At 68.5% G+C, this 56,517-nt stretch carries 52 protein-coding genes, 1 pseudogene and 1 riboswitch (2 of these 54 running past the window's edge); of the genes and pseudogenes, 23 read left to right on the top strand and 30 right to left on the bottom strand.

Features of this window, described 5'->3' with window-relative positions; all coding sequences use genetic code 11:
• The 5 genes from ACIHAR_RS23325 to ACIHAR_RS23305 form a co-directional block, all read left to right on the top strand.
• Positions 1-756: the final stretch of an SDR family oxidoreductase gene (locus ACIHAR_RS23325; protein ID WP_400021545.1), read on the top strand. The gene continues 1,026 nt to the left of window position 1, outside the view; the window shows 756 of its 1,782 coding nt (coding positions 1,027-1,782); its start codon lies off the left edge, out of view; it ends in the stop codon at positions 754-756.
• Positions 757-990: 234 nt separating this feature from the next.
• The gene (locus ACIHAR_RS23320) at positions 991-1,539 is read left to right on the top strand and encodes an RNA 2'-phosphotransferase (protein ID WP_365467451.1); all 549 of its coding nucleotides are present in this window, start codon (positions 991-993) and stop codon (positions 1,537-1,539) included.
• 25 nt (positions 1,540-1,564) lie between these two features.
• Positions 1,565-2,008: a hypothetical protein gene (locus ACIHAR_RS23315; protein WP_400021504.1), complete on the top strand. Its 444-nt coding sequence runs from the start codon at positions 1,565-1,567 to the stop codon at positions 2,006-2,008.
• Between the two features lie 42 nt (positions 2,009-2,050).
• Positions 2,051-2,953, top strand: a complete 903-nt coding sequence (locus tag ACIHAR_RS23310; RefSeq protein WP_400021502.1) for an LLM class flavin-dependent oxidoreductase — start codon at positions 2,051-2,053, stop codon at positions 2,951-2,953.
• A gap of 78 nt (positions 2,954-3,031) precedes the next feature.
• Entirely contained in the window at positions 3,032-3,913 is an 882-nt protein-coding gene (locus ACIHAR_RS23305; RefSeq protein ID WP_365467457.1) for a Cof-type HAD-IIB family hydrolase, read from the top strand.
• A 1-nt stretch (position 3,914) separates the two neighbouring features.
• Here the strand turns inward: ACIHAR_RS23305 and ACIHAR_RS23300 are convergent, their stop codons facing one another.
• The 5 genes from ACIHAR_RS23300 to hisC all read right to left on the bottom strand — a co-directional run bounded on the left by ACIHAR_RS23300 (position 3,915) and on the right by hisC (position 12,543).
• Positions 3,915-4,976 carry a M23 family metallopeptidase gene (locus tag ACIHAR_RS23300; RefSeq protein WP_400021500.1) on the bottom strand — a complete coding sequence of 354 codons (1,062 nt, stop codon included), beginning with the start codon at positions 4,974-4,976 and terminating at the stop codon, positions 3,915-3,917.
• Between the two features lie 101 nt (positions 4,977-5,077).
• Entirely contained in the window at positions 5,078-8,638 is a 3,561-nt protein-coding gene (gene cydD / locus ACIHAR_RS23295) for a thiol reductant ABC exporter subunit CydD (RefSeq protein ID WP_400021497.1), read from the bottom strand.
• A 59-nt stretch (positions 8,639-8,697) separates the two neighbouring features.
• Entirely contained in the window at positions 8,698-9,702 is a 1,005-nt protein-coding gene (gene cydB, locus ACIHAR_RS23290) for a cytochrome d ubiquinol oxidase subunit II (RefSeq protein WP_365467462.1), read from the bottom strand.
• A gap of 20 nt (positions 9,703-9,722) precedes the next feature.
• A complete protein-coding gene (locus ACIHAR_RS23285) occupies positions 9,723-11,228 on the bottom strand; it encodes a cytochrome ubiquinol oxidase subunit I (RefSeq protein ID WP_400021494.1) in 1,506 nt (501 codons plus the stop codon).
• A gap of 235 nt (positions 11,229-11,463) precedes the next feature.
• On the bottom strand, positions 11,464-12,543 hold the full coding sequence (gene hisC / locus ACIHAR_RS23280) for a histidinol-phosphate transaminase (protein ID WP_400021492.1): 1,080 nt from the start codon (positions 12,541-12,543) through the stop codon (positions 11,464-11,466).
• Positions 12,544-12,980: 437 nt separating this feature from the next.
• Here hisC and ACIHAR_RS23275 point away from each other — a divergent pair, with 437 nt between their 5' ends.
• The 3 genes from ACIHAR_RS23275 to ACIHAR_RS23265 all read left to right on the top strand — a co-directional run bounded on the left by ACIHAR_RS23275 (position 12,981) and on the right by ACIHAR_RS23265 (position 16,727).
• Positions 12,981-14,093 carry a LacI family DNA-binding transcriptional regulator gene (locus ACIHAR_RS23275; RefSeq protein WP_365471422.1) on the top strand — a complete coding sequence of 371 codons (1,113 nt, stop codon included), beginning with the start codon at positions 12,981-12,983 and terminating at the stop codon, positions 14,091-14,093.
• 479 nt (positions 14,094-14,572) lie between these two features.
• Positions 14,573-15,652 (top strand): metallophosphoesterase, encoded by a 1,080-nt coding sequence (locus ACIHAR_RS23270; protein WP_400021490.1) that lies wholly within the window; start codon positions 14,573-14,575, stop codon positions 15,650-15,652.
• Between the two features lie 193 nt (positions 15,653-15,845).
• The gene (locus tag ACIHAR_RS23265) at positions 15,846-16,727 is read left to right on the top strand and encodes a hypothetical protein (RefSeq protein ID WP_365471427.1); all 882 of its coding nucleotides are present in this window, start codon (positions 15,846-15,848) and stop codon (positions 16,725-16,727) included.
• 83 nt (positions 16,728-16,810) lie between these two features.
• Here ACIHAR_RS23265 and thiC read toward each other — a convergent pair whose 3' ends face one another.
• Positions 16,811-18,607: a phosphomethylpyrimidine synthase ThiC gene (thiC, locus tag ACIHAR_RS23260; RefSeq protein WP_400021487.1), complete on the bottom strand. Its 1,797-nt coding sequence runs from the start codon at positions 18,605-18,607 to the stop codon at positions 16,811-16,813.
• Positions 18,600-18,789: riboswitch (TPP riboswitch) on the bottom strand. It overlaps the preceding gene by 8 nt.
• Before the next feature lie 387 nt (positions 18,790-19,176).
• Between thiC and ACIHAR_RS23255 the strand changes: the two genes are divergently transcribed.
• Positions 19,177-20,823: a YibE/F family protein gene (locus tag ACIHAR_RS23255; protein ID WP_400021485.1), complete on the top strand. Its 1,647-nt coding sequence runs from the start codon at positions 19,177-19,179 to the stop codon at positions 20,821-20,823.
• 265 nt (positions 20,824-21,088) lie between these two features.
• On the opposite strand, the gene ACIHAR_RS23250 is transcribed toward ACIHAR_RS23255, so the two are convergent.
• The 4 genes from ACIHAR_RS23250 to ACIHAR_RS23235 form a co-directional block, all read right to left on the bottom strand.
• Entirely contained in the window at positions 21,089-21,535 is a 447-nt protein-coding gene (locus tag ACIHAR_RS23250; protein ID WP_365471433.1) for an SsgA family sporulation/cell division regulator, read from the bottom strand.
• 98 nt (positions 21,536-21,633) lie between these two features.
• A complete protein-coding gene (locus ACIHAR_RS23245) occupies positions 21,634-22,497 on the bottom strand; it encodes an IclR family transcriptional regulator (RefSeq protein WP_400021483.1) in 864 nt (287 codons plus the stop codon).
• A gap of 193 nt (positions 22,498-22,690) precedes the next feature.
• Positions 22,691-22,903 (bottom strand): DUF5326 family protein, encoded by a 213-nt coding sequence (locus tag ACIHAR_RS23240; RefSeq protein ID WP_333931721.1) that lies wholly within the window; start codon positions 22,901-22,903, stop codon positions 22,691-22,693.
• A 184-nt stretch (positions 22,904-23,087) separates the two neighbouring features.
• Entirely contained in the window at positions 23,088-23,405 is a 318-nt protein-coding gene (locus ACIHAR_RS23235; protein ID WP_365471438.1) for a cupin domain-containing protein, read from the bottom strand.
• Between the two features lie 48 nt (positions 23,406-23,453).
• Here ACIHAR_RS23235 and ACIHAR_RS23230 point away from each other — a divergent pair, with 48 nt between their 5' ends.
• From ACIHAR_RS23230 to ACIHAR_RS23210, 5 genes are all read left to right on the top strand, one after another.
• On the top strand, positions 23,454-23,831 hold the full coding sequence (locus ACIHAR_RS23230) for a phage holin family protein (protein WP_365471441.1): 378 nt from the start codon (positions 23,454-23,456) through the stop codon (positions 23,829-23,831).
• 7 nt (positions 23,832-23,838) lie between these two features.
• Positions 23,839-24,330 (top strand): low molecular weight protein-tyrosine-phosphatase, encoded by a 492-nt coding sequence (locus tag ACIHAR_RS23225; protein ID WP_400021480.1) that lies wholly within the window; start codon positions 23,839-23,841, stop codon positions 24,328-24,330.
• Entirely contained in the window at positions 24,327-25,478 is a 1,152-nt protein-coding gene (locus tag ACIHAR_RS23220) for a cystathionine gamma-lyase (protein WP_400021478.1), read from the top strand. Before ACIHAR_RS23225 ends, ACIHAR_RS23220 begins: the two co-directional genes overlap by 4 nt.
• Before the next feature lie 227 nt (positions 25,479-25,705).
• Positions 25,706-26,611 (top strand): LysR family transcriptional regulator, encoded by a 906-nt coding sequence (locus tag ACIHAR_RS23215; protein WP_400021476.1) that lies wholly within the window; start codon positions 25,706-25,708, stop codon positions 26,609-26,611.
• An 88-nt stretch (positions 26,612-26,699) separates the two neighbouring features.
• A complete protein-coding gene (locus tag ACIHAR_RS23210; protein WP_365471453.1) occupies positions 26,700-27,182 on the top strand; it encodes an NUDIX hydrolase in 483 nt (160 codons plus the stop codon).
• Positions 27,183-27,198: 16 nt separating this feature from the next.
• Here the strand turns inward: ACIHAR_RS23210 and ACIHAR_RS23205 are convergent, their stop codons facing one another.
• Together ACIHAR_RS23205 and ACIHAR_RS23200 are read right to left on the bottom strand one after the other, a co-directional pair.
• Entirely contained in the window at positions 27,199-28,677 is a 1,479-nt protein-coding gene (locus ACIHAR_RS23205) for a globin domain-containing protein (RefSeq protein ID WP_400021473.1), read from the bottom strand.
• A gap of 437 nt (positions 28,678-29,114) precedes the next feature.
• Positions 29,115-29,552 (bottom strand): annotated as a pseudogene (locus ACIHAR_RS23200) (hydrolase); the annotation flags it as partial.
• A gap of 191 nt (positions 29,553-29,743) precedes the next feature.
• Here ACIHAR_RS23200 and ACIHAR_RS23195 point away from each other — a divergent pair.
• Positions 29,744-30,610 carry a GNAT family N-acetyltransferase gene (locus ACIHAR_RS23195; RefSeq protein WP_365471458.1) on the top strand — a complete coding sequence of 289 codons (867 nt, stop codon included), beginning with the start codon at positions 29,744-29,746 and terminating at the stop codon, positions 30,608-30,610.
• A gap of 81 nt (positions 30,611-30,691) precedes the next feature.
• On the opposite strand, the gene ACIHAR_RS23190 is transcribed toward ACIHAR_RS23195, so the two are convergent.
• Both ACIHAR_RS23190 and ACIHAR_RS23185 read right to left on the bottom strand, forming a co-directional pair.
• Positions 30,692-31,114 (bottom strand): heme-binding protein, encoded by a 423-nt coding sequence (locus ACIHAR_RS23190; protein ID WP_400021471.1) that lies wholly within the window; start codon positions 31,112-31,114, stop codon positions 30,692-30,694.
• A gap of 168 nt (positions 31,115-31,282) precedes the next feature.
• The gene (locus ACIHAR_RS23185; protein WP_400021469.1) at positions 31,283-32,491 is read right to left on the bottom strand and encodes an MFS transporter; all 1,209 of its coding nucleotides are present in this window, start codon (positions 32,489-32,491) and stop codon (positions 31,283-31,285) included.
• Between the two features lie 145 nt (positions 32,492-32,636).
• Between ACIHAR_RS23185 and ACIHAR_RS23180 the strand changes: the two genes are divergently transcribed.
• On the top strand, positions 32,637-33,101 hold the full coding sequence (locus tag ACIHAR_RS23180) for a MarR family winged helix-turn-helix transcriptional regulator (RefSeq protein ID WP_400021467.1): 465 nt from the start codon (positions 32,637-32,639) through the stop codon (positions 33,099-33,101).
• Between the two features lie 9 nt (positions 33,102-33,110).
• Positions 33,111-33,563, top strand: coding sequence for a GNAT family N-acetyltransferase (locus tag ACIHAR_RS23175; RefSeq protein WP_400021464.1), 453 nt, complete (start codon positions 33,111-33,113; stop codon positions 33,561-33,563).
• 82 nt (positions 33,564-33,645) lie between these two features.
• On the opposite strand, the gene ACIHAR_RS23170 is transcribed toward ACIHAR_RS23175, so the two are convergent.
• Entirely contained in the window at positions 33,646-35,031 is a 1,386-nt protein-coding gene (locus ACIHAR_RS23170) for a serine hydrolase domain-containing protein (RefSeq protein ID WP_400021462.1), read from the bottom strand.
• 184 nt (positions 35,032-35,215) lie between these two features.
• Here ACIHAR_RS23170 and ACIHAR_RS23165 point away from each other — a divergent pair, with 184 nt between their 5' ends.
• Together ACIHAR_RS23165 and ACIHAR_RS23160 are read left to right on the top strand one after the other, a co-directional pair.
• Positions 35,216-36,019 (top strand): DUF6193 family natural product biosynthesis protein, encoded by an 804-nt coding sequence (locus ACIHAR_RS23165; RefSeq protein WP_400021460.1) that lies wholly within the window; start codon positions 35,216-35,218, stop codon positions 36,017-36,019.
• 44 nt (positions 36,020-36,063) lie between these two features.
• On the top strand, positions 36,064-36,318 hold the full coding sequence (locus tag ACIHAR_RS23160) for a hypothetical protein (protein WP_400021458.1): 255 nt from the start codon (positions 36,064-36,066) through the stop codon (positions 36,316-36,318).
• Positions 36,319-36,812: 494 nt separating this feature from the next.
• On the opposite strand, the gene ACIHAR_RS23155 is transcribed toward ACIHAR_RS23160, so the two are convergent.
• From ACIHAR_RS23155 to dnaB, 8 genes are all read right to left on the bottom strand, one after another.
• The gene (locus tag ACIHAR_RS23155; RefSeq protein WP_400021456.1) at positions 36,813-37,223 is read right to left on the bottom strand and encodes a hypothetical protein; all 411 of its coding nucleotides are present in this window, start codon (positions 37,221-37,223) and stop codon (positions 36,813-36,815) included.
• 41 nt (positions 37,224-37,264) lie between these two features.
• Entirely contained in the window at positions 37,265-37,567 is a 303-nt protein-coding gene (locus tag ACIHAR_RS23150) for a hypothetical protein (RefSeq protein WP_400021543.1), read from the bottom strand.
• A 37-nt stretch (positions 37,568-37,604) separates the two neighbouring features.
• Positions 37,605-40,271, bottom strand: a complete 2,667-nt coding sequence (locus tag ACIHAR_RS23145) for a TniQ family protein (protein WP_400021454.1) — start codon at positions 40,269-40,271, stop codon at positions 37,605-37,607.
• Positions 40,268-40,729 carry a hypothetical protein gene (locus tag ACIHAR_RS23140; RefSeq protein ID WP_400021452.1) on the bottom strand — a complete coding sequence of 154 codons (462 nt, stop codon included), beginning with the start codon at positions 40,727-40,729 and terminating at the stop codon, positions 40,268-40,270. Before ACIHAR_RS23140 ends, ACIHAR_RS23145 begins: the two co-directional genes overlap by 4 nt.
• 18 nt (positions 40,730-40,747) lie before the next feature.
• On the bottom strand, positions 40,748-41,386 hold the full coding sequence (locus ACIHAR_RS23135; protein WP_400021450.1) for an ATP-binding protein: 639 nt from the start codon (positions 41,384-41,386) through the stop codon (positions 40,748-40,750).
• The gene (locus ACIHAR_RS23130; protein ID WP_400021447.1) at positions 41,383-43,512 is read right to left on the bottom strand and encodes a helix-turn-helix domain-containing protein; all 2,130 of its coding nucleotides are present in this window, start codon (positions 43,510-43,512) and stop codon (positions 41,383-41,385) included. Before ACIHAR_RS23130 ends, ACIHAR_RS23135 begins: the two co-directional genes overlap by 4 nt.
• The gene (locus tag ACIHAR_RS23125; RefSeq protein WP_400021445.1) at positions 43,509-44,264 is read right to left on the bottom strand and encodes a TnsA-like heteromeric transposase endonuclease subunit; all 756 of its coding nucleotides are present in this window, start codon (positions 44,262-44,264) and stop codon (positions 43,509-43,511) included. The genes ACIHAR_RS23130 and ACIHAR_RS23125 overlap by 4 nt, the downstream gene beginning before the upstream one ends.
• Positions 44,265-44,447: 183 nt before the next feature.
• Positions 44,448-45,926 (bottom strand): replicative DNA helicase, encoded by a 1,479-nt coding sequence (gene dnaB, locus ACIHAR_RS23120; protein WP_365471476.1) that lies wholly within the window; start codon positions 45,924-45,926, stop codon positions 44,448-44,450.
• A 459-nt stretch (positions 45,927-46,385) separates the two neighbouring features.
• Here dnaB and ACIHAR_RS23115 point away from each other — a divergent pair, with 459 nt between their 5' ends.
• A complete protein-coding gene (locus tag ACIHAR_RS23115) occupies positions 46,386-47,723 on the top strand; it encodes an MATE family efflux transporter (RefSeq protein WP_400021442.1) in 1,338 nt (445 codons plus the stop codon).
• A gap of 171 nt (positions 47,724-47,894) precedes the next feature.
• On the opposite strand, the gene rplI is transcribed toward ACIHAR_RS23115, so the two are convergent.
• From rplI to rpsF, 4 genes are all read right to left on the bottom strand, one after another.
• Complete coding sequence (rplI, locus tag ACIHAR_RS23110; protein ID WP_384652765.1) at positions 47,895-48,341, bottom strand: 50S ribosomal protein L9; 447 nt, start codon at positions 48,339-48,341, stop codon at positions 47,895-47,897.
• An 18-nt stretch (positions 48,342-48,359) separates the two neighbouring features.
• Positions 48,360-48,596 carry a 30S ribosomal protein S18 gene (gene rpsR / locus ACIHAR_RS23105; protein ID WP_003949403.1) on the bottom strand — a complete coding sequence of 79 codons (237 nt, stop codon included), beginning with the start codon at positions 48,594-48,596 and terminating at the stop codon, positions 48,360-48,362.
• An 81-nt stretch (positions 48,597-48,677) separates the two neighbouring features.
• Entirely contained in the window at positions 48,678-49,253 is a 576-nt protein-coding gene (locus ACIHAR_RS23100; protein ID WP_400021440.1) for a single-stranded DNA-binding protein, read from the bottom strand.
• 81 nt (positions 49,254-49,334) lie between these two features.
• Positions 49,335-49,625 (bottom strand): 30S ribosomal protein S6, encoded by a 291-nt coding sequence (rpsF, locus tag ACIHAR_RS23095; RefSeq protein ID WP_004950685.1) that lies wholly within the window; start codon positions 49,623-49,625, stop codon positions 49,335-49,337.
• 288 nt (positions 49,626-49,913) lie between these two features.
• On the opposite strand from rpsF, the gene ACIHAR_RS23090 reads away from it, so the two are divergent.
• Positions 49,914-50,225, top strand: coding sequence for a hypothetical protein (locus ACIHAR_RS23090; protein ID WP_365469875.1), 312 nt, complete (start codon positions 49,914-49,916; stop codon positions 50,223-50,225).
• Between the two features lie 15 nt (positions 50,226-50,240).
• Here ACIHAR_RS23090 and ACIHAR_RS23085 read toward each other — a convergent pair whose 3' ends face one another.
• Positions 50,241-50,363 (bottom strand): hypothetical protein, encoded by a 123-nt coding sequence (locus tag ACIHAR_RS23085; RefSeq protein ID WP_365469872.1) that lies wholly within the window; start codon positions 50,361-50,363, stop codon positions 50,241-50,243.
• A 74-nt stretch (positions 50,364-50,437) separates the two neighbouring features.
• On the opposite strand from ACIHAR_RS23085, the gene femX reads away from it, so the two are divergent.
• Together femX and ACIHAR_RS23075 are read left to right on the top strand one after the other, a co-directional pair.
• A complete protein-coding gene (gene femX, locus ACIHAR_RS23080) occupies positions 50,438-51,559 on the top strand; it encodes a peptidoglycan bridge formation glycyltransferase FemX (RefSeq protein WP_365469869.1) in 1,122 nt (373 codons plus the stop codon).
• Between the two features lie 92 nt (positions 51,560-51,651).
• On the top strand, positions 51,652-52,683 hold the full coding sequence (locus ACIHAR_RS23075; protein WP_365469866.1) for an alanine racemase: 1,032 nt from the start codon (positions 51,652-51,654) through the stop codon (positions 52,681-52,683).
• 92 nt (positions 52,684-52,775) lie between these two features.
• Here the strand turns inward: ACIHAR_RS23075 and ACIHAR_RS23070 are convergent, their stop codons facing one another.
• Both ACIHAR_RS23070 and ACIHAR_RS23065 read right to left on the bottom strand, forming a co-directional pair.
• Positions 52,776-54,275, bottom strand: a complete 1,500-nt coding sequence (locus ACIHAR_RS23070; RefSeq protein WP_400021436.1) for a glycosyltransferase family 87 protein — start codon at positions 54,273-54,275, stop codon at positions 52,776-52,778.
• A gap of 130 nt (positions 54,276-54,405) precedes the next feature.
• Positions 54,406-56,517: the 3' portion of a transglycosylase domain-containing protein gene (locus tag ACIHAR_RS23065; protein WP_365469860.1), read on the bottom strand. The gene runs 540 nt beyond the window's last position; only the last 2,112 of its 2,652 coding nucleotides appear in the window; its start codon lies beyond the right edge, outside the window; the stop codon is at positions 54,406-54,408.

The following is a 56,517-nucleotide window of genomic DNA, read 5'->3' as shown; positions in this document are numbered from 1 at the left end:
TTCTCCTTCGCGGAAGCCGGCGCGCGCGTGATCGCGGTCGACCGGGACGCGGAGAGCGCGGCGCGCACCGCCGAGATGTGCCGTCTGGCCGGCGCGCCCGAGGCCTGGGCGGAGACCGCGGACGTCTCCGACGAGCAGGCGATGGAGAAACTGGCGGCCCAAGTCCTGGCAGAGCACGGCGTGGTGGACGTGCTGGTGAACAACGCCGGTATCGGCCTGTCGGGCTCCTTCTTCGACACGACGACCGCCGACTGGCGCGCTGTGCTGGACGTCAACCTGTGGGGCGTCATCCACGGGTGCCGGCTCTTCGGCCGGCAGATGACCGAGCGCGGCCAAGGCGGCCACATCGTCAACATCGCCTCGGCAGCCGCCTTTCAGCCGACCAGGGCACTCCCGGCGTACGGCGCCTCCAAGGCGGCTGTTCTGATGCTCAGCGAGTGCCTCCGGGCCGAACTGGCCGGACAGGACATCGGTGTTACGGCGATCTGCCCCGGTCTGGTGAACACCGGCATCACGTCCACCGCGAGGTTCGTCGGGGTCGACGCGGACGAGGAGAAGCGCCGCCGACAGCGCGCCACACGTATGTACGGGATGCGCAACTACCCGCCGCAAAAGGTCGCCGACGCGGTTCTCCGGGCAGTGGTCCGCAATGAGGCGGTGGTCGCGGTGACACCGGAGGCTCGTGCCGCGTACATCCTGTCTCGTTATGTCCCAGGTGTCTTGAGGCGGTTGGCGCGGATGAAACCGCTCCTGTAGGGCGGTTGGCAGCGGTTGCTTGTCCGTCCACTCAACCGGCGGTCCCGCCCGGCAGCTTGAACCACATTTCTGCAAGGTGCGTGTATCCCACCGCTGTTGCTCAACTGCACCAACGCCGCGCGCCGTTGTCCACAGACACGCCAACTAGTCTGTGGATAACTACAGTTGCTTGTGGAACAAACATCGGCGGCAAAAGAAATGCGTGAGCCGTGTCTCTCCCGTCATGCTGGGCAGATGGACGAAAGACGCACCGTTAAGGTGTCGAAGTACCTCTCGAAGCATCTGCGCCACCAGCCCGAGCGCATCGGCCTGACCCTCGACGAGGGTGGCTGGGTCGAGATCGACACACTGATGGCGGCCGCCGCGGCCCACGGCTTCCCCATCACCCCGGAAGAGCTGGACCACGTGGTGGCCACCAACGACAAGAAGCGCTTCGCGATCGAGGGCACCCGTATCCGCGCGAGTCAGGGCCACAGCATCGAGGTGGACCTCGGTCTACCCCCGGCGACCCCGCCGCCGTACCTCTACCACGGGACCGTGGGACGCTCCCTGGACGCGATCCGAGCCGAAGGGCTGCGGCCCATGGACCGGCACGACGTGCACCTCTCGGCCGACCGTGAGACGGCGACCAGGGTCGGTGCCCGCCGAGGCCGGCCGGTGGTCCTCTCCGTGGACGCGGAAGCCATGCACCGCGACGGGCACGTCTTCCACGTCAGCGCGAACGGGGTGTGGCTGACGAAGGCCGTACCGCCGGGATACCTGCGTTTTCCCGACCCGCACTGAGCCGTTGTTCGGCATGATCGCCGTCATGGATCACCTCCCCACCACCGAGGCCGCCGTCATCGCGCTCCGCGCCATCGCCGCCGAATACGGACTCGCCATCGAGGTCACCCATGACATCGGCGCCGACCAGACCTCCCGCCGCACCACCGCGGGCGTCGGCGTCACCACCGACCCGGACGGGTCCCTGCCTCACGAGGCATACGTCGAGCTGGGCGGCCGGCCACACGTCAGCGTGCGGCTCTACCCCGACGACGACGCGCTGATCACGGTCGACGGCGTGGAGTGTCCCGACGTGGCCCGCGACGACGTCCCCGCCTTCCTCCGCTCGCTCTACGACGGCCACGCCTGGGTCAAGTCCCGCCGCTTCCCGCCGAGCGAGTGCTTGATGGTGCCGCTGCCGGGCGACCGCGTGCACAAGGAGTTCATTCTGGTCGGCCTCAGCCCGTGGCTGGCCGGACGCGCGCGGTGACGGTTTCACGTGAAACACGGTCGACCACATACGCTCGATGACATGAGTCTGCGACTGAGCACCGTGATCCTCCCGTACCGTCGCTGGAACGAGGGCGGCCGTGCGGCATGGACGCGCGCCGAGCAGCTCGGCTTCCACACCGCGTACACCTACGACCACCTGTCCTGGCGCAGCTTTCGCGACGGCCCCTGGTTCGGTGCCATCCCGACCCTGACCGCCGCCGCTTCCGTCACCGACCGTCTGCGTCTCGGCACGCTGGTGACCTCGCCGAACTTCCGGCACCCCGTGACCCTCGCCAAGGAACTGATCTCCCTCGACGACATCTCCGGCGGTCGCCTCACCCTGGGTATCGGCGCGGGCGGCACCGGCTTCGACGCCACCGCCCTCGGTCAGGAGCCATGGACCCCGCGCGAGCGCGCCGACCGCTTCGCGGAGTTCGTGCCCCTGCTCGACCGGCTGCTCACCGAGAGCTCGGTCTCCTACGAGGGCGACTTCTACGCGGCACACGAGGCGCGCAACATCCCCGGCTGTGTCCAGCGGCCCCGGCTGCCCTTCGCCGTCGCCGCGACCGGCCCGCGCGGGCTGAGGCTCGCGGCCCGGCACGGACAGGCCTGGGTGACCACCGGCGACCCCAAGCTGTACGAGAACGGCACATCTGAGCAGTCGGTGCAGGCCATCCGCGGCCAGGTCGAGAAGCTGACGGACGCCTGCGTGGCCCTCGGACGGGGAGTCCACACCCTCGACAAGATCCTGCTCACCGGTTTCACCCCGGAACGTGGCCGTCCGCTGGAGTCGCTGGACGCCTTCGTCGACTTCGCGGGCCGTCACCAGGACCTCGGCTTCACGGAGCTCGTGATCCACTGGCCGATCCCGGACTCCGACTTCGCGGCGGACGAGAAGGTCTTCGAGTGGATCGCCATGGAGGCCCCGGCGCAGCTGCGCTGATCTCGCCGGTCAGCCGCCCGTGTCTCATCTGTGCGGACACCCGCACGGCCGTGCGGGTGTATACGGGAGAATGGCGCGGTGACCTCAGCGACTCGACAGCCCGAGACCCCGGCCGCCGCCCTCCCGCCGCGCCTGATCGCCACCGACCTCGACGGCACCCTGCTGCGCGACGACAAGTCCGTGTCGCCGCGCACCGTCGCAGCCCTGGCAGCCGCCGAGGAGGCGGGCATCGAGGTCTTCTTCGTCACCGGCCGCCCGGCTCGCTGGATGGACGTCGTCAGCGATCATGTCCACGGACACGGCCTGGCCATCTGCGGGAACGGCGCCGCCGTGGTCGACCTGCACGGCGGCCCCGGCAGCCACCGGTTCGTGAAGGTGCGCGAACTGGCCAGGGAGAACGCGCTGGACGCGGTACGTCTCCTGCGCGAGGCGGCCCCCGGAACGATGTACGCCGTCGAGCAGACCTACGGCTTCCACCAGGAGCCGGAGTATCCCAAGATGCACATGGAGATCCCGGACTCCCTCGCGCCGGCCGAACAACTGCTGGCACCGGACGCCCTCGGGGGCGACGAGCCCGTGCTCAAGATCCTCGCCTTCCACCCCACGCTCGACCCCGACGCCTTCCTCACCCTCGCCCGGCTGGCCATCGGCGACCGGGCCAACGTCACCCGCTCCAGCCCCAGCGCCCTGCTGGAGATCAGCGGCCCCGACGTCTCGAAGGCCAGCACGCTCGCCCTGTGCTGTGCCGAGCGCGGCATCTCCCACGAGGAGGTCGTCGCGTTCGGGGACATGCCGAACGACGTCGAGATGCTCACCTGGGCGGGCCGGTCGTACGCCATGGGCAACGCGCACCCGGATGTGATCGCGGCGGCCTCCGGGCAGACGGTCGCCAACAACGAGGACGGGGTCGCCGTCGTCATCGAGCAGTTGCTCGCCGAGCGGCTGGAGTCCTCCCGCTAGATCAGCCGACGGGGGCCCCACGCGCCGCCAGCCACGGCACCGGGTCGATCGCCGAACCATAATCCGGTGTGACCCGCACCTCGAAGTGCAGGTGCGGTCCGGTGGAGTTTCCGCTGGTGCCGGACTGCCCGATCCACTGCCCGGTGACCACTCTGTCGCCCGGGTCGACGGCGACGGACGCGAGGTGGGCGTACTGCGTGTAGTAGCCGCCGGCGTGCTCCAGTACGATCTCGATCCCGAACGCGCCGCCGCACAACACCCGCACCACGCGCCCCGCGCCGACCGCTCTCACGGGCGATCCGATCGGCAGCGCGAAGTCCTGCCCGGAGTGCCGGCTCGCCCAGTGCGCACCACCGCTGCCGAAGCTCGCCGACAGGACATAGCCCTCGACGGGCGGGACCCACTGCCGCGTGAGGCCGGCCGATGCCTGGTCGAGCCGGACGGCACCACGGCAGGAACCGGCCGCGACCGAGGCGTCCGCCTGCCCCTGCAACTGCCACCGCGCCTGTTCCAGCTTCTGCTCGACGTCGTACTTCAACGCGGCCATGTCCGCGTTGCGCTGATCGAGCACCCGCCGGGCCGCGGCAGCCTCCGCCTCGTCGGCGGCCAGCCGCGCCTCGGCCCGCCGACTCTTGTCGATCGCACCGGCCACGGCCACATTCGCCCTGGTGAGGACACGCTGACTCCGCATCAAGTCGTCGAGACTGCGGGCCAGGATGAACTGGGCGGCTACCGGCAGAGCGCCGCTGCCGCGGTACTGGGCGCGCGCGATACGACCCAGGTCGTCGCGCAGGCGATCGATCTCCTGACGCTTGCGGTCGAGGCGTTCCTCCAGGCGCTGGGCCTTCACCCGTTGCGCCTCCGCAGCGAGCCGCGCCTCCTGGTACCGCCCCGCGGCCACGGCCGCCTCCTCGTACAGACGTATCACTTGTGAACTGATCCCGGCATCCGAGGCGGAGCCGTCGAAGAGCCGCCCGTCGGCGGCAGCGGGGCGTGCCGTGAGCAGCGTGGCCGCGCAGAGCAGGGCCGGAACGAACAGAGGATGACAGTGAGGTGAGCGCATGTCAGCGATCGTGTCGCGGCCGCCCGGTGCGAGTCCTGTTCAAGTCGTACGCCTGGGGGACCGTCCGCCCCGAATGGCTCAGCACCGCCGCGGCCGGCCGGTCACCGCGCCGCCACCAGCTCTTCCGCCGCCGCCTCCCGCTCGAGCATCCTTCGCAACGGCCCTTCCGCGGCGGCCAGCTCCGCGTACGAACCGCGCTGCACGACCCGTCCCTCGTCCAGCACGACCACCTCGTCCACCGCCTGCAGACCGGCCAGCCGGTGGGTGATGAGCAGGGTCGTACGGCCCTCGGTGGCGGCCAGCAGGTCGGTGGTGAGCGCGTCCGCGGTCGCCAGGTCGAGGTGTTCGGCAGGCTCGTCCAGCACCAGGACGGGGAAGTCGGCGAGCAGTGCACGGGCCAGTGCGAGCCGCTGTCGCTGTCCGCCGGACAACCGGGCCCCGTGCTCACCGACGAGCGTGTCGAGCCCGTCGGGCAGGCTGTCGGCCCACTCCAGCAGCCGGGCCCGCGCCAGGGCGTCCCGTAGCTCGCGCTCCGACGCGTCCTTCCTCGCCAGGAGCAGGTTCTCGCGGACCGAGCTGTCGAAGAGGTGCGCATCCTGCGCACACAGCCCGATCGACCGCCGCACGTCGTCGCCGTCGAGGGCGTACGCGTCGACGCCGGCCAGTGTGTACGAACCCGCGTCCGCGTCCAGGAACCGCAGCAGCACCTGCGCGAGCGTCGTCTTGCCGGAGCCGGAGGGGCCCACGACGGCGATCCGGCGCCCTCGCTCCAGGGTCAGGTCGACGCCGGCGAGCGCGTCCCGGTCCTGCCCGGTGTACCGGGCGGCCAGCCCCTTGACGACGAGCGGGAACGGCGACGTGGGCGCCTGCCGGGGCCGCTTCGGCTCGCGCACCGGCTCGGGGGAGTCGAGGACCTCGTACACCCGCTCCGCGCTCCTGCGCACCCGTTGGCGGTACTGGACGGCCAGCGGCAGCCCGAGTACGGCCTCGAAGGCAGCGAGCGGGGTGAGGACGACGACGGCCATCGTCACACCGCCCAGCCGCCCGTCGACGACGGCCTGTGCCCCCACGAGGGCGGCCGCCGCGACGGTCAGACCGGAGACGAGTGCGGTCAGCCCGTCGCCGAGTGCGGTGGCGGTGGCGGTGCGGGAGGCGATCCGGGTGAGCACGGCGTCGGCCGCCCGCACCTCGGCCGTGCGGACGGGCAGCGCACCGGCGACGGTCAGCTCGGCCGTTCCGGTGAGCAGGTCGGCGGTACGGGTGGCGAGCACGCCGCGGGCGGGGGCGAGCCGCCGCTCGGCGCGGCGTGCCACGATGCCGGTGACCAGCGGGACCCCCACGCCGGCCGCGAGCAGCCCCACCGCGAGCACGGCCCCGGCCTCGGGCAGCAGCCACGCGGTGAACGCGACGGAACCGGCCGAGACGACGGCGGCGGCGCCGACGGGCAGCAGCCAGCGCAGCCAGTAGTCCTGCAGGGCGTCCACGTCGGCGACGAGCCGCGTCAGCAGGTCCCCGCGGCGCGTCGTGCGCAGCCCTGCGGGCGCCAGCCGCTCCAGCCGGCGGTAGACGGCGACCCGGGTGTCGGCGAGCATCCGCAGCACGGCGTCGTGCGACACAAGCCGTTCGGCGTACCGGAACACCGCACGTCCGATACCGAAGGCCCGCGTCGCCGTCACGGCCACCATCAGGTACAGCACCGGCGGCTGCTGCGAGGCCCGCGAGATGAGCCAACCCGAGGTGGCCATCAGGCCGACGGCGCTGCCGAGGGCGAGGCTGCCGAGCAGCAGCGCGAAGGCGAGCCGGCCACGCCGGGCACCGGCCATCGCGCGGACCCGCGCGAGGACACCGCCCGAGGCCGCCTCGAGCGGCATCTCCCGTTCGGACGAGAGGGCGAAGAGCTTTTCCTGCGAGGTCGCGACGGGCACTTCCTGCGCGGTGACGAGGGCCGTTTCCTCCCTCGGCGTGAAAGCGCGCTGGGGTACGACCTCGACGCGTCCGCGGGTCCCGGCCTCCGCCGGCCGGACCTGCCGATCCGCCTCGGCCAGACGCACCACCCGGTCCGCCACCGCCAGCAGAGCCGGCCGGTGCACCACCAGCAGCACGGTCCTTCCGGCCGCGAGCCGCCGTACGGCCGCCACGACCTCGGCCTCGGTCTCGCCGTCCAGGGCGGCCGTCGGTTCGTCCAGCAACAGCACCGGTCGATCGGCGAGGAACGCGCGAGCCAGTGCGAGCCGCTGCCGCTGGCCGGCGGACAGCCCGGCTCCGTCCTCGCCGAGCACCGTCCGGTCCCCGGCAGGCAGCGCGTCCACGAACTCCAGCGCCCCCGCGTCCGCCAGTGCCCGGCGGACGGCGGCGTCATCGGCGTCGGGGCGCGCCAGCCGCACGTTCTCGGCGATCGTCCCGGCGTACAGGTGCGGATGCTGCGGCACCCATGCGATGCGGGACCGCCACTGCTCCAGGTCGAGGCCGGTGAGATCGACTCCCCCGACCCGGATCCGGCCCTCGGTGGGCCGCACGAACCCCAGGAGCGCGTTCAGCAGGGTCGACTTGCCCGCGCCGCTCGGGCCGACGATCGCGACCGTCTCCCCTGGCTTCACGGTGAAGGACACACCGTCAACGGCGTCGGCGGACCGTCCGGGGTAGCGGACCGTCACGTTGTCGAAGGCCACGCCGCCCGTCGGAACCGCACCCGCGCCCGACGCCGGCAGCGGCGTCTCCAGCACGGCGAAGATCTCCTCGGCCGCCGCGAGCCCTTCGGCGGCCGCGTGGTACTGCGCCCCGACCTGCCGCAGCGGCAGATAGGCCTCCGGAGCGAGCACGAGAATGACCAGGCCGGTGTACAGGTCCATCTCGCCGTGGACGAGTCGCATGCCGATCGTCACGGCGACCAGTGCCACCGAGAGCGTCGCGAGCAACTCCAGCGCGAACGACGAGAGGAACGCGATCCGCAGCGTCCGCATGGTCGCCTGCCGATACTCACCTGTGATGCGCCGGATCGACTCCGCCTGTGCCTTGGCCCGCCCGAACACCTTCAGCGTGGGCAGCCCCGCCACCACGTCCAGGAAGTGTCCCGACAACCTGGTCAGCAGCCGCCACTGACGGTCCATCCGCGATTGCGTGGCCCAACCGATCAGCACCATGAAGACCGGGATCAGCGGCAGGGTGCCGACGATGATCGCGGCCGACACCCAGTCCTCGGTCACGATACGCGCCAGCACCGCCACCGGCACGACCACCGCCAGCCCCAACTGCGGCAGATAGCGCGAGAAGTAGCCGTCGAGGGCGTCCACGCCACGCGTCGCAAGGGCGACCAGCGAACCGGTCCGCTGTCCGCTCAACCACCCTGGACCGAGCTGCGTGGCACGCTCCACCAGCCGACCCCGCAGTTCCGACTTCACGGCAGCGCTCGCGCGGTGCGCGGCAAGCTCGGTGAGCCAGGACACCAGAGCACGGCCGATCGCCACGGCCACCAACAGCAGCAGGGGCGTGTGGAGTGCGGATGCCGACAGTCCCTGCTGGAAGGCGCCGACCACCACTTCGGCGATGAGCATCGCCTGCGCGATGACCAGCGCCGCGCCGAGGGCGCCCAGACCGACGAGCCCCATCAGGAAGAGGCGGGTGGCGCGGGCGTATCGGAGCAGACGCGGGTCGATCGGTTTCACGTGAAACACACCCTCTTCTCAAGGGGCATGTTTCACGTGAAACATGCCCCAACTCGGACTCAGTGCGCGGGCTCAGCGATGTGCTGCGTACCGATCCGCTTGCGGAACACCCAGTAGGTCCACCCCTGGTAGAGCAACACGAGCGGCGTGGCCACGCCCGCACACCAGGTCATGATCTTCAGGGTGTACGGACTCGACGAGGCGTTGGTCACCGTGAGGCTCCAGTCCTCGTTGAGCGTCGACGGCATGACGTTCGGGAAGAGCGTCAGGAAGAGCATCGCCACCGCGGCCACGATGGTGACGCCGGACAGTGCGAACGACCAGCCTTCTCGCCCTGCCTGGTTCGCCATGAGCGCCGCGACCAGGGCGGCAACCGCCACGGCCAGCGCGACGAGGCTCTTGGCGTCACCACTGTCGACCTGCGTCCACAGCAGGAAGAGCAGGGCGAGCACGGCGGCCACCAGGCCGACCTTGGTCGCCAGCTTCCGTGCCCTCTCCCGGATGTCGCCGACCGTCTTGAGAGCCGTGAACACCGCGCCGTGGAAGGTGAACAGCGTCAGGGTCACCAGTCCGCCGAGCAGCGCGTACGGGTTGAGCAGGTCCCCGAGTCCACCGACGTACTCGAAGTTGCGGTCGATCTTCACGCCCCGCACGATGTTGCCGAACGCCACACCCCACAGGAACGCCGGGAGAAGCGAGGTCCAGAAGATCGCGTGCTCCCAGTTGCGCTGCCAGTTCTCCTCCGGCCGCTTCACCCGGTACTCGAAGGCGACACCGCGCACGATGAGGCAGACCAGGATGAGCAGCAACGGCAGATAGAAGCCGGAGAAGAGCGTGGCGTACCACTCCGGGAAGGCCGCGAAGGTCGCACCGCCCGCCGAGAGCAGCCACACCTCATTGCCGTCCCAGACGGGCCCGATGGTGTTGATGAGCACCCGCCGCTCGGGCCGGTTGCGGGCGAGCAGCTTGGTGAGGACGCCGACCCCGAAGTCGAAGCCCTCCAGGAAGAAGTAGCCGGTCCACAGGACGGCGATCAGGACGAACCAAACGTCGTGCAGTTCCATGACGATGCAGCTCCCTCGGCCTAGTACGAGAAGGCCATCGGCTTGTCGGCGTCACGGGGCTCGCCGCCGATCTTCGTGGGCGGGTTGAGGTCGGCCTCCGTGAGCTCGGGCGGGCCGGCCTTCACGTACTTCACCAGCAGCTTGACCTCGACGACGGCGAGGATGGCGTACAGAGCGGTGAAGGTGATCATCGAGGTGAGGACCTCGGCCTGGGTGACACCGGGGGAGACGGCGTCCCGGGTCTGCATCACTCCGTACACGACCCACGGCTGGCGGCCCATCTCCGTGAAGATCCAGCCCCACGAGTTGGCGATCAGCGGGAAGGCCATGGTCCAGAGCGCCAGGAGCCAGTACAGCCGGCTGAGCCTCGCCCCGAGCGGCTTCTTCAGCAGCACCAGATGCGGCACCTCGTCCTCGCCCGTCCGCAGGGCAGCCGGCAACAGGAACTTCTTCCGTGTCAGCCACAGGCCCAGCAGGCCGAGGGAGAAGGAGGCCATACCGAAGCCGATCATCCAGCGGAAGCCCCAGTAGGCGACGGGGACGATGGGCTTGTAGTCACCGGGGCCGAACTTCTCCTGCAGTGCCTCATTGGTGTCGTTGATGCCGGGCACGTACGACTCGAAGTCGCTGTGGGCGAGGAAGGACAGCAGTCCGGGTATCTCCAGGGCCACCTTGTTGTGCCCCTTGTCGACATCCCCGTAGGCGAACACCGAGAACGGCGCCGGCTGCTCGCCGTCCCACAAGGCCTCGGCCGCGGCCATCTTCATCGGCTGCTGCTCGTACATGACCTTGCCGAGGGTGTCCCCGCTGACCGCGGTGAACAGACCGCCGACCGCGAGGGTGACCAGGCCGAGCCTGAGCGACGTCCGCATCTCGGGGAGGTGCTTCTTGCGCATCAGGTGGAAGGCGGCGATGCCGACCATGAAGGCGCCGCCCGTCAGGAAGGCCGCGGAGAAGCTGTGGAAGACCTGGTTGAGGGCGGTGTTCTGGGTCAGCACGAGCCAGAAGTCGGTGAGTTCGGCCCGCCCCTTCTCCTCGTTGATCCGGTACCCGACCGGGTGCTGCATCCACGAGTTGGCCGCGAGGATGAAGTACGCCGACAGCAGCGTGCCGATCGAGACCATCCAGATGCAGGCCAGGTGGATCTTCTTGGGCAGCTTGTCCCAGCCGAAGATCCACAGGCCGATGAAGGTGGACTCGAAGAAGAAGGCGATGAGTGCCTCGAAGGCGAGCGGCGCGCCGAAGACGTCACCGACGAAGCGAGAGTAGTCCGACCAGTTCATGCCGAACTGGAACTCCTGCACGATCCCGGTGACCACGCCCATGGCGATGTTGATCAGGAAGAGCTTGCCCCAGAACTTCGTCGCCCTGAGGTACTTCTCCTTCTCCGTACGCACCCAAGCGGTCTGCAGTCCGGCCGTCAGCGCGGCCAGCGAGATCGTCAGGGGGACGAACAGGAAGTGGTAGACGGTCGTGATGCCGAACTGCCAGCGCGCCAGGGTCTCCGGCGCCAAAGCCAGGTCCACGTCGCCACTCCTTACCTCACACGCTTGTGAAAGCGTTCACATTCACAAGCAATTATGACGCATACCCGTTCGACACCGGAGAGGCGGGGGTCCCTAAGCCCGTACACCCCTTCTCACCTGCGGCGAAGCGGCGGGCGGGGGACATGGAAGGGGGGGGGGGGGGGGGGGGGGGGGGCCCGGGCGCCCCCCCCCCCCCCCCCCCCCCCGCAGCAGCCCCGACGCGATCGGATCGGGCCTACAGCTCCTTCCGGAACCCTTCCGCCACCTTGAGGAAGATGTCGTTGGCCTCGGCCTCCCCGACCGTCACCCGCACGCCCTCGCCCGGGAACGGCCGGATGACGACGCCGGCCCGCTCGCACGCCGCCGCGAAGGCGACCGTGCTCTCCCCCAGCCGCAGCCACACGAAGTTCGCCTGCGTCTCCGGCACCGTCCAGCCCTGCTCGCGCAGCCCGTCGACCACGCGCTTGCGCTCGCAGACCAGCGAGCCGACCCGGCCGAACAGCTCGTCCTCGGCCCGCATCGAGGCGATCGCCGCCTCTTGTGCGAGCTGGCTCACACCGAACGGCACCGCCGTCTTGCGCAGTGCCGCCGCCACCGGCTCGTGGGCGATCGCGAAACCGACCCGCAGCCCCGCCAGGCCGTACGCCTTGGAGAAGGTCCGCAGCACACAAACGTTCGACCGCTTGCGGTACAGCTCGATGCCGTCCGGCACCTCGGGGTCACGGATGAACTCGCGGTAGGCCTCGTCGAGCACGACCAGCACATCACCGGGCACCCGGTCCAGGAACCGCTCCAGCTCCGCCCGCTTCACCACCGTCCCCGTGGGGTTGTTCGGATTGCAGACGAAGATCAGCCTGGTCCGCTCGGTGATCGCGTCGGCCATCGCGTTCAGGTCGTGCACGTCCCCCGGCGTCAGCGGGACCTGCACAGAGGTCGCACCGCTGATCTGGGTGATGATCGGGTACGCCTCGAAGGACCGCCACGCGTAGATCACCTCATCCCCGGGTCCCGCGGTGGACTGGATCAGCTGCTGGGCGACGCCGACCGAGCCGGTGCCGGTCGCCACGTCGGAGACGGGGACGCCGAAGCGCTCGGAGATCTCGTTCACCAGGCCCGTGCACGCCATGTCCGGGTACCGGTTGAAGGACGTGGCGGCGGCCGTGACCGTCTCCATCACGCCGGGCAGCGGCGGATAGGGGTTCTCGTTGGAGGACAGCTTGTACGCCACCGGACCGCCGGCCGCAGCCGGCTTGCCCGGCTTGTAGGTGGGGATCCCCTCCAGCTCGGCGCGCAGCTTGGGGCTCGTCTCGCTCACCGCAGTCCTCCTCGTGACCACCACCGGCTTCAATACTGCTCACCTTATGAGGATTCGGCGCGGGTGCGAACAGCTGTGGACGACCGACCGGCCACAGGCTCCTCGCGCCTCCTGCCCGGACCCCCGTGATCCACAGCCGCATCCGCGGCATCAGCGCACGAAGGCGCACAAACTCAGGGGCGCGTCGTACATATATCTACGCGCCGGTGGCTCACTCCGTGGCGCGCGTCCCTCGTGCAGGTGAGTTGAGACCTCTTCGAGACATCGGTGCGTCGACAGGCTCATCCGTGCCCACACACCACGTCCTGGATCGGAAGCCCCCAACCAGCTTCGTTTCCAAGGTGTTTGAGGGTCTAGGACCATGCAGAAACGTGCCTGTCAACGCGTGCATATGCGTCCGCCCTACCCCACCGGATGAGCCCTACTATCGGCTCGCCATGACAGCAGCAGGGAAGCACCAGGTGAGCCGCGCGGAAACCTCACGCCGAGGCAGCCGGCCGGGCCGAGCGGGCATCAGGGACGTGGCCGCCGCCGCCGGAGTCTCCATCACGACCGTCTCCGACGCCCTCAACGGCAAGGGCAGGCTCCCTGATGCCACCCGACGCCATGTCCGCGAGGTCGCCGAGCGACTGGGCTACCGCCCCTCGGCAGCGGCCCGAACCCTCCGTACCGGCAAGTCGGGCCTCATCGGTCTGACCGTGACGACATACGGGGATGAACCTTTCACCTTCACCGAGTTCGCGTACTTCGCCGAGATGGCGCGCGCCGCGACCTCCGCGGCGCTCGCCCGCGGCTACGCGCTCGTCATCCTCCCCGCGACCTCACGCCACGACGTGTGGTCGAACGTGGCCCTGGACGGCACGGTCGTCATCGACCCGTCCGACAAGGACCCGGTGGTCAGCGAACTCGTGCGGCAGGGTTTACCGGTCGTCTCCGATGGCCGCCCGGTCGGCGCGCTCCCGGTCACCGCCTGGGTCGACAACGACCACGAGGCCGCCGTCCTCGACATCCTCGACCACCTCGCCGACGCCGGCGCCCGCCGCATCGGCCTGCTCACCGGCACCACCACCGACACGTACACCCACCTGTCGACCAGCGCATACCTGCGCTGGTGCGAACGGGTCGGCCAGGACCCCGTCTACGAGGCCTACCCCGCCCACGACCCGTGCGCCGGCGCCGTCGCAGCCGACCGGCTGCTGGCCCGCCCCGACCGCCCCGACGCCGTCTACGGCCTGTTCGACCCCAACGGCACCGACCTGCTCGCCGCCGCCCGCCGCTACGGGCTGCGCGTCCCCGAGGACCTGCTGCTCGTGTGCTGCAGCGAATCCACGGTCTACGCCAACACCGAACCGCCCATCACCACGCTCTCCCTGAAGCCTCGCCGCATCGGCACCGCGGTGGTCCAGCTCCTCATCGACGCCATCGAGGGCGTCGAATCGGACCAGCCCGTCGAGCAGGTGATACCGACCGAACTGATCGTGCGTACCTCGTCTCAGCGACGTGCGCAGCGCACGACGGTGAGTCCGCCGCGGGTGCCCGAGGAGACGTAGGCGCGACCGGACGCCGCTCCGTGCGCCGACGGCCCTGAAAGGTCGGCGCACGGTTGACGAGGACGTCGCCAGGGTGCTCTCCGGGCCGGCAGCAGGGAGAGCACCACGGGACTGCGGGGCGGCTGGAACCGGATGTCCCGGCGGTGCCGGGCGCCTCGCACGGCAGGCACCCGACAGGCCGGGGCGGCCGACGCACAGCGCGGCCCGATCGACCCCCGCGCACTCCCCCAAGTCCGTCCGTGACATCAGAGGTCCGTGGGGCGCGTGTGGGCACGGTGTGCGCGGGGTGAGTACGGACTGCCGAACCCAGGCCCAATCGGGGCGAAAGCCGCAGCGAACCGGAGCCTTGCTCCGATTCACCACCCCTGGGTCATCACATGGCACGATCCGCATTCCTATGATGGGCGCACGGCACCGCGGGCCGTCGCGACCAGGCAGTCCGAAGCGGTGCAGATGCGGCGCGATGGTGGAGGGGTCTGATGACTCAGGGGGCCGGTCAGGGACCCGAGGTGGAGCGGACGGCGACGTTGCGCGACTTCCGGGTGCCCGCGTACGTCAACGAGACCGGTCCGTACGCCCACAGCACGCATCCCGGGAACGCCGTACCGCCTGCGGAGACGCTGGAGCATCCGGAGGGCTACACGCCCACCCAGCGCGATCTGCCCGTGATCAACCGGGGCGACACCCTCCAGGTGACCGTCGACCCCGCGGCCGCCCAGGCCCCGCTGCCCGCGAACGGTCCCGGCCCGCTGTTCGTCGTCGGTGACGTGCACGGCTATCTCGACGAGCTGGTCGCCGCGCTGCAGGAGAAGGGCCTGATCGACGCGGCCGGTCAGTGGTGTGCGGGCACCGCTCGGCTGTGGTTCCTCGGCGACTTCACCGACCGCGGCCCGGACGGCATCGGCGTCATCGACCTCGTGATGCGGCTGTCCGCCGAGGCCGCCGCGGCCGGCGGCTACTGCAAGGCGCTCATGGGCAACCACGAGCTGCTCCTGCTCGGCGCCAAGCGGTTCGGCGACACGCCCGTCAACTCCGGCGCGGGTACCGCCACCTTCCAGGCGGCCTGGCTGCTCAACGGCGGCCAGAAGTCCGACATGGACCGCCTCCAGGACCACCATCTGCAGTGGATGGCCCGCCTCGACGCCATCGAGGAGGTCGACGGTCATCTGCTCGTCCACTCCGACACCACCGCCTACCTCGACTACGGCGACTCGATCGAAGCGGTCAACGACACCGTCCGCGAAACCCTCACCCGTAACGACGCGGACGAGGTGTGGGATCTGTTCCGCAAGTTCACCAAGCGCTTCTCCTTCCGCGACGAAGGCGGCGCCGACGCCGTCCGCTCGCTCCTGGATACGTACGGCGGCACCCGCATCGTTCACGGCCACAGCCCGATCCCGTACCTGCTGGGCGAAGTCGGCTCCGAGGACGGCGAGGACACGGCCCGCCCCGTGGTCGAAGGACCGCACGTCTACGCCGGCGGACTGGCCATCGCGATGGACGGCGGCGTGACGATGGCCGGAAAGCTGCTGGTCCAGCAACTTCCGCTGACCCTCTGACCGTTCACGCCTCCGGCGTCGCACCCGCCGGAGGCGCCCGACGACACCGCAGGCCAGGGGCCAATTTCCGCGAACCCCCTGTTACCCCATGCCGTCGCCGCTCTACCATCGCCTTATCCGTAGCAGGCTCCCCTCCGTTTCTGCCCGACGGCTCGTTGGCATGCGAGCCCCAAGCCCTACGGAGCATCGGGGGATGCACATGAACAGCGTTCCGCAGCACCTGCACAGCGAGGACCGCCAGGAGTACGAGCGGGTCCTCGACGAGGCGCTGCGCTCCGCACCACACCACCCGGAACTGACCACTGTCGGACAGCGGCTCAACGCCGAACAACTGCGCACCATGGCACTCAACGCCACCGCACTCATCACGGCGGCCGCGGCGGCCGAGTACCAGCACTACGTGAAGGTCCGCGAGGAACTGCGCCACCCCGCGCCGTCCACCCCGTCGTCCTCCACCCAGGAGTCCGGTTCCGGCGAACCGGCCGTGGGCGGGATCGGACTCGCCAGCATGGGGGAGGCGGCCCAGGCCGCCGAGGCCGCCGGAGCGGGCGCCGTCGCGATCGCCGCCGTCCTCACCCCCGTTCTCGCCGGAGCCGCCGCGGTGATCTTCCTGCTCGTCGGTTACTTCCTCAGGATGCTCGACCCCGAGCAGTCGTTCGCCCAGGCCATGGTCACCGCCGGGTGGGCGTTCGGAACCATCGCCGCGGCCGCGATCCTCGTCGCCACCGTCGGACTCCTCCTGACCGCCCTGCGCAACCGCCCCTCCCTGGAGGCCGGTCCGTACGGTGAGCTGAGCGAGGAGGTGGCCCGCGCCAGGGACGCCTGGCGGGAAGCCCTGCTGGAACGGGGCATACTGCCGTTCCTGCGCGAGGCGCTCGCCGACCCCGGCACGGCTGCCGCGCTGCACCCCGAGCCGGCCCCGCCGGCGCCGACCGGCCGTCTGCCGAAGATCGGCTACGACCGTCCGGGGTTCACCAGCCCCGACGACGGACGCACGACCGGCTCACGCCCGAGCTTCAGCAGCCCGGACTACACCAGCCCGGACTTCGGAGGCCCGGAACACCAGCCGGAGTAGGCCTTCGGCTTGCGCCCCCACCGAAGGGGAGCGCAAGCCGTACGCCGGCGCGCCTACGGGTGGAGCCCGGCGCCTACCGCCCGTCAGTCGGCCAACGGCAGATAGACGCGGTTGCCCGCCGCCGCGAACTCTTGGGACTTCTGCGCCATCCCCTCCTCGATCTCCGCACGTGTTCCGCCGTGCTCGCGGCGGATGTCCTGGGAGATCTTCATCGAGCAGAACTTCGGCCCGCACATCGAGCAGAAGTGGGCCGTCTTCGCCGGCTCCGCAGGCAGTGTCTCGTCATGGAACTCGCGGGCCGTGTCCGGGTCGAGGGCCAGGTTGAACTGGTCCTCCCAGCGGAACTCGAACCGGGCGTCGGACAGCGCGTCGTCCCATTCCTGCGCGCCGGGGTGCCCCTTGGCGAGGTCGGCCGCGTGGGCGGCGATCTTGTAGGTGATGACGCCGGTCTTGACGTCGTCACGATTGGGCAGGCCCAGGTGCTCCTTGGGCGTGACGTAGCAGAGCATGGCCGTGCCCCACCAGGCGATCATCGCGGCACCGATGCCGGAGGTGATGTGGTCGTACGCCGGCGCGACGTCCGTGGTCAGCGGGCCGAGCGTATAGAACGGAGCTTCATCGCAGATCTCCTGCTGAAGGTCGATGTTCTCCTTGATCTTGTGCATCGGGACGTGGCCCGGGCCTTCGATCATGGTCTGAACATGGAAACGCTTCGCGATCCGGTTGAGTTCCCCGAGCGTCCTCAACTCCGCGAACTGCGCCTCGTCGTTGGCGTCCGCGATCGAGCCCGGCCTGAGACCGTCACCGAGCGAGTACGTGACGTCGTAGGCGGCGAGGATCTCGCAGAGCTCCTTGAAGTTCTCGTAGAGGAACGATTCCTTGTGGTGGGCCAGACACCAGGCCGCCATGATCGAGCCGCCGCGGGAGACGATGCCGGTCTTGCGGTTCGCCGTCAGCGGGACGTACGGCAGGCGGACGCCCGCGTGGACCGTCATGTAGTCCACGCCCTGCTCGGCCTGCTCGATGACGGTGTCCTTGTAGATCTCCCAGGTCAGTTCCTCGGCCTTGCCGTCGACCTTCTCGAGTGCCTGGTAGAGCGGCACCGTGCCGATGGGAACGGGGGAGTTGCGCAGCACCCACTCGCGCGTGGTGTGGATGTTGCGGCCTGTGGACAAGTCCATGACCGTGTCGGCGCCCCAGCGGGTCGCCCAGGTCATCTTCTCGACCTCCTCCTCGATGGAGGAGGTGACCGCGGAGTTGCCGATGTTGGCGTTCACCTTGACCAGGAAACGCTTGCCGATGATCATCGGCTCGATCTCCGGGTGATTGACGTTCGCGGGCAGAACCGCCCGGCCCGCCGCGATCTCCTCGCGGACCACCTCCGGCGACACGTTTTCCCGGATCGCCACGTACTCCATCTCGGGCGTGATCTCGCCCCGGCGCGCGTACGCGAGTTGTGTGACGGCCTTGCCGTCGCGGCTCCGGCGCGGCACACGCGGCCGTCCCGGGAAGACCGCGTCGAGGTTGCGCAGGCCACCGCGGGGCGAGGTGTGCTTGATACCGTCGTCCTCGGGGCGGACCGGGCGGCCCGCGTATTCCTCGGTGTCGCCGCGAGCGATGATCCAGTTCTCCCGCAGCGGCGGCAGGCCCCTTCGGACGTCGGTTTCGACATGCGGATCGGTGTACGGGCCGGATGTGTCGTACAGCGTGACCGACTGCCCGTTGGTGAGGTGCACCTGACGGACCGGCACCCGCAGGTCGGGGCGGGGGCCCTCGACGTACGCCTTGTGCCAGCCGACGGACTTCCCGGCCTCCCCGTTGGCGGAGATCTCGGCAGAGATCTGCGTGGAGGCAGGCGTGCGTGCGTCCTTGTTGGTCATGAGACCTACTCCCTACGCCGGCATTACCCGGTAACAGGTTCAGCGGTCGACGCAGCGATTGCCGTCTGCCGACGTTTCATGTGAAACATCACTCGATGCCGGTGACGTTCCACGTGAAACATCGCGAAGACGGAGGTCAGCGCCCTCTCAGCCCGGTGCTCCGAGCTCCCGCGTGTGCAAAGGTTGCCCCCACGCTAGCGGCAATTCGGGCGCGGTGAACAGAGGGCCCCCTTCGTTCTTGCGATGATCGGTCGGTGACCACGACACACCATCCCCCGTACCCACCGCCCGAACCGCCCCGCGGCACGGGTGCCGGAAACGGCGACGGTCCCGGCCCCGGTGCCGGCCACAGCCGTGGCTCCGGTCCTGGTCCGGGCCCTGCACCCCGCCCTGGCTCTGATCCAAGTGCTGGTCCTGGCCGGGGTCCTGGCTCTGGTCGAAGTGCTGGTCCTGCTCAGGGTCCTGGCCCTGGTCAAGGTCTTGGTCAGGGTCCTGGTGACGTCCGCGACTTCAGCAGTGGGCATGCTCAGGGGCCCGGGTACCGAGACAGTTCCCCGGGGTTCGGTGGCGTGCACGGGTCTGGCGGAGGTCAGGAGCCGGGCGGCGGCGGTTACGGGCATGGGCCCGGTGGCCCCGAACACGGCCGTGGTGGTGGCGAGCGCGGGCCGGTTGGGGGTCAGGACGGCGGTCACGGCCACGGGCATGCCCCGGGAGACGGACACAGCGGAGGGCACGGCCCTGAATCCGGTGGCTGGCCGGGTCCCGGCGGCGGGCACGGCGCGGGTTCCGGCGGCGGACACAGCGGAGGCCCCGGTGGCGGACACGGCGGCGGACACGGCGGCGGACACGGCGGCGGACACGGCGCCGGTTCCGGCGGCGGGCACGGGCATGCGCACAGCCACGGTCACGGCCCGGCAGCGCCCGTCTCCCAGCACCTGCGGAAGGTCATCGCAGCCGTCCTCATCCCGTTCGCCGTGGCCGTACTCGCCGGGCTCGTCGTGCTGTGGCCCGGCGGCGCCCCGCCGCACGAGCGCACCGGAGTCGGTTTCGACCGCCAGACCCAGCATGCGACGGTCACGAAGGTCGAGAGCGTGAGCTGCTCGTCGGTGCACGCCTCCGGTGGCACCCCGACCGGTGACACCTCCACGGCCGAGGGCTCCTCCGCCCAGCAGCAGGCGAACGGCACGTGCAAGCGGGCCACGATCCGCGTGGACACGGGCAACGACAAGGGCCGTACGTTCACGGAGATCGTGCAGCCCGACCAGTCACGGCAGTTGCACGAGGGCCAGAAGGTCGTGGTCGCGTACGAGCCCGCCGCACCCAAGGACCTGCAGTACTCGGTCACCGACGTGAACCGTCGCGTCCCGATGGCGGTGCTCGCCGCGATCTTCGCCGTCGCCGTCGTGGTCGTCGGGCGGTTGCGGGGCGTCATGGCGCTGATCGCGCTGGCCATCAGCTTCCTGATCCTGAACTTCTTCATCCTGCCCGCGATCCTCCAGGGCTCGAACCCGCTGCTCGTGGCCGTGGTGGGATCGAGCGCCATCATGCTGATCGCGCTCTATCTGTGTCACGGCCTCTCGGCCCGCACGTCGGTCGCGGTACTAGGGACGCTCATCTCACTGCTGCTGATCGGCTTCCTCGGCTCGTGGTTCATCGACTGGGCCGCGCTGACCGGCAACACGGACGACAACACCGGTCTCATCCACGGTCTCTATCCGTCGATCGACATGAGCGGTCTGCTGCTCGCCGGAATCATCATCGGCTCGCTCGGCGTCCTCGACGACGTGACGGTCACCCAGACGTCGGCCGTCTGGGAGTTGCACGAAGCCAACCCGTCGATGGGCTGGCGGGGCCTGTACCAGGCCGGCATCCGCATCGGCCGCGACCACATCGCGTCCGTGGTCAACACGCTAGTCCTCGCCTACGCCGGCGCGGCCCTGCCGCTGCTGCTGCTCTTCTCGATCGCCCAGAGCAGCGTCGGCACAGTCGCCAACAGCGAGTTGGTCGCCGAGGAGATCGTGCGCACGCTGGTGGGCTCCATCGGCCTGGTGGCCTCGGTTCCGGTGACGACGGCCCTCGCGGCCCTGGTGGTCTCGGCCGACCGGCAGAAGCCCGGTACAGCGTCCGAGGCGGCGCCGGGGGCTGCGCCGACCGGTGCCGCGGGCCCTGCGCCCCAGCCCGCCCGCGGCGGCAGGGGCAGGCGACGCAAGCGCTGACGCTGCTGGGCGTCAGAACGAGTGGGGGTCGGGCGGGCGAGCCGATTCCCAAGGCCGCCTGTACGCCCGGCCCCGCACGTTTCTCACGCCCTCGGCGCAAGCGCCCGAGGATGCCTCCACCCCAGCGCCTGACGGCTTTGCCGTCCGGTCCCCACCGCTCCATGAAAGTTCCGGTGTCCCACCGCTCAGCAGCAGCGCAGAAGCGTTCCTGCAAACCCCCCGCCCGCCGCTGAAGCGTTACGCCACCGTTCTCACGGCGCAGCGCTCAGCCGGCGCTCTGTTCCTCCGCGAGAATCCGGTCCAGGGCCTCGTCGAGATGGGCGTCGAAGTCGGCGAGCGCGCCCTCCTGCCCCAGCGGCACCAGCTTGTCGGTGCGGTCGAGGAAGGCCACCAACGGAGCCGCCGACGAGCGGAACACCGCCTGGTCGGCCCCCACCTGGAGTCGGATCAGCACCTCGCTCAGGGAGTCCGGATTCACCGGCGAGACCCGCACATCGCCCTCCCCGCACGGTCTGCCCACCCCGTCGATGAGCAGCTCACGCCCGAACGCCCAGGTCACCGGAGCATCACCGGGAAGATGGAAAGTGAGCCGTACGGCGTAGGGGTCGCAGGTCTCGTATCCCAGCTCCACCGGGATGCGGAAGGACAGCTCCTCCGAGACGAGAAAGCTCATCATGACCTCTGCCTGTACTGCTTGTACGGACTCGCGCATCGCTAACCCCGTCATGGCCGTCGACTGGCTGGGAATGAACCCCTGATATTGCAAGGCATCTTGCTGAACGTACACAACAGATCACAAGGAGTGAGTTTTCAGATACTGATAGAGATCGCGAGGGATCCCAGCATCCGTCCGACCTCGTCCTGCAACTGCCGTGCCGCCGCGAACAGCCGGTCTGCCTGGTGGGCGGGCAGGGAGATGGCCATGGTGGCCGCGGTCGTGCCCAAGGTGATCGGGATCGCGGCGCACACCGTGCCCAGCGCGTACTCCTGCCGTTCGACGACCGTCTCCATCCGCCGTACGCGTGACAGCCGCCGCATCAGAGTGTGGTCGTCACGGACGGTGTACGGAGTGATGGACTGCACCGGATAGCGGTCCAGATGATCGCGGCGGGACTGCTCGTCGAGCTGGGACAGCAGGCACTGGCCGATGGCGTGTGCGTGTCCCGTCTCGCGGAAGTCGGCCCACTCCTCGACCGCCGGATTGCCCGGGGTGTCGGAGACGCACATGACCTCGATCTCGCCCTCGCGGTACACGGCGTAGTACACCGGAACACCGATCGAATCGCGCCACTGGGCGAGGGTGTCGACGACCGTGCTGCGACGTTTCTGCGCCGCTCCGCTGCTGCCCAGCCGCTCGGCCGCCTCCCCCAGGAAGAACAATCCCTTCTCCCGGCGGAGATAGCCCTCGTGCACGAGGGTGCGCAGCAGGTGGTACGCCGTGGGGAGCGCGAGTCCGGTCTCGCGGGCCAGTTGCTTGGCCGGAGCCCCGTACGGGTGCTCGGCGACCGTCTCCAGCAGGCGCATCGCACGTTGCACGGAACCGATGAGCGTCGTCCCTGACTGCCGCTGCTCGGGGACGCCACCGCCCTGCGGCCGCTGGAGCGGGGGCGCGGTGGAACATGGCCGGGTGGGGGGTGCGTACGGTTTCGCTGATGCGGTGTCAGCCGTGGCCAAGGGTCACTCCCGAAGCGCGAAAGGGCGGCCCGTGCGGAGAAACACGGGAGGGGGTACGCCGCTCGCGGGTTGTCCCCGCGTCGGGCTCCGGACTTTAATCGTCCGCCACCGCTCACGGACGGGCCGTGCGGGAAACTTCCCCCGGCCGAGGGAACCGGCGATTCCTGTTACCGCTCGCCCGTTTCCCGGACGCTCACCAGTCGCTGCGAGAGGAGGAACTCGACGTGAACTTCCGTACGACGTAGATCAGTCCGCCGACCAGCGCCACGAAGACCAGCAGCTTGAACAGCAGACCGATCACGAAGCCGACGACACTGGCTATCAGGCCGCCGAACACGACCAGGGCGATGACCGGCACCGCCACCCACTTCACCCACCACGGCAGTCCCGCAAAGATCTCTCGCATCGCCCTCGTCCTCAGTCTCGTCCAGTTCGATGTCCGGCACCGCTGACGGGCCGGATCCTTTCGATGTCCTGCCGTCGATGCTAGGTCCGCGAAGTGTGCTCACGGGGGCCTCGCACCCCTTGTCCTCCCCTGACCGATCCCCTAGGGAACCCGGAGGCGTCACATGGGCTCCGGGCGGAGACGATCAGCCCTCGGGTGGCGAGAACATCACCAGGACCCGCAGATCCTCGCTGATGTGGTGGAACTTGTGGGCGACCCCGGCCGGCACGTACACCACGCTGCCGCGCGCCACCTGCGTGGTCTCCATGCCGACGGTGAGGGAGGCCCGCCCGCTCACGACGAAGTACACCTCGTCCTGGTTGTGCGGTTTCTGTGGATCATGCTCCCCGGCATTGAGCGCGTACAGCCCGACCGACATGTTCCGCTCGTGCAGGAACTGCAGGTACGCGCCGTCGTTGGCGGCCCGCTCCGCCTCCAGTTCGTCCAGCCGGAATGCTTTCATCGCCCTCGTCCACGCTCGTAACCGATCTCTTCTGCCACGATCAGACACATGAAGAATTTCGTAGTCAAGACGATCGCCAACGCGGGCGCCCTGGCGGTCGCCGTCTGGCTGCTCGACAAGATCACTCTGACCGGTGACAGCACCGGTAAGAAGATCGGCACCCTGATATTGGTCGCGCTTCTCTTCGGCTTGGTCAACTTCCTGGTCAAGCCGATCGTGAAGGTGCTGACCTTCCCGCTCTTCATCCTCACGCTCGGCCTGATCACACTGGTCGTGAACGCGCTGATGCTCCTGCTCACGTCCTGGCTGGCGGACACGCTCGACCTGAGCTTCCACGTCGAGGGCTTCTGGACCGCGGTCCTGGGCGGCCTGATCATCTCCGTCGTCTCCTGGGCGCTCAACGTCGTCCTGCCCGACAAGGACTGAGCCCGTCATGACCTACCGCGTCTGCTTCGTCTGCACCGGCAACATCTGCCGCTCCCCGATGGCCGAGTCGGTCTTCCGCGCGCGGGTGGCCGAGGCCGGACTCGCCGGCCTGGTCGAGATCGACAGCGCCGGCACGGGCGACTGGCACGTCGGCGAGGGAGCCGACCCGCGCACCGTCTCCGTCCTGGAGCAGAACGGCTACGCCGTCGCGCACACGGCCCGCATGTTCGAGCGGTCCTGGTTCGACCGTCTCGACCTGGTGATCGCCCTGGACGCCGGCCACCTCAGGGCCCTGCGCCGCCTCGCCCCCACCGACGAGGACGCCCGCAAGCTGCGCCTGCTGCGCGCCTTCGACACGGCCGCCGGCGACGACCTCGACGTCCCCGACCCCTACTACGGTGCCCGCGGCGGCTTCGAGGAGTGCCTTGAGATGGTGGAGAGGGCGAGCGAGGGTCTGCTCGCCGCGGTACGTGAGGACGTGGAAGGACGAGTGGCATGAACGATTCCCCCAGGGCCGGTGACCTCCCCGCGGGCGAGGGCACGCGCGCGGTGCGGGCCGGCTTGCCCGAGCCGGTGAAGTACGAGCCGACGCTGCCGGGTCCGGTGTTCGCCGCCCACTTCCACCTCCCGGGCGAGCCCACCGGCCCGTACACCTACGGTCGCGACGAGAACCCGACCTGGACGCACCTCGAGCACGCCATCGGGGAGCTGGAGGCGCCCGGGGAGGACGGCGTCGAGACGCTGGTGTTCGCCTCGGGCATGGCCGCGATCTCGTCCGTGCTCTTCTCCCATTTGCGCGCCGGGGACGCCGTCGTCCTGCCCAGCGACGGCTACCAGGCGCTGCCTCTGGCCCGCGCCCAGCTGGAGGCGTACGGGATCGAGGTGCGCACCGCACCGACCGGTGACGACGCCCAGCTCGGCGTCCTCGACGACGCGAAGCTGCTGTGGATCGAGTCGCCGTCGAACCCCGGGCTCGACGTGTGCGACATCCGGCGGCTCGTCGAGGCGGCGCATGCGCGTGGCGCCCTGGTGGCCGTCGACAACACGCTCGCGACGCCGCTCGGGCAGCGCCCGCTGGCGCTCGGCGCCGACTTCTCGGTGGCCAGCGGCACCAAGCAGCTCACCGGCCACGGCGACGTGCTCCTCGGTTACGTCACCGGACGCGCGGGCGAGCCGATGACGGCCGTACGACGCTGGCGCAAGATCGTCGGAGCGATCCCGGGGCCGATGGAAGCCTGGATCGCCCACCGGTCGATCGCCACGCTTCAGTTGCGTGTCGACCGGCAGAGCGCCACCGCACTGGCCGTCGCCGAGGCGCTGCGGGGGAGGCCCGAGGTGACCGGGCTGCGGTATCCGGGGCTGCCCGACGATCCGTCGCACAAGGTGGCCTCGCAGCAGATGCGGCGCTACGGGTGCGTGGTCTCCTTCACCCTGCCCACGCGCGAGCGGGCCGAGCGTTTCCTGGAGGCGCTGCGCCTCGTGGACGACGCGACGAGCTTCGGTGGTGTGCGGTCGACGGCCGAGCGGCGCGGGCGCTGGGGCGGGGACGCGGTGCCGGAGGGCTTCATCCGCATGTCGGTCGGCGCCGAGGATGCCGAGGACCTGGTGGCGGACGTGGTGCGTGCGCTGGAGGAGTCGGCGCGGTGAACGGTTTACGGACGCCCCCGCGGTGTCCCGCTACGTACATCGGACGGTCCGAGCCTCCCCCCTCGTGGCTCGGACCGTCCGCGGTTCTGCGCGCGAAGAACCGCGCGAACCAGGCTAGTTGACTCTGTGTCAGTGTCCAATCACAGTAGCGACAGAGACCTATCGACTTATTTATAGTTGGGCCCTGCCTTGGGGGCCGGGAACGAGCGGGGGGAGGCGTGCGTTTCATGGATCTGGCCTTGCTGCGGACCTTCGTGACCGTGCACCGGGCCGGCTCCTTCACGCGTGCCGCCGCGCTGCTGGGTCTGTCGCAGCCGGCCGTGACCTCCCAGATACGCACTCTGGAACGACAACTGGGGCGACCCCTGTTCCTCCGCCAGGCCCGCGGTGTCACGCCGACGACCATCGGCGACGAACTCGCCCACAAGGCCGCCCCGCACCTCGACGCACTGGTCGAGATCACCGAGACCGGCCTCGACGACGAGTCCTCCGTACGGACCCTGCATCTCGCCGGGCCCCCCGAGTTCACCGCCGAGCGGGCTCTGCCCGCGCTCACCGAGCTGACCGGCGACGACGGGCAGGGGCTGTCGTTGCGCGCCTCCTTCGGAACCGCCGAGGAGGTGCTGGAGGGGCTCGCCTCCGGCCACAACGACCTGGCCATCAGCACCGTCCGGCCACGCGGAGCCCTCCTCACCGCAACCCCTCTGTGCGACGAGGAGCACGTCCTGGTCGCCGCTCCGCGCCGGGTCGAACGAATCGTTGTACAGAAGCTGCGCCGCAAGGGGGCGGCGGCGCTGGAGAACCTCCCCGTGGTCGAGGTTCACGAGTCGCTGCCGTTCGTCTCCCGCTACTGGGCCTCCGTCTTCGACTCCCGCCCCGCCGCGTCGGGCACCGTGATCGTTCCGGATCTACGGGCAGTTCTCGCCTGTGCGATCGCGGGCGCCGGCCTGGCGGTTCTGCCCCGCTATCTGTGCTCTGCCGCCCTGGACCGCGGTGACGTCGTCGAACTGCACGAACCGGCGGTGCCGCCCCTGCGGACGTACGTCCTCGTCGTGCGCACCGGCACACTGGCGATGCCGCACATCGCCCGGGCCCACGAAAGGCTGCTCAGGGCGGCTGCCGACTGGTGCTGACCAGGCTCCTCCGGGACCTCACGTCCTGAGCTCGTCCGGTGACGTTTCGCGATGTTTCACGTGGAACCAGCCGGGCCACATTTCTCCCATGACCGTCCGACCCGTGGTCAAGCGCACCGCCCGCGCCGTTCTGCTGGACGGCGACGACTTGATCCTGATCAAGCGCACCAAGCCCGGCACGGATCCCTACTGGGTCACACCCGGGGGCGGGGTCGAGCCGGAGGACACGACCGTCGTCCACGCTCTCCATCGCGAGGTCTACGAGGAGCTCGGCGCCAAGATCACCGACGTGGTTCCCTGCTTCGTCGACACTGTCGAGCACATCGGCGAGGACGGGGGTGCGACCGGTGTGAAAGTGCAGCACTTCTTCGTCTGCCGTCTGGAGTCCATGGACCCGGGACTCCGGCACGGCCCCGAGGTCGACGAGCCTGTCGGCGAGTACGAGATCGTCCGGGTGCCCTTCACACGCGTCGGCATTGCCTCCGTCCACCTAGTGCCGCTGTCCCTGCGGCACTACCTCGACGGCAACATCGAGGGCGTACGCGCCATGCACGCGCCCGACCTGGGCTGATACCGGTGTCTTCCGCTCAGCTCCCGGCAGCTACGAGTTCCTCGACCGAGTCGTGGCGTATGCGCTCTGCCGGGATACCCGCGCCGCGCAGGGCGTCCACTCCCTTGCGGATCATGCCGGGCGGGCCGGAGACATAGGCGTCGTACTCGGTCCAGGGGCCGAAGGCGCGTATGGCGTCGGGGAGCTGGAGCAGGCCGTCGCGGTCGACCACCGGGCGGACCTCGAGCCAGGGGTGGGACTGCTGGAGTCCGCGCAGCGTGTCGATGTCGTACAGGTCGTGGTCGCTGCGGGCGCCGTAGAACACCTCGACCGGGCGGCGGGAGCCGTGCTCGGCGACGTCCTCGACCAGGGCCTTGATGGGCGCTATGCCGGTGCCGCCGCCCAGACAGAGCAGTCCGCTGGCGCGGGTGTGGTCGACGGTCATGGAGCCGGCAGGCGGCCCGAGCCGGACGACGTCACCGGGCCGGGCTCGATGGACCAGCGCGTTGGAGACCCAGCCCGCGGGGACCGCCTTCACGTGGATCGTCAGCAGCCCGTCGGAGCGGGGCGCGGAGGCGAAGGAGTAGTGCCGCCAGATCCGCGGCCACCAAGGCGTCTCAAGGCCCGCGTACTGCCCGGCGAGGAAGGGATAGGGATGATCGGGGCGCAGCGTGAGGACGGCGACGTCCGGGGTTCTCAGCTCGTGGGAGACGACCTCCGCGTACCACCAGGCAGGCGCACGCAGTTCGTCGACGGCCGCTGCGTCGATCATGACCTGGGAGATCGTCGTGTAGGCGCGGACCCAGGCCGCCTCCGTCTCGGCGTCCCACACGGACTCGGCGTACTTGCTCAGTGCCCCGATGAGGCACTCGCCGACGGCCGGGTAGTGCTCGGCGCGGGTTCCGTACTTGCGGTGGCCGCGACCGAGGCTCTGCAGGTAGTCGACGAGGACCGGGGTGTTGTCGATGTGCTCGACGGCGGTGAGCAGCGCCTTGAGCAGCCGGTCCCGCTGGGTGTCCATCGCGGGAGGGAAGAGCGACCGCAGGTCGGGGTGGCGAACGAAGAGCAGCGCGTAGAAGTACGAGGTGACCTTGTCGGCTACGGGCGCCACTTCTGCCATGGTCCGGCGGATGAGGACGGCGTCCGGGGAGGGGCTTCCGGTAGGGGCGGACCGTTGGCCGGGGACGCGGGGTTCGGCGCTGACGGGCGGCTGGAGGGGTGCGGCGGGCTTGTGCGACTGACCTCTAGCGGGTGTGGTGGGCTCGGACGGGGGGACGGATATGCGGGCGCCCGAATCGGCTGGGTGGGCGCTCGGGACGGCGGTCTGGTCCTGGGGTGGTTCACCGTCGGCTGTCGCTGTGCCCCTGCCCACGGGTCGCAGCGCGGCCAGGCGGCGTCCTTCGGAGGTCTCCTGCTCGCGGCCGGCAGCCGGCTCCGGCTGCTTGCGCGGCGTGAACCAACCGTCCCCGCCGCCGGACGTGCCGTTGTCGGCCGACCTGGTGGTCGGAGCGTCCATGGTGTGCCTCGCCTCGAACGTGTTTCGGTCGGTCTGCGCACTTCCACGATCGGAAGGTGCCTGCTTCCCCCGCAGACGGCTTGCTTTTCCGTTCCGCACCGCGACCGCATGCAGCCGCGGCCCACCCCGTAGTTTCTGCTGTGTACGGCCGCGTAAGGCGAGAGTGCGGCATGGGCCGCAGTCCTTTCACCGCACCGCAGCATCCCATCCTGTACGGACGCCCCGGCCGCATAACCGGAATCGCGGGTCTTCGATCTCTCCGTCCCGTTAGGCTGCTTTGCCCTGCTCTCGGCCCCGCACGGAATGTGTGCACCGCATCTGTCGTGCATCACGTCCCGGACACGAACCGGAGTCGACCATACCGGGCGCCGCCCGCCGCACAAGTCCCCCCTCGCCTTCCGAACAGCGGCCGCTTCGCGAACCGTGGAATCCTTCAATTACCGGGCTTGGCACACCAATTCATAGGCATCCCACAGATCCTTACCCACGCAGGAGTGGGTCGCGACACCTGACAGACGGCTGTCCGCATTGACCGCCACGGAAAAGGGACACCACGCCGAACAGGTCCATGTCCGAGAGGAAATCGCCGTAGGTGACGCAGTCGTCACGCGTCAGTCCGAACTCCGCGCACAGCCGGTCGGCAATCACCACCTTCGCGGCGGCGCTGAGCACTCCCGCCGGGTCGACGGGCTCGGTGAAAGGCACAGAGGCAAAGCGAGAACCGTGAGCGGCGTGCGCGCCCCACCAGGTCAGCCGCTCCACGAAGAACGAGGGCGAGAGCGATACGACCGCGCAGTACTCTCCCCGGCTCCTGATTTCCGCCAGCCCTCACGGACGCGCGCCAGCCAGGGGGCTGCCTCGAACGCAGCCGTCACAGCTAACGGGCACCCCACTTTCCGCACGGCGGCGGCGCAGCCTTCCAACGACGGGGGCTGGCCCACGTTTCACGTGAAACGTCGCCGGCCTCTGGGCACGCTCAGGAGTTGATCACGACATGGCCAAAAGCACGTACGTCTCCGGGGAAACAGGTGGACGTCGAGGGCACCGGTCGGACAGCCTGACCTGCGTGCCGATTCCTTCCCTCACTGCTCTCCCCATCCGCCGTCTGACGCACCGCGATCTCACCGCCTGCGCCGACTTGTCCGAGGACCGGGGGTGGCCGCGCGAGGAACACAAGTGGGGCCTGCTCCTCACCGCCGGGAAGGGGTACGGCATCGACGATCCCGACGGGGGTCTCGTCAGTGCCTGTGTCGTCACCGAGTACGGCCCGCAGGACCGGCCCGTTCTGGCAGCCGTCGGCATGGTGCTGGTCGCCGAGCGGCACGCCCGCCAGGGCGTCGGCCGACGCCTGATGCAGCACGTCGTCACCATGATGGGCACCACCCCACTGACCCTGCACTCGACGCCGAACGGTCGTCCGCTGTACGAGGAGCTGGGATTCAAGGCCACGGGCCGGGCCGAGATGGTGGTCGGGCAGTTCGTACCCGAGGGACCGGGGTCCCGCGTCGTCACTCGTGCGGCCACCGCCGAGGACCTCACCGCGATCCTGCGGCTCGACGAGGAGGTGTTCGGCGCCGACCGCACTCATGTGCTCGCGCGCCTGCCCGCCTTCGCCGACCAGGTGCGGGTCGCCGAGGACAACGGCCGGATCGTCGGCTACGCGGCTGCCTGGCCCAACATGGACACCCATGTGGTGGGCCCTCTGATCGCCCGCGACACAGAGACCGCCAAGGCGCTGCTCGCCTCGCTCGCCGCCCACACCGACCGCCCCCTGCGCACGGACATCGACGTCCGCCACGAGGAACTGCTGGCGTGGGTGAAGGCCCGGGGCCTGGAGTCCGTCGCCTTCAACGCCGTCATGACCTACGGCATCCCGCAGCTGCCGGGCGAATGGAGCCGCCGGTTCGCTCCGCTCACGGTGGCGGCCGGCTGAGTCCCGCGGGATCGACGACGCCGGCTCCCTCCGTCGTTCGGGAACCGGCGTCCTTCGTGGGTGCTCCAGGGGCAGCCGCCGTCAGGCGAGTGCCTCCACGGCGGCCGTGGCGAAGCCGTGGTCCTGCTCGGGGGCACCGCCGCCGACCCCGATCGCGCCGATGAGGCGGCCGTCACGGTGGATCGGCACACCGCCCGCGATGAACAGCAACGGCCGGTCGAGCGCGGTGGGCAGGGTGTGGAAGAGCCCGCCGGGCTGGACGGCCTCGACGAGGTCGGCGGTGGGCGTGTTCAGCTGCAGCGCCGTGTAGGCCTTGCGGGTGCTCGTCTCGCCGGAGATCAGCACGGCACGGTCGTCCCGTCGGAAGGCCAGGAGATGGCCGCCCGCGTCCAGGACGGTGACGCTGACCGTGACCCCGGCGGCCTCGGCGGCACGGTGAGCGGTCGTGACGAGGACTTCGGCGTCGTGGATGGTCAGCGGAGCGACGGCGGTGGTGGTGCTCATGAGGGGTAGTTCTCCTTGTGGTGTTGCTGAGGTTGGTACGGTCGGGGGCTTGATACGGCCGGGGGACGTACGGTCCGCCGGTTCGTACGGTCGGAGGTTTTGGTGCGGCCGGGGGACGACCCGTCCGCCGGGGCGGCCCTGGCCCGACGGACGGTTGACCGTCGCGGCTCAGTGGTGGACGACCGCCGGCCGCTCGGCGGGCCTGCCCTCAGCGACGACGGCGCTGGCAGCGCTGTCGCGGCGCTCCAGCGCGGCCGAGACGAAGGCGAGCACCAGGGCGGCCGCGGCGAGGACGGCGCCCACCCAGTTCGGGGCGGTGTAGCCGAGACCGGCGGCGATGACGAGGCCGCCGAGCCAGGCGGACAGGGCGTTACCGAGGTTGAAGGCGCCGATGTTGACCGCCGAGGCGAGTGTCGGGGCGCCGTGCGCCTGGTCGAGCACGCGCTTCTGCAGCGGCGGGACGGTGGCGAAGCCGAGAGCGCCGATCAGGGCGATCGTGACGGCGGCGAGCACCTTGTTGTGGGCGGTCAGCGTGAAGAGCGCCAGGACGACCGCCAGGGCGCCCAGAGAGACGTACAGCATGGGCATCAGGGCACGGTCGGCGTACTTGCCGCCGACGAGGTTGCCGCCGACCATGCCGAGTCCGAAGAGGACCAGCAGCCAAGTGACGGAACCGTCGGCGAAACCGGTCACGTGGGTCATCATCGGCGCGATGTAGGTGATGGCCGCGAAGACCCCGCCGAAGCCCAGGACCGTCATCGCCATGGCGAGCAGGACCTGGGCGTTCTTGAACGCGGCCAGCTCGTGACGCAGGCGTACGCCCTGCGGCCGGGGCATCTCCGGGACCAGCTTGGCGATGCCCGCAAGGCCGACGACACCGAGTGCGGCGACGATGCCGAAGGTGACGCGCCAGCCGACGCTCTGGCCGACGAGGGTGCCCAGCGGGACGCCGACGACGTTGGCGACGGTGAGACCGGTGAACATCATCGCGATGGCGCCGGCTTTCTTGTCCGGCGCGACGAGGTCGGCCGCGACGACGGAGCCGATACCGAAGAAGGCGCCGTGCGCGAGCGAGGCGACCACACGGCCGACCAGCATGACGCCGAAGGTCGGGGCGGCGGCGGAGAGCAGATTGCCGACGATGAACAGACCCATCAGCAGCATCAGCATCCGCTTGCGGGACACCTTGGTGCCGAGGACGGTCATCAGCGGGGCGCCGAACATGACGCCGAGCGCGTAGCCGGTCACCAGGAACCCGGCCGTGGGGATGGAGACCCCGAAGTCGCCCGCGACCTCGGGCAGCAAGCCCATGATCACGAACTCGGTCGTTCCGATTCCGAAGGCCCCGATCGCGAGGGCCACAAGCGCGAGAGGCATGAGGGGGTGCACCTTCCAGACGATTGCAGGAGCGCTTTGCGTGCGTCCACAATAGTTGCAGACGCTGGCTATATGCAACAGCGGGCTATTGCGGTCCTGCTCTATCCTTAATGCAGCCGCTCCGGCACGGAGGAGGAAGACACCCATGACTGCGACGGACCCCGCGCTCACCGCCCTCGCTCAGGGCTGGTGCGCCCTCTCCCTGCTGCACGGGAGGATCGAGGCCCACATCGAGCGCGCACTGCAGGCCCGGCACGATCTGAGCGTGCGCGAGTACTCCTTGCTCGACGTCCTCAGTCGTCAGCACGACGGTGACGGGGGGCATCTGCAGATGAAGCAGGTCGCCGACGCTGTCGTCCTCAGCCAGAGCGCCACCACCCGGCTGGTCACCCGGCTCGAGGACCGGGGGCTGCTGGAGCGCTACCTGTGCCCCACCGACCGCCGTGGCATCTACACCAACGTCACGGACGCCGGCCTCAAGCTGCTCGAGGAGGCCCGTCCGACCAACGACGCTGCACTGCGCGAGGCCCTCGACGAGGCGGCGAGGAATCCGGAGCTGGCCCCGCTGGTGCGGGTCGTGGAGTCACTCAAGGCGCCCGCCGCCGCTTAGTCTGCGGCCATGGGAGATCTTGAAATTCGTGCCGCCGTCGCCGAGGACGTCCCCGCGATCGTCGAGATGCTCGCTGACGACCCGCTGGGCGCCCAACGTGAGTCGCCGGACGACCTCAGCCCGTACCTGACCGCCCTGGGGCGGCTCAGTGCCGACCCGAACCAGCGCCTGGTGGTCGCCGTACGGGACGGACGGGTCGTGGGCACCCTCCAACTCACGCTCGTGCCCGGCCTGTCCCGGCGCGGGGCGACCAGGTCGATCATCGAGGGCGTACGCGTCCACGCCGACGAGCGTGGCAGTGGCCTGGGCACACGGTTCATCGAGTGGGCGATCGACGAGTCCCGGCGCGCCGGCTGCCAGCTGGTGCAGCTGACCTCCGACAACACGCGTACCGACGCCCACCGGTTCTACGAGCGGCTGGGCTTCGTGGCCTCCCACGTCGGCTTCAAGCTCCAACTCTGAGACAAGCACGGGAACCGGCACCCACAGGTGTGGCCATGTTCCACGTGAAACATGGCCACACCTCTTGTGGACCCAACGTCGACTAGCCGATACCCCGCCATCCCGCAGGGTCCACGCCACCGGGAACATCGGCTGCTTCGTCGTACGGCCGGCGCGTGAACACGAAGGAGCCGAGGTCGAGATGGTCCACGGTGCCGTCCGGACGTCGTACGGCGCGCAGGATCTCCCCGGCGAAATAGCCCTCCAGGCCGGTCCAGGTGCCATCGCCGTTCGACCGGAAGCGCGAGCGTCGACCGTCCCCGGACAGCGGTCCGAGGGAGAGAAACTCGTCGGCTGTGACGCGCAGAGCGAAGGAGTTGGTGCCCCAGTACCACTGGCCCGCCAACTCCAGAACGGAGTGGTCGACCTCCCGCAGCGGCCGCCACGGCGCGGGAATGCGCGGCTCGGCCTCGGCCACGATGCGTACGAGATCCGCGGCCGCCTGGGACACCATCGGTCCGGAGGTGCAGTTGGCGAGCACCACTGCGGCGACGTCGTCGGCCACGCTGAGTGTGAGGCTCGCCAAGAAGCCCGGTACCGAACCGGAATGACCGACCAGCAGCCGGCCGCCCTGGTTCTCGATCCGCAGGCCGAGCCCATAGCTACCACCGTCCCCCAGCTCCGTGAGCTCGGCGGGCGCCGCGGGCGTCCTCATCTCCCGAAGGGTGGCCGCACTCAGCACCCGGTCGTCCCCGCGGGTCAGGAAGGCGGTGAACCGCGCCAGATCGCCGGTTGTCGACCAGAGTTGCCCCGCAGCCGCCATCCGCCCGTAATCCTCGGTGGGCTCGGGCAGCATCGCGTCCGCCCACGGGTGCACGGCCCAGCCGACCGCATGGGGATGCCGTGGTCGTGTGCTCGTGCGGTTCAGACCCAGGGGTTCGAGCACTTCACGCCGTAGCACCCCGTCCCAGGGCGCGCCGCGGAGTGTCTCGACGAGGGCGCCGAGGAGGCTGTAGCCGGGGTTGGAGTAATGGAATCGACGGCCGGCCGGGTGCAGGAGGGGCTGCTCGCCGAGGACGTCGGCGAGCTCGGGACGCATCTCACCTGGTGTCCGCTCCCACCACGGTCCGGGCGATTCGGCCGCCAGCCCTCCGGTGTGCGACAGGAGTTGGCCCACCGTGGCCTCCCCCGCACCGGTGCCCGGCAGATGCTTCTCCAGAGGGTCATCGAGGTCGAGGGCGCCCTCGTCACGCAGCCGCAGCACGAGAACGGCGGTGAACGTCTTGGTGATCGAGCCGATCCGGTACTGCACCTGCTCGTCCTGCGCATGTCCGTCGATCGAGGCCCGTGCGCCGTGCCACACGGTCCGCCCGTCCCGTACGACGGCGGCGGCCAGCGACGGTGCCCGCCCTTCGCTCTGGGCCACGGCGATCCGGTGCAGCAGCGCACGCCGTGTGCCGGGTAGCAACTCTTCCTGAACTGTCGTCATGGCCACAGTCCACCCCCGCACACGCCAGGCGTCGAGCACATTTCGCCCAGGGTGTAGGTTCTCTCGACTCATGTCATGACGCAGCCCGCTGACCTGGTGCTCTGCGACCTGTCTCACCGTGTGGCATGGAAGATCCGTCTCACGAGGGTGGCCATTTCCTCAGCGCAGACGGCAGACTCCGGCGGTGACCTCGAACTCCCCGCGCCCCGCTCGACACGAACCAACTCCCGCCGACCCTGATCTCTATCCGGATCTTGCGGCTGCCGGCAGTCTGGCCGCGGCACTGGAACTGGCCGCTGCCGAGCAGGGGCTCGACCTGGATGCGGTGCTGAGCAACGATTCGGACCCGCTGCGGACAGCCAGCGTCACCAGCACAGCCCCTGACCGGGAACCTTGCTGGATCTTCATCGGGTCGGAGAGCCGCTGGTTCAACATCAATGGCCTGCATCAAGGCGTTCAACTGCTCTCGGGCTCAACCTCCGATCTGAAAGAGCTGGCCCGGGCCGCAGCAGGTTGGCGAAACGGGGCCCGGCTTCGCGAGATCCAGAAGGCTGCGCCCTTCATCAAGGTGAGCGAGCTGACCGAAGCACATGAACGCGGTCCAGCCGAAGCGGTCACCGTGCAGTGGCGGCTCCTCTTGGAGGATTTGCGCCAGGAAGCGCACCGGCTCGACCTCGCCCGCCAGACACTGGCGCTCGCCGAGATGGCGTCGGCCGAACCGAAGCTGCGGCAGTTGTATCCGTTCACCAGCCACTGGTCACTTCACTTCACGACCTGCACCGGGTTCCCGTACTCATGGGACGTGCCGTTCGTCGATCCGCTGAGCGACGGCCGATATCGCGTTTGCGGTCCCTCCCGGGGGACAGTGATAGGCGAGGCAGACACGGCTGAGCACGCCATCGCCTTGCTGATAGACGGTCTGCCGGCCGACTGCGGTCCAGCTGTCGCTGGCACCGCCAACGATCTGCGCAATCAGCAACTGGGCTGATCAGGTCCGTCCGGGAACCGCCCGCCCTTTGTCTGGATCCATTCGTGAATGCTCTCGATGGCGTCGCGGAGATCCTGGAGGGTCTGGAGATCACGATGCTGTTGTCGGACCTGGCCGGTTGCCACGTCCCCGTACTCAAGTTCAGCTTCACCGCTGCTCCAGACGATGAGCACGGCGATGTGGTAATCCCTTTCGAGCGTCATCCAGGTGCTGGTCTTGGTTCGGCCATCCGCGGGCGACTGCTGGACGTCATCCCGCAGAGCTGCAAGCGTTCCTCGTGCTCGGCGAACCACGCCTGAAGCCTCTGCGGCAGCTCGACCGAAACCCGCCGACCTTCTCCGGTTGGTCTCATGGCTGAGCGATGAATCCTGCGGATCGGTCGAGCTGAAAAGGAGAACCGGCCCGGGTTGGATCCCAGCCTTGCTCTCGGGCTTCTCGAATGCTGGCAACAACGTGAGCTGGACGAATGGGTTCTGCCTCGACGCCCACCCAGTTACTGGGATGGGCCTGGCCGCTGGTAACGATCAAGGTCGTCCCCGACTGGCTGCCGTTGGCCGCCTCGACCGCGTAGGTCATCGGTGTCCAGCAGAGTCCCTGCATGTAGGAGGGCTTCCTCCGGATCCGCCAGCAGTACTCGATCCCGTCAACAGTTATGCGCCGGGACCCCTTCTTGTTCAGCGCCACCATTCCCCCTCTTCGGTCGGACTGTAGCGCCCTGCAACTGGACTGTCCCGCAGATATTCCTGGGTGTGGCGGCCTCGCTGTCTCAGCCCAAGTCCGGGTGCCCCATATCTCAGGGCCGTGGCATTTCTTCAGGACCGGTATCAGCAGCCCTCCACTCCGCCCACTCGCGCACGGTCACGGCATGCTCTATGCGGCTGACGATGTCCTTCTTGGACGCCGTGTCCAAGGTCTCCGGGATCTTGTCGAAGGTGTCGGGCAGGACGTCGAGGAGACCCCAGATCTGTTCGCCGGTGCTGACGGTCAGCAGCTGCTGGCACCTCCACTGCAGCGGCACCTCGGGACGGTGCGTGAGCCGCTGCACGAGCGTGGGAAACAGGTAGTGCGTCGCCTCTGCGGCGAGGTGTTCCTGGAGCCAGTCGACCGGTAGGCGTTGGCTGAACCCGTGCATGGCGGCCTCCTGGGCCAGGTCCAGGAGCTGAGCGGTGTCAACGGCTCGAACAGATGGAAGGGTCGGGGTCATGCCGAGATGATGCCAAGAAGCCTTGCGCGGGGGCCGAGAGGTCAGCTGGGCTGGGACGCGATCTGCCAACGGGCAGTACTCCAGACTTCCTCGAACTCCTCGGAGGTGAGTTGTTCGGGGTCGTGGCCTTCCCATTCCGAGACGGGCAGCTCGGCTGTGATCCCGAACCTGCTGTCGTACTCATTGAGGCGGCCTGCTTCGTGGGCCTGCTGCCATTCGTCGAGGGAGGCGGCTGCGACCGGTGCCAGCTCAGGCCCTTGGAGTTCGACCTGTCGGGTCACCCAGCCATCGGCGTCGACCTCGAAGTAGAACCAGACGTCTTCCTCGTCCCAGTAGCAGCGCATCCATGTGGTCACTGGCCCATGATGAGGGCTTCGGGTTTCAGGAGGTCACCCCTGGTCGTGTCATGTTCTCCGCGAGGGTTCCCCGGGCGGCAGTGGCGACCTTCTGGCCGAAGGGCGTCAGTTTCATGGGGTGTCCGCGCTCAGCACGCTCAAGTAGGTGCTGTCCAAGGTCTTTCTCAAGCCGCTGGATCTGCTTGATGAGTGCCGCAGGAGTGACGCCGCGGGCTCGTGCGGCTTCGTGGAGCGTGGGGTAGTGAACTGCTGCTGCGAAGCGTTCCAGTCGCTGCCATGCGTAGGGGCTGGTGAGAGCCTTGCGCAGGATCGCCGGCGTGCGAGCTGCTTGTTCGGCCAAGCGAAGGGCGGAGTTGTGGCTCGCTCCGCCGCGGGTCCTGATCGGGATGTGGTGCCTGTGTGCCCATCGCTCCATGTTTGCGCGGCTCATGCCTCTCTCCCGAGCAAGATCAGTGAGAGTCCGGCGGCGAACGACGTACTGCTCGTGTAGCCAGTCGCGCTCAATGGTCCCTCGCCGCGTGTAGTCCTGCGGTCCATCACGCAGCGGGATGCCGTACTCATGTGTGAGCGAGGTCAGGACCCTGCGGGAGATGCCTGTAAGTTCTGCAATCCGGGCAAGTGAGAGATGTTTTCGCAGGTAGAAGCGGACGAAGTCGCTTCTCGGGAGCCGTTGTCGAGCCGCGTGACGAACTCGGCCTGTTGATCTCGCGGCGGCCTCGGTCATCGCAGCGGCAGGAGCGGGGTTCTCCTCGAGTAGACCTCGGACCACGGGGATGCTGGTTCCAAGGGTCTGAGCTGTCCGTCGAACGGGATGCTTGCCCTGACGGATCAGACAGTGCAGGTGAGGGATGTCGATGGAAGTGGGGTCAGGGCCGGGCAGGTCGAGTCCATCGAGTAGGTGAGCGGGTGGCTGCCAGACGACCGGCTCGTTCCGGACGTGTTGAGCAAGGAGGAACGCGCGGGCCTCGTCGTTCAGCGCTTTGGCAAGCTCGGGTGTCAGGAAGACGGGAAATCGTGCGGCCTCGACGCGGAAGTGCGCTTCTTCGTCCTCGTCGAACCCTGGGGACGCTTGAGCTGGCAGGCCGCTGATTCGTTGAAACAGACGGCGCCGGACGACCCACTCGCGCCTTCCGTTTCCGGGCTGCGTGCCGGTGGACCGGCAGATCTCCAGCCAGCGCTTGTGCGGCAGCAGGCAGGTGTAGTCCAAGCGGCGGCGCCTGGAGTAGTCGATGGGAACGTCGTGCGCGTCGAGATAGTCGGCCAGTCTGATCAAGGCGGTCTGAATGTCAGGCCAGTGCGGGTCCAGGCCCAGCTTGTGCAGGATGCGGCCGACGGCGGGGCCGTCGGTATGGGAGCCGAGGAGTCCGGTGGCAGCGTCGAGCCGGATCCAGCTATTGATCACCAACAGTGAGGTGGACAAGGTCATAGGAAGGACGTTGTGGAAGCCCTCCGGTGAGGAAGTGAACCGCACGGCCCAGGATGGCCAGAGCATGCTGGGGATCTTCCGGGCCCGCTGGCCACCTGCCCGGCTTGCGGTGCTGGGACGGCTGGGCAGGGCTGTGATCGTGCGGAACCGGAGCTGTTCCAGGGGCTTGAAGGACGGGGCGAGCGCGGCTAGGTGCACGGCCTTGAGAACAGGGCTCAGGCCGCGCCCCCAGCTGTCGATGCTGGTGGCAGTGACTTGGTGAAGATCCGGATGCATTGCCAACAGCAGTTCGCGCATGGCGCTCCCGCTGCGGTGGATGTCGCGGTGAGCGAGGACACTCAACGTGAGCGTCACGGCAACCGCAGTGCTCACTGCTCGCGCTGGCGACATGTAGCCGGGGCGGGCTGTGGCTCGGTGTGCGAGATGGCAGCCGGGCTCGGGGACGAGGTGCCGTTCGGCGAGGTCCGGCGGGGCCAGCTCGACGAGGGAGTGTGGAGGCAGGGCTGCCAGGATGCGGCCGCTGATGGCACGGATGTCATTCAGGGCGGTTCGTGCTGGCTGCGGGTGTGCCGCATAAGGGCCGAACGACGCGGTTCCGGTATCGATGATCCTTAGCAACCGGTCCTGAGCGAGCAGGGCCGGATGCCCTTCCGGCAGGCGGAAAGTAGGGGCTTGGGTCAGATCGAAGCCGCAGCCGGCCGATGGAGGGCCGTCCGTGCGGGTAGGCGGGTTTCCGCAGAACCCTGGTCGGGGGACGACCTTGCCGGAGCGGGGCTGAAGTCTCTGGATGCGTCCGCAGCTCGGACAGCAGTCCGCCAGGAGGCAGCGGTGGGTGGGACAGGCGAAGGTCCAGCCCAGGCGCCAGGTTAGCTGCCAGCGGCCGCTGGATGCGGCCAGGCAGTCTGGACAGAAGCGGGAGCCGGCGCGGCCCCAGAGCCTTCCGCGTTTGACGTGCAGGCCGTCGGCGGTGATGTGTAGGGCCCGGCCGTCGTAGTGGGCCAGCGTCATGCTCGTGACCGTTTCCGGGGCCAGTCCGCTCGCGCGGGCGACGGCTGCGGCTTCTGGGGCAGACAGCGCGATCGTCCAGTCTGGAGGGATGCTCCGGACGCGTTCACTAGAGCCACTCCGGGAGGGAAATCCGAGATGCCGCTGAATCTCGCCCAAGGTGGTGTGATGGCGAACCGCCGATGTCTCCAGCCAGGAGTCGAATGCCTCGCCGGGAAGGGGCTCCACCCGCAGCGGGAGGGTTCGAATGCCCGGTCTCATGCAGCCTTCCGTCGGTTGGCGCCGGGTCGGCTGATCAACTTCCCTCGCTCCAGCGCGGTTTCGAGCTCTCTGCGGGCGGCCTCAGACGCCTCGTCGTTCCTCACCCGGTCGAGCAGGTCACGGTCGAGGCGTTCGGTGCCGCTGCGGATGGCTCGCTGGCAGCCGCGGTTGATCAGGGTCATCAGCGAGCCGATATGGCCGGTGCTGCGGGCAAAGAGGTAGTCGGACAGGTCGTCCGCGAGCATGCCGGGGTGTTTGTCGGAAAGGATGATGCGCTGTTCGATAGCTAGGAGCATCTGCCGCCATTCGCGGCGACCGTTCTCTTTGGTGATCGTGAAGGGCGGCATGTCCAGTCGCGTGGTTCGGCGGCCCGTCTGAGCCAGGGTTGTGTCGCCGATTTCGCCTTCGCTGAACAGTCCCTTCTCAGCGAGTCCGACCCCGACTTTCAGCAAGGTCACGGGGAACTCGTTGGCGATTCACTTGAGATGGTTGCTGACCTCGATGCCGCTGGTCTTGCGCCATTTCAGAAAGTGCAGGTCATCCAGCACCAGCAGACGGACTTCACAGGACAACACGCAGTCCAGAGCCTGCTGGCCAAGCTGGGCTGTGGTGCCGCGGTGGCGGCCAGGGTGCCCGAAGAACTCCAGCAGGGCTCGATTCAGGTCCTTCATGCCGGTGTTGCCGGTGAGCCCGACCCGGCAGACCGGCCATCGCTCATTGCCCTGCGCGGTGAACTCGCATTGCTCGGCAATCTCTCTGCGGTGGAATTCCCGGGCGAACGCGAGGACCAAGGTGGTTTTACCCAAACCCGGAAAGGCATCGACGGCCACGGCGCCCTTGGCTTTGTCGCCGTCCTGCAGGTTGCTGTCGACGATGTCCCACAAATCTTCGTGCAATGCGGCAAGTTGCGGAGTCTTGATCGGTCCGAGGTTGGCATGCCATTCGCGTCGCCGACGGTTGTATTCAGTTCTCGCCTCGGGACTGAGCTTCTTCAGCTCGGCGCGTGTCAGCAGCTCTGGTTGGCTTCGGCGTGGGGCATCGGCGAACGCTTTGAAGTCCTCCTTCCGGGATAGTGCCAGGTTGCCCGTGCTCGGCAGGCTGGTGGTGCCGGTCACGCATCCTCCAGGGCGTCGGCGTAGAAGTCGTCCTCGTCAGCCAGGTCTTCCAGGTCGGCTTCGTCGTCATCGCCCGTTTCGGCCGCCTCGGCCGCCTCCGGCTCTCCGCGGGGAGAGGCCATCTCCTCGCCCAGGGCCTTGCGGACGGAAGGCAGCGAGATGACCTGTTCATCGGTGTCGGGCAGTTCGATGGCGGCCTGTTCACGCGAGAGCCGCAGGGCGATGCGCCGCTCGGCCAGCGTCGTGCCCAGTCCGAGGTTCCAGCGTTCCAGCAGGTCGGCGACGGCGAGCCGGTCGTCGGGGTAGCGGTATCTCGCGGCGGCCAGCTTTCGGGCGAAGATCAGAGCGTCCTCGCTCAGCGGCATTCCAGCCGCAGGTGCGTGCTCCCAGACCAGGGCATGCCAGCGGCGGTCCGGAGCCCGGAAGTAGATCCGGGTGATGTCGTCGGGGTCGACCTGGAATGGTGAGCCGTTCTTGACCGGTCCGTCGTACGGACTCCGGACATTACTGAGGCCCTTGAGACCGGGCCCGTTGTAGCGGCGGCGATCGATCTCGACGCCGTAGTGCTGGATCGTGCGCCATTCAGTCTTCAGGAACTCGTAGGCGAGGTTCGGGTCCCGAGGTGCTTCGATGTAGCCGGCCCGGGCCATGCCATGCTCGAACATCTTCGCCGGGGACATCCGCAGCCCGGGCAACCCAGGGTCGACCAGACTTGCGTGAGGCCGGTGGTGGTAAACCACCGCGACCCACTCCCGGATGATCGCCTCCAGCTCGTGCAGGAAGAAGAACGCGTCGTCCTCCGGGTGTTCGCCCCGGGAATGGATGTCTGGCCCCTTGTAGCCGGGCAGCACTTGCAGCAGCCCCTCGCGCAGGGTGCGAAAGAACCTTTCCACGGGTCCTTTGTCCCGGCCTGTCCGCAGCCTCGCGGGCTGGATGGAGATACCCATTCTCCGGCAGACGCTGGTCAGATGCTCGGAGTCGTAGGGCTTGCCGTGATCGATGACCACAGTCTCCGGAACCAGGACAGGGCCCGAAGCGCCGGCTCCTTCGGCGACAGCCGTGTCGACCAGGACGGTCCGCGGGATGCCGTGCTCAGGCCAGACCGCGTAGCGCGGCCAGTCTCGCCCCGCTGGCGGTGGGCGGAACGACTGGTAGAGCACCGCAGCAACGTCCACCGCCTTCGTCGACACCGGGGTGAGGCGGATCCCGGTGATGCAGCGGGTGTACCAGTCCATGCCGACACTCAGCTCGGCCTGCACCCATCGCAGCGTGAACGGGTCGAAGGCGAACACGTCCAGCCTGGTGGAGTCCATCAGCAAGTACTCGCCCGGCCTGGTTGGCCGCAGCTTGCCGTAGGGCCCGTCCGGCCGGTCGGCGATGTCCCGGTTTCGCTTCGTACTCAGCCGGAACAGCGGATGTTGGTCCTCCAGTTCCTCGAGGAGCCGGAAGGCCGTGGCCCGACTGGGCTGCGGCACGGCGTCCGGACCGAACCGCGCGATCACACGGGCCCGGGTCCGTTCGATCACCATCGTGCGGGACGGCTTCGACTCTCGTGTGTGTTCGACCATTACCTCCCTGGCCGTCTCCACCCACCGGTCGTCCACCTTGGCGGCCCGCCCCCGTGCTGGCCGTCCGGCGGCCGCCAGACCCGCCTCGCCGCCGCGGCGGTAGTCCCGCACCCACCGCTCGATGGTGCGAACGGTGACGCCGATTTCAGCCGCCTTACTCGCGTAACGATCACCAAGCGAGACATCAGGCAGGTAATCCGGCCTCGGCTCCCCACCCGCCGCCAGCTCGGGCGTTCCCGACCGGTAGCCCGTAAGGACCTCACGGATGTGGGCTGCCCGCTCTCGTACTCCGTCTTGCTCGGACTCCGACTGCTGACTCAGCACGACACCGGCGATGTCTTCGTCATCGTCACTGGACGGCCCCGAACCCTCCGGGATCACGCGGGCTCGGTCAGACAGCAGCAGTTCCTTCACACCCAGCCGAATCAACTTGCCCCGGCCGTCCTTGAGTACCGCCTCGTTGCCGTTCGAGGTGATCGCCAACTCGATCACCTCAACGGTCTCACCGTCATAGCGGAACCGGGTGCCGACGCCCACGCGGGTTCCGGCCCAGCTCACTGCGGGACCTTCAGGACATGGCGGCTGCTGATCGGTGTGCTCAGGTCAGTGACGACCTCTCCGACCCAGAGAAGATGCAGGGCCGCGGAACGGAGCTCCTCCCGTTCCCGCTCCGGAAGCCGTTCACCCAGCTCACCAAGTGCCCGCCCGTCCAAGCCCATGGCCCGGACCTCATCAAGCAAGGCTCTATTGAAGAGCCAGTCACGTCGATACCCGGCAAGGAACCGTACGTTCTCCAGTTCTGCCGGAGGCGGCTCACTCCAGACGACGTACTGCCATCCCCGCCTTTCCACCACCCGCCGGGTCCAGGCGAAGGTGAATGCCACCTCTGGCTTGGTCACCCGATGCATCGGCTTGACGTCCACAACGACCGGACCGTCTCCGGTGATCAGCAAGTAGTCAGGGATATGCCTGCGAATCTTCCCCTCGACGTCAGCTTTGAGTAGGAACGGCTGTGCCTGGATGCGGCGAACAGACGGGGCGAAGTCATCGAGCAGCAGCCGGGCCAGTTCAAGACGCGACTCGTAGATCACATGGTCGCGCATGGTGGAGGACCAGTACGTACCCGAGTAGTGCTTCTGGCCCTTGTACCAACGGAAGGTTCTCCACGGAGTCACCGCCGCCAACGTGGCACTACCGGTGCTCTCCCACGGTTCGTCTTCGACCACCTGGTCCGGCGTACGGAAGCTCACCACGGCAGACTCAACTGACACCAGCCACCCCCGCCCCTGCAGCAGGCTCGATGCGATCAAGCACTGGATGACAGCCTGGAGCAGACAGCCGGGCTCCCTCCAGAAAAGCCGGAGGCACTCACACGTTCGAGCGAAACACGGTCCGGGCTCTAGCCAAGTCTCACGGTGATGTCGTATCCGACATCCATCCGACATCGACCGTGAGATTCCGACACGGGAAATGAGGCCCTACACAGGGCGCGATCAGGTCTGTGCCATGTCCACGAAGCGCGAGTAGTGGCCCTGGAAGGCCACGGTGATCGTGGCCGTCGGGCCGTTACGGTGCTTGCCCACGATGATGTCCGCCTCGCCCGCGCGGGGTGACTCCTTCTCGTACGCGTCCTCGCGGTGCAGCAGGATCACCATGTCCGCGTCCTGCTCGATGGAGCCGGACTCACGCAGGTCGGACACCATCGGCTTCTTGTCCGTGCGCTGCTCGGGCCCACGGTTCAGCTGCGAGAGCGCGATCACCGGGACCTCCAGCTCCTTGGCCAGGAGCTTGAGGTTCCGGGACATGTCCGAGACCTCCTGCTGACGGCTCTCGGCGCGCTTGGAGCCGCCCGACTGCATCAGCTGCAGATAGTCGATGATGACGAGCTTGATGTCGTTGCGCTGTTTGAGCCGACGGCACTTCGCCCGGATCTCCATCATCGACAGGTTGGGCGAGTCGTCGATGTAGAGCGGTGCCGACGACACCTCGGGCATCCGGCGTGCCAGGCGGGTCCAGTCATCGTCCGTCATGGTGCCCGAACGCATGTGGTGCAGGGCGACACGGGCCTCGGCGGACAGCAGGCGCATCGCGATCTCGTTGCGGCCCATTTCGAGGGAGAAGATGACGCTCGGGAGGTTGTGCTTGATCGAAGCCGCCCGCGCGAAGTCCAGTGCGAGCGTGGACTTACCCATGGCGGGACGGGCCGCGATGACGATCATCTGACCCGGGTGCAGGCCATTGGTGAGTGAGTCGAGGTCCGTGAATCCCGTGGGCACACCGGTCATCTCGCCGCTGCGCGAGCCGATCGCCTCGATCTCGTCGAGGGCGCCCTCCATGATGTCGCCGAGCGGGAGGTAGTCCTCGCTGGTGCGCTGCTCGGTGACCGCGTAGATTTCCGCCTGGGCGCGGTTGACGATCTCGTCGACGTCGTCGTCGCCCGCGTATCCCATCTGTGTGATGCGGGTGCCAGCCTCGACGAGGCGGCGCAACACCGCACGCTCGTGCACGATTTCCGCGTAGTACTCGGCGTTGGCAGCCGTCGGCACCGTTTGGACGAGCGTGTGCAGATAGGCTGCGCCGCCGACCTTGTTGATCTCACCGCGCTTGGTGAGTTCGGCGGCGATCGTGATGGGGTCGGCCGGTTCACCCTTCGCGTAGACGTCGAGGATCGCCTGGAAGATCGTCTCGTGCGCGGGCTTGTAGAAGTCGTGACCCTTGAGGATCTCGACCACGTCGGCGATGGCGTCCTTGGACAGGAGCATGCCGCCGAGGACGGACTGCTCGGCATCGAGGTCCTGCGGAGGTACCCGCTCGAATGCCGTGCCGCCGCCGTCCCACTCACCGCTGTCCCGGCCGCGGTCGTGCTGCTCGTCCCGGCCGCGGCCGCCGTCGCTGCGCCGCCGGGCGGGGGGCAGACGATCGCTGGGACCGCTGTCGGCCCACGGATCGTCCAAGGGCTCGGAAATGCTCACCGAGCCACCTCCTCCCGTCCGCGGAGCGGACCTCGCCGCGCTTCTCATTTCTAAGGCACGGCACTGACAACTGAGAGGCCCAACTCCGGTTCTCCCACGTCGGTTTTGTGAGGTTTTCACAGCTGTCGGAGGGAGCAGGCGCCGGACAACCGTAGGCCCGCGGGCACCGTCAGCCAATCTGGTTATCCACAGGCCATGTGGACGACGGCCCGGATGCTGTGGAGAACTCCGCAAAACCTGTGCACGACCCGGTGGACAGGGCTGTGAACAAGCCCTCGAAATTCCCTCTGCGACTCCTTTGACCTGCATGTCTACCGTCCACGGGCTGTGCAGAAGAAAAACTTCCCCAGTCGGGCCAAGTTCGCTTCGAACGGCGCGCGAGAGACCACGCGACGATACGGTCGGTAAGGGGCACAATGGGTTTGCATCTCTTACCTGTGGACGATTAGATTGGTGGTCATGACACAGGCCCCCGCGACGCCCCAGGCCACCCGGCGACAGCACGATCGGGCGATCGTCGCACTGGCCGTGCCGGCATTCGGCGCGCTCGTCGCAGAGCCCCTCTTCGTCATGGCCGACAGCGCCATCGTGGGCCACCTCGGCACCGCACAGCTCGCCGGCCTCGGAGTCGCCTCCGCCCTCCTGACGACAGCCGTCAGTGTCTTCATCTTCCTGGCCTACGCCACCACGGCGGCGGTAGCGCGCCGCGTGGGCGCGGGCGACCTCCCGGCAGCCATCCGCCAGGGCATGGACGGCATCTGGCTGGCGCTGCTGCTCGGAGCCGCCGTGATCGCCGTCGTGCTGCCCACCGCTCCCGCACTCGTCGAGCTCTTCGGCGCCTCGGACACGGCAGCCCCGTACGCGATCACCTACCTGCGCATCTCGGCGCTCGGCATTCCGGCCATGCTCGTCGTCCTCGCCGCGACCGGCGTCCTGCGCGGCCTCCAGGACACCAGGACACCGCTCTATGTCGCCGTCGCAGGCTTCATCGCCAACGCCGCCTTGAACGTCGGCCTCGTCTACGGCGCGGGCCTCGGTATCGCGGGCTCCGCCTGGGGCACCGTCATCGCCCAGTGCGGCATGGCCGCGGCCTACCTCGCCGTGGTGATCCGCGGTGCCCGCCGCCACGGCGCCTCGCTGCGGCCCGATGCCGCCGGCATACGGGCTTCCGCTCAGGCCGGAGTGCCGCTGCTGGTGCGCACGTTGTCCCTTCGAGCCGTCCTGATGATCGCCACCGCCGTCGCCGCCCGTCTCGGTGATGCCGACATCGCAGCCCATCAGATCATTCTGTCCCTGTGGAGCCTGCTCGCCTTCGCCCTGGACGCCATCGCCATCGCCGGGCAGGCCATCATCGGGCGCTATCTCGGTGCCGACGACGCGAAGGGCGCCCGCGAAGCATGCCGTCGCATGGTCGAGTGGGGTATCGCGGTCGGTGTTGTCCTGGGGCTCCTGGTCATCGCGTCCCGGCCGCTCTTCCTGCCTCTATTCACCAGTGACACCCTGGTGAAGGACACCGCGCTGCCCGCACTGCTCCTCGTGGCACTCTCCCAGCCGATCTGCGGTGTGGTCTTCGTCCTGGACGGCGTCCTGATGGGAGCCGGAGACGGTCCCTACCTGGCCTGGGCCATGGTGCTCACCCTCGCCGTCTTCACACCGGTGGCCCTGTTGGTACCCCTCCTGGGCGGAGGCCTGACTGCTGTGTGGGGTGCGATGACGCTGATGATGGCGGTCCGGATGGTGACGCTCTGGCTGCGCACCCGCTCGGGCCGATGGGTGGTCACCGGCGCGACCCGCTGACCGTTTCACGTGAAACCGGCGTTTCACGTGAAACAGGGGCGCCGCCCTTCCCCGACCTCGCCGCCCTTCCCCGACCTCGACACGCAGGGCAATGGAGAAGGGGCCGCACCCAGTGGGTGCGGCCCCTTCTCTCAGCTGTTCAGCCGAAGCTGGTCAAGCCGGTCGCAGCGCTCAGGCGGCGACGACCTCGATGTTGACCTTGGCGGCAACCTCGGGGTGCAGACGCACCGACGTCTCGTGGGCGCCCAGGGTCTTGATCGGCGAGCCCAGCTCGATGCGGCGCTTGTCGACCTCGGGGCCACCGGCAGCCTTGATCGCCGAGGCGACATCGGCCGGGGTGACGGAACCGAAGAGGCGACCGGCGTCGCCGGAGCGGACGGCCAGACGGACCTTGACGCCCTCGAGCTGAGCCTTCACCTGGTTGGCCTGCTCGATGGTCTGGATCTCGTGGATCTTGCGAGCGCGACGGATCTGCTCGACGTCCTTCTCGCCACCCTTGGTCCAGCGGATCGCGAACTTCCGCGGGATCAGGTAGTTGCGAGCGTAACCGTCCTTGACGTCGACGACGTCGCCCGCGGCACCGAGGCCGGAGACCTCGTGGGTCAGGATGATCTTCATGTGTCGGTCACCCTTCCCTTATCGCGCGGTGGAGGTGTAGGGCAGCAGCGCCATCTCACGGCTGTTCTTGACGGCCGTGGCGACGTCACGCTGGTGCTGCGTGCAGTTGCCGGTCACGCGGCGGGCACGAATCTTGCCGCGGTCGGAAATGAACTTCCGCAGCATGTTCGTGTCCTTGTAGTCCACGTACGTGACCTTGTCCTTGCAGAAAGCGCAGACCTTCTTCTTCGGCTTGCGCACAGGCGGCTTCGCCATGGTGTTTCTCCTGTGTGATCAAGAAGTTGGGATACGGCCCACCCTCGACCTGATCAGGCCCGGACGACCGGGCCCGAGGGCCTAGAAGGGGGGCTCGTCCGAGTAGCCGCCACCGCTGCCGGAGTTTCCACCCCAGCCACCACCGCCGCCCTGGCCGCCACCGGCGGGAGCGCCGGTCGCCCACGGGTCGTCGGCGGGAGCGCCGCCGCTCTGCTGACCGCCGCCGGGGCCACCGCCCCAGCCGCCGCCACCCTGGCCGCCACCGCCGCTGTAACCGCCCTGACCACCGCGGCCACTGGTCTTGGTGACCTTGGCCGTGGCGTTGCGCAGGCTGGGGCCGACTTCCTCGACGTCCAGCTCGAAGACCGTGCGCTTGACACCCTCGCGATCCTCGTAGGACCGCTGCTTCAGCCGGCCCTGCACGATGACGCGCATGCCTCGCTGGAGCGACTCGGCGACGTTCTCCGCCGCCTGACGCCAGACCGAGCAGGTGAGGAAGAGGCTCTCGCCGTCCTTCCACTCGTTCGTCTGGCGGTCGAAGGTGCGGGGAGTGGACGCGACACGGAACTTCGCGACCGCCGCACCGGAAGGGGTGAAGCGCAGCTCGGGGTCGTCGACAAGATTGCCGATGACCGTGATGACGGTCTCGCCTGCCATGGGGGAACCTCTCGGCGGGTTTGCTGCTGCTGGCTGCTTGTGCTGCTACTCAGATTCCCGAGATCAGCTGAGCGGGGAAGCTCAGTGGGTCTCGGGACGGAGGACCTTGGTCCGGAGGACCGACTCGTTCAGGTTCATCTGGCGGTCGAGCTCCTTGACGACCGCAGGCTCGGCCTGCAGGTCGATGACCGAGTAGATGCCCTCGGGCTTCTTCTTGATCTCGTACGCGAGACGACGACGGCCCCAGGTGTCGACCTTCTCCACCTTTCCGTTGCCCTCGCGGACGACGGAGAGGAAGTTCTCGATCAGCGGGGAGACAGCGCGCTCCTCGAGATCGGGGTCGAGGATGACCATCACCTCGTAGTGACGCATGTGGAACCCACCTCCTTTGGACTCAGCGGCCACGGTCGTTCCGTGGCAGGAGGGTTGTGATGCGTACGCAACGGTATCGGCCGCCACTGACAATCGGGGGTCGGCTTGCGACATCCCCGCTCTGAGCTGGGCGGAGTCCCTGGCTGTACCTGGGCAGACACCGGTGCAGACGGTACAGACTACCTGCACACCGGCTTCCGGTTGAAATCCGGCCGCGGGGGCAGCCAATCTGTACACATCGGGTGTGTATGGCGCTACGATGCGCCGTTTTCCGCAGGAGGTGCCCTCATGGCACAAGCATTGCGACCCAACACCGCCGGATCCCTCTTCGCCTCCGACGGCAAGCCCCACCCCGTCCAGGACGCGCTGATGGCGGTGACCCTGGTCCTCGGGGTGGTGTCCTTCGTCACGGCGATGTTCGACAACCTCCATCTGCTCAGCTCATGGACGGGTCTGGTGGGGATCTTCACCGGCGCCTACGGACAGTGGATCTCCGAGACCACCCGCGAGCGCTTCTTCCTGATCCTGGGCCTCGGTGCCTCCGGCGTCGGCTTCTTCCTCGGTATGGCGCACGGCGGACTCTTCGGCGGGCTCTGGTGACCTGACCGACGCCGGTCAGGCGTCCTGGAAGCCCTCCTCGATCGCGGGCGCGCAGGACATCTGCGCGCCCTGCGGACCGCCCCGGGCCGCCAACAGCCCGGGGCGAAGCAGGCGTACGTCCAGTGAGGCCGCTCCCAAGGCGCAGTAGGCTTCGGCGCGAGAGCCGGAGCCCCTGAACCCATGGGGACACACCAGCCCGAGGAGCGCCCCGAATGAGCCTGACCCTGAGGACGATCAGTCGCGAGCAGCATCTGGCGTACATCCAGAGCCTGCCGTCGGCGAGCCACATGCAGGTTCCGGCCTGGGCCGACGTCAAGGCCGAGTGGCGTTCGGAGAACCTCGGCTGGTTCGACAGCAGGACCGGTGAGCTCGTCGGCGTCGGTCTCGTCCTCTACCGACAGCTGCCGAAGATCAAGCGCTATCTGGCCTATCTGCCCGAGGGCCCGGTCATCAACTGGTACGCGCCGAATCTGACCGAGTGGCTGGAACCGATGCTCGCGCACCTCAAGCAACAGGGCGCCTTCTCCGTGAAGATGGGCCCGCCGGTGATCATCCGGCGCTGGGAGGCCGGCTCCATCAAGGCGGGCATCCAGAACCCCGACGTGAAGCGACTGCGCGACATCGAGGCCGACTTCATCGAGCCGCGCGCCTTCGAGGTGGCCGACAAACTGCGCCGTATGGGCTGGCAGCAGGGCGAGGACGGCGGCGCCGGCTTCGGCGACGTCCAGCCCCGCTACGTCTACCAGGTGCCGCTGGCGAACCGTTCCCTTGAAGAGGTCCACAAGAACTTCAACCAGCTGTGGCGGCGCAACATCAAGAAGGCCGAGAAGGCCGGCGTCGAGGTCGTCCAGGGCGGTTACCACGACCTGGAGGAGTGGCAGCGGCTGTACGAGATCACGGCCGTGCGCGACCACTTCCGGCCCCGCCCGCTGTCGTACTTCCAGCGCATGTGGACGGCCCTCAACACCGAGGACCCCAACCGCATGCGGCTGTACTTCGCCCGCCACAACGGCGTGAACCTGTCGGCGGCCACGATGCTGATCGTCGGCGGGCACGTCTGGTACTCCTACGGCGCCTCCGACAACATCGGCCGGGAGTTCCGCCCGTCCAACGCGATGCAGTGGCGGATGCTGCGCGACGCCTACGCGCTCGGCGCGACCGTCTACGACCTGCGCGGCATCTCCGACTCCCTGGACGAGTCGGACCACCTGTTCGGCCTGATCCAGTTCAAGGTCGGCACGGGCGGGCAGGCCGCCGAGTACCTCGGCGAGTGGGACTTCCCCCTGAACAAGCTGCTCCACAAGGCTCTCGACATCTACATGTCGCGCCGCTGAGCGACCCCTCGCCGCCTCCATGGCGTCACCAGCTTCGACAGCTCCCATACCTCTGATACACCGCAGCCACGAGAAAGGTTCCAGGTCCGGCCATGGCGCTCACGCTCTACGTCGACACCGCGCGCTGGCGGGCGCACCACAAGCACGTACAGGAGCAGTTCCCGGGACTCGTCCCGGTCTGCAAGGGCAACGGCTACGGCTTCGGGCACGAGCGGCTGGCGGAGGAGGCCACCCGGCTGGGCTCGGACATCCTCGCCGTCGGCACGACCTACGAGGCCGCGCGCATCAAGGACTTCTTCGGCGGTGACCTGCTGGTGCTGACCCCGTACCGGCGGGGCGAGGAGCCCGTGCCGCTGCCCGACCGGGTCGTGCGCTCGGTGTCGTCGATCGACGGCGTGTACGGCCTCGTCGGCGCCCGGGTCGTGATCGAGGTGATGTCCTCGATGAAGCGGCACGGCATCAGCGAGCAGGACCTGCCCCAGCTGCACGCCGCCATAGAGAACGTCCGGCTCGAGGGCTTCGCCATCCACCTGCCGCTGGACCGTACCGACGGCTCCGACGCCGTCGAGGAGGTCATCGGCTGGATGGACCGGCTGCGCGCGGCCCGGCTGCCGCTGCACACCATGTTCGTCAGCCACCTCAAGGCCGAGGAACTCATCCGGCTGCAGCAGCAGTTCCCGCAGACGCGCTTCCGTGCCCGCATCGGCACGCGGCTGTGGCTGGGGGACCACGAGGCCACCGAGTACCGCGGCGCCGTCCTGGACGTCACCCGGGTCGCCAAGGGCGACCGCTTCGGCTACCGCCAGCAGAAGGCGGCCTCGGACGGCTTCCTGGTGGTCGTGGCGGGCGGTACCTCCCACGGGGTGGGCCTGGAGGCCCCGAAGGCCCTGCACGGCGTCATGCCACGCGCCAAGGGTGTCGCCCGGGCCGGCCTCGCCACGGTGAACCGGAACCTCTCGCCGTTCGTCTGGGGCGGCAAGCAGCGCTGGTTCGCCGAGCCGCCGCACATGCAGGTGTCGATCCTGTTCGTGCCCGCGGACGCCCCCGAACCGACGGTCGGCGACGAGCTGGTGGCCCATCTGCGGCACACCACCACGCAGTTCGACCGGCTCGTGGACCGCTGAGCCCTCGCGCCACAGAGCCGCAGACACCGCGAAGGCCGTACACAGCGAGTCCGTGTACGGCCTTTCGCGGGACAGTGCAGCACGCTGTTCGCTCAGGGCGAACTGTCCGCCCGGTCCTCCTTGCCCCACTCCACGGGCGGCCCGTCGAAGTGGGCCGCGTGCCGCGGGGGACGGGCGGCTGCGCCGAGGACGAAGACGTCCTCCGCCCGGTCGAGCACGCCGCCGGAGGGATCATCGTCTCCCGCCTGCCGGACCACGTCCCGCTCCGGCATGAGAATGTCCCGCACGACCACGACACACAGGTACAGCGTCCCCAACAGGTGCACGCCGATGGCCCAGTGGTAGCCGTCGGTCGGCAGGCCCTTGTGGGCGTCTCCGCTGGTGGTGTACGCGAGATACATCCAGATGCCCAGGAAGTACGCCACCTCGCACGCCTGCCAGATGAGGAAGTCCCGCCATTTCGGCCGGGCGAGCACCGCCAGCGGCACCAGCCACAGGACGTACTGCGGTGAGTAGACCTTGTTGGTGAGGATGAAGGCCGCCACCATCAGGAACGCGAGCTGAGCGAAGCGGGGGCGGCGCGGAGCGGCGAGAGCGAGCCCCGCGATACCCACACAGCACACCGCGACCAAGAGCATGGCCAAGGTGTTGACGCTGTCGGTGGTGAGCGGGTCGCTGGAGTTCTGCGCCAGGATCAGCCAGAAGGAGCCGAAGTCGACGCCCCGCTCCTGGCTGAACGTGTAGAACTTCGACCAGCCCTCGAAGGCGAAGAGCATCACCGGCAGGTTCACCACCAGCCAGGCGACGATCGCCCCTCCCAGAGCTGTACCGAACTCCCGCCACTTGCCGGCCCGCCAGCACAGCACGAACAGCGGTCCGAGCAGGAAGACCGGATAGAGCTTGGCCGCCGTGGCGAGCCCCAGCAGCACGCCGAAGGCGAGCGCCCGGCCCCGCGACCACATCAGCATCGCCGCAGCCGTCAGCGCCACCGCCAGCAGATCCCAGTTGATGGTGGCGGTCAGCGCGAAGGCGGGCGCCAGGGCCACCAGCAGACCGTCCCAGGGGCGCCGGGCGTGCGTACGGGTCACACAGACGGCGATGACGGCCGCGCACGCCATCAGCATCCCGGCGTTGACCATCCAGTACCACTGCTCCTGGCGCTGGATGCTGCCGCTGCCGGGTGTCAGCCAGCTGGCCACCTCCATGAACACCCCGGTGAGCACCGGGTACTCGAGGTACTCCATGTCGCCGGAGAGCTTGTCGAAGTACGGCACCAGACCGTCGGCGAAACCGCGCCACTGGTAGAGGTGCGGAATGTCGGAGTAGCACGCATGCGTGTACTGGGAGCTGGCCCCGAAGAACCAGCCGCCGTTGTAGCAGGGCGCCTTCTGGACGAGTCCGAGAGCGAACATCCCGATCGCCACGAGCGCGATGACCCGCACGGGTGTCAGCCACGACGTCCCGGTGAGGGCTCGCCGCCCGAGGGGACCACCGATCAGCTCACTGCCGGCCGCGGCGACCTCGTCGTCCCGGGTGGGCCGCACCGGGTCCGACTCGTGCACGGGCGCTGGTGTCGATTCTGCACTGGGCATGAGCCACATCCTGCCGTACGGACCTAGGAAAAAGCCGAGGGCCGCCCCACCTGGTCCAGTGGGACGGCCCTCGTTTCACGTGAAACATGCGCATGTTTCACGTGAAACACCCGTGTCGGGCATCGAGTGGCTAACCGGCAGGGCCTCCGAAGATCCCGCCGTTCTGATTACCTCTCGTGTCGTCCTCGGTCTCCGTGCCGGAGGGCGACGGACTCGTCTCGCCCGAGCCGCCGTTCACTCCTCCGCCGTTCACCCCGCCCGAGTTGTCCTCGCAGTCGAAGAACGTGGGGCACGTCTGGCTCGGGGACGGCGAGGGCTCGGTCTCCGTCTCGCTGGGGGACGGGGACGGCGACGGGCTCGCCTCCTCGGTCTCGGTCACCGACGGGCTGGGAGACGGCTCGGGGTCCTCGTTGAGAACCTCTCCGATGGCCTCCGGCTCCGGGAACTTCTTCACGGGGAGGTTCTTCATGGCCTCCTCCATGTAGTCGTGCCAGATCTCCGCCGGGAACGAGGCGCCGTGGATCTTCTCCTGGCCACCCGTTCCGAACATCTCCAGGAACGTGCGGTTCTTCTGCGTCTCGTCGTCGGGGTACCGGAACATGCTGATCGCGGTCGAGAGCTGCGGCGTGTAGCCGACGAACCAGGCCGACTTGTTGCCGTCGGTGGTACCGGTCTTGCCGGCCACCTCACGACCGTCCAGCTGAGCGGCGGTACCGGTGCCCTTCTCGACCACGGTCTTCAGGATGTCCGTGACGTTGTCGGCGACCTTCGAGGTGAACGCCTGCTCCGTCTGGGTCTTGTGGGTGTAGATCACTCCGTCCTTGCTGGTGACCTTCTGGACGGAGTAGGGGTCCCGCTGCTTGCCGCTCGCCGCGAAGGTGGCGTAGGAGCCCGCCATGCGGATCGCGCTCGGGTCGGAGATACCGATCGAGAAGGACGGGAAGCCGGCGCCGGTGAGGCTGCCCTCCTTCACGCCGGCGCTCATGGCGGCTTCCTTCACCTTGTCCAGGCCGACGTCCATGCCCAACTGCACGAAGGCGGAGTTCACCGACTCCCGCATCGCCTCACGCAGGTCGATCTTGTAGTTGGGCGGGGTGCCGTATGAGACCTGGCCGTCGTTGGTCTGCAGCCATTCCTCGCCCTTCTCGTTCTTCCAGACCGTCCCGTCATAGTTCTTGATCTTGAGCTTGTTCTTCCCGCTGAACAGGCTCTTGGGGGAGACGATGGTGCGCTCGTCCTGCGCCTGGGACGAGCCCAGGTCGGGATCGCGCACGCCCCACGTCATCGCGGCCGCGAGAACGAACGGCTTGAACGTCGAACCCACCTGGGCGCCGGTCTGGTCGGCGTTGTTGGTGAAGTGCTTGGTCGCGTCCTCACCGCCGTAGATCGCCTCGATGGCACCGGTCTCGGGGTTCACGGAAGCCCCGCCGAACTGGACGTGCGTGTCCGTGTCCGGGCGCTTGTCCGGCTTGATGTTGGCCTTGTAGACCTTGGTGACGGCCTCCTCGAGCTTCGTGACCTTGTTCCTGTCGAAGGTCGTGTAGATCGAGTAGCCACCCTGCCGCAGCTTGTCCTCGGTGATCCCCGTTTCCTTGCTGTGGGTGATCACGTAGCTGTTGGCGAGATCGACGAGATACCCGACCTGGCCGCTCAGCTGCGTGTTGGAACGCGGGTTCTGCCACTTGGGCAACGTCGTGTACTTGGCCCGCTCCGCGGCGTCAAGGTGCTTGTACTCGACCATCTTGTCGAGGGTGTCCTGCATCTGGACCAGGGCCCGACGGCTGTTGGCCGCGGCCGTCGCCGCCGTGTCGATGGAGGTGGCACCGGCGGGGTCGTAGTACGTCGCGCCCTTCAGCATGGCGGCGAGGAAGGCGCACTCACCCGGGTTGAGCTTGATGGCGTCCTTGTTGAAGTACGCACGGGCGGCGGCCTGGATCCCGTAGGCGTTGCGCCCGTAGTACGCGGAGTTCAGGTAGCCGGCGATGATGTCGTTCTTGTCCTCCTCGGCGCCGACCTTGATCGCTACGAAGATCTCCTTGAACTTGCGGGAGATCGTCTGGGACTGGTCGTTCAGCATGGCGTTCTTGACGTACTGCTGGGTGATGGTGGAGCCACCCTGCGTCTGGCCACCCCGTGCCATGTTGAACACCGCGCGCGCGATGCCCTTCGGGTCGATGCCGCTGTCATCGTAGAAAGTCTTGTTCTCCTGCGAGATCACCGCCCAGCGCATCGCCTCGGGGAT

Source organism: Streptomyces sp. NPDC052016 (assembly GCF_044548445.1).
GTDB lineage: Bacteria > Actinomycetota > Actinomycetes > Streptomycetales > Streptomycetaceae > Streptomyces.
Note: the sequence above shows the minus strand (reverse complement) of the source record. Positions and strands in the feature narration are given on the sequence as shown.

Coding starts and splice junctions, on each gene's coding strand:
- ACIHAR_RS23320 (WP_365467451.1), top strand. CDS start 991: ATGGACGAAAGACGCACCGTTAAGGTGTCGAAGTACCTCTCGAAGCAT.
- ACIHAR_RS23315 (WP_400021504.1), top strand. CDS start 1,565: ATGGATCACCTCCCCACCACCGAGGCCGCCGTCATCGCGCTCCGCGCC.
- ACIHAR_RS23310 (WP_400021502.1), top strand. CDS start 2,051: ATGAGTCTGCGACTGAGCACCGTGATCCTCCCGTACCGTCGCTGGAAC.
- ACIHAR_RS23300 (WP_400021500.1), bottom strand. CDS start 4,976: ATGCGCTCACCTCACTGTCATCCTCTGTTCGTTCCGGCCCTGCTCTGC.
- cydB (WP_365467462.1), bottom strand. CDS start 9,702: ATGGAACTGCACGACGTTTGGTTCGTCCTGATCGCCGTCCTGTGGACC.
- ACIHAR_RS23275 (WP_365471422.1), top strand. CDS start 12,981: ATGACAGCAGCAGGGAAGCACCAGGTGAGCCGCGCGGAAACCTCACGC.
- ACIHAR_RS23270 (WP_400021490.1), top strand. CDS start 14,573: ATGACTCAGGGGGCCGGTCAGGGACCCGAGGTGGAGCGGACGGCGACG.
- ACIHAR_RS23265 (WP_365471427.1), top strand. CDS start 15,846: ATGCACATGAACAGCGTTCCGCAGCACCTGCACAGCGAGGACCGCCAG.
- thiC (WP_400021487.1), bottom strand. CDS start 18,607: ATGACCAACAAGGACGCACGCACGCCTGCCTCCACGCAGATCTCTGCC.
- ACIHAR_RS23250 (WP_365471433.1), bottom strand. CDS start 21,535: ATGCGCGAGTCCGTACAAGCAGTACAGGCAGAGGTCATGATGAGCTTT.
- ACIHAR_RS23240 (WP_333931721.1), bottom strand. CDS start 22,903: ATGCGAGAGATCTTTGCGGGACTGCCGTGGTGGGTGAAGTGGGTGGCG.
- ACIHAR_RS23235 (WP_365471438.1), bottom strand. CDS start 23,405: ATGAAAGCATTCCGGCTGGACGAACTGGAGGCGGAGCGGGCCGCCAAC.
- ACIHAR_RS23230 (WP_365471441.1), top strand. CDS start 23,454: ATGAAGAATTTCGTAGTCAAGACGATCGCCAACGCGGGCGCCCTGGCG.
- ACIHAR_RS23225 (WP_400021480.1), top strand. CDS start 23,839: ATGACCTACCGCGTCTGCTTCGTCTGCACCGGCAACATCTGCCGCTCC.
- ACIHAR_RS23220 (WP_400021478.1), top strand. CDS start 24,327: ATGAACGATTCCCCCAGGGCCGGTGACCTCCCCGCGGGCGAGGGCACG.
- ACIHAR_RS23215 (WP_400021476.1), top strand. CDS start 25,706: ATGGATCTGGCCTTGCTGCGGACCTTCGTGACCGTGCACCGGGCCGGC.
- ACIHAR_RS23210 (WP_365471453.1), top strand. CDS start 26,700: ATGACCGTCCGACCCGTGGTCAAGCGCACCGCCCGCGCCGTTCTGCTG.
- ACIHAR_RS23205 (WP_400021473.1), bottom strand. CDS start 28,677: ATGGACGCTCCGACCACCAGGTCGGCCGACAACGGCACGTCCGGCGGC.
- ACIHAR_RS23190 (WP_400021471.1), bottom strand. CDS start 31,114: ATGAGCACCACCACCGCCGTCGCTCCGCTGACCATCCACGACGCCGAA.
- ACIHAR_RS23185 (WP_400021469.1), bottom strand. CDS start 32,491: ATGCCTCTCGCGCTTGTGGCCCTCGCGATCGGGGCCTTCGGAATCGGA.
- ACIHAR_RS23180 (WP_400021467.1), top strand. CDS start 32,637: ATGACTGCGACGGACCCCGCGCTCACCGCCCTCGCTCAGGGCTGGTGC.
- ACIHAR_RS23175 (WP_400021464.1), top strand. CDS start 33,111: ATGGGAGATCTTGAAATTCGTGCCGCCGTCGCCGAGGACGTCCCCGCG.
- ACIHAR_RS23170 (WP_400021462.1), bottom strand. CDS start 35,031: ATGACGACAGTTCAGGAAGAGTTGCTACCCGGCACACGGCGTGCGCTG.
- ACIHAR_RS23155 (WP_400021456.1), bottom strand. CDS start 37,223: ATGACCCCGACCCTTCCATCTGTTCGAGCCGTTGACACCGCTCAGCTC.
- ACIHAR_RS23150 (WP_400021543.1), bottom strand. CDS start 37,567: ATGCGCTGCTACTGGGACGAGGAAGACGTCTGGTTCTACTTCGAGGTC.
- ACIHAR_RS23145 (WP_400021454.1), bottom strand. CDS start 40,271: ATGAGACCGGGCATTCGAACCCTCCCGCTGCGGGTGGAGCCCCTTCCC.
- ACIHAR_RS23115 (WP_400021442.1), top strand. CDS start 46,386: ATGACACAGGCCCCCGCGACGCCCCAGGCCACCCGGCGACAGCACGAT.
- rplI (WP_384652765.1), bottom strand. CDS start 48,341: ATGAAGATCATCCTGACCCACGAGGTCTCCGGCCTCGGTGCCGCGGGC.
- rpsR (WP_003949403.1), bottom strand. CDS start 48,596: ATGGCGAAGCCGCCTGTGCGCAAGCCGAAGAAGAAGGTCTGCGCTTTC.
- ACIHAR_RS23100 (WP_400021440.1), bottom strand. CDS start 49,253: ATGGCAGGCGAGACCGTCATCACGGTCATCGGCAATCTTGTCGACGAC.
- rpsF (WP_004950685.1), bottom strand. CDS start 49,625: ATGCGTCACTACGAGGTGATGGTCATCCTCGACCCCGATCTCGAGGAG.
- ACIHAR_RS23090 (WP_365469875.1), top strand. CDS start 49,914: ATGGCACAAGCATTGCGACCCAACACCGCCGGATCCCTCTTCGCCTCC.
- femX (WP_365469869.1), top strand. CDS start 50,438: ATGAGCCTGACCCTGAGGACGATCAGTCGCGAGCAGCATCTGGCGTAC.
- ACIHAR_RS23075 (WP_365469866.1), top strand. CDS start 51,652: ATGGCGCTCACGCTCTACGTCGACACCGCGCGCTGGCGGGCGCACCAC.
- ACIHAR_RS23070 (WP_400021436.1), bottom strand. CDS start 54,275: ATGCCCAGTGCAGAATCGACACCAGCGCCCGTGCACGAGTCGGACCCG.